General features: G+C 62.2%; 52 protein-coding genes, 2 tRNA genes and 1 pseudogene (1 of these 55 only partly in view). 26 read left to right on the plus strand and 29 right to left on the minus strand.

The features are described 5' to 3' along the window. A pseudogene (locus WC026_RS00890) lies at nucleotides 1–207 on the plus strand (FAD-dependent oxidoreductase); the annotation flags it as partial. Here WC026_RS00890 and mazG read toward each other — a convergent pair. Both mazG and WC026_RS00900 read right to left on the minus strand, forming a co-directional pair. Further along, nucleotides 204–1211, minus strand: a complete 1008-nt coding sequence (gene mazG / locus WC026_RS00895) for a nucleoside triphosphate pyrophosphohydrolase (protein WP_372708910.1) — start codon at nucleotides 1209–1211, stop codon at nucleotides 204–206. The pseudogene WC026_RS00890 and the gene mazG sit on opposite strands and share 4 nt — an antisense overlap. Nucleotides 1212–1280: 69 nt before the next feature. Further along, entirely contained in the window at nucleotides 1281–1943 is a 663-nt protein-coding gene (locus WC026_RS00900; RefSeq protein ID WP_372708911.1) for a DUF2306 domain-containing protein, read from the minus strand. On the opposite strand from WC026_RS00900, the gene WC026_RS00905 reads away from it, so the two are divergent. The 4 genes from WC026_RS00905 (at nucleotide 1927) to WC026_RS00920 (ending at nucleotide 4132) form a co-directional block, all read left to right on the plus strand. Next, nucleotides 1927–2451, plus strand: coding sequence for a hypothetical protein (locus tag WC026_RS00905; protein ID WP_372708912.1), 525 nt, complete (start codon nucleotides 1927–1929; stop codon nucleotides 2449–2451). The two genes, WC026_RS00900 and WC026_RS00905, sit on opposite strands and share 17 nt — an antisense overlap. A gap of 116 nt (nucleotides 2452–2567) precedes the next feature. Further along, a complete protein-coding gene (locus WC026_RS00910; RefSeq protein ID WP_372708913.1) occupies nucleotides 2568–2963 on the plus strand; it encodes a GNAT family N-acetyltransferase in 396 nt (131 codons plus the stop codon). A gap of 67 nt (nucleotides 2964–3030) precedes the next feature. Next, nucleotides 3031–3756: a hypothetical protein gene (locus WC026_RS00915; protein WP_372708914.1), complete on the plus strand. Its 726-nt coding sequence runs from the start codon at nucleotides 3031–3033 to the stop codon at nucleotides 3754–3756. Nucleotides 3757–3772: 16 nt separating this feature from the next. Continuing rightward, nucleotides 3773–4132 carry a hypothetical protein gene (locus WC026_RS00920; RefSeq protein WP_372708915.1) on the plus strand — a complete coding sequence of 120 codons (360 nt, stop codon included), beginning with the start codon at nucleotides 3773–3775 and terminating at the stop codon, nucleotides 4130–4132. Between the two features lie 141 nt (nucleotides 4133–4273). Here WC026_RS00920 and WC026_RS00925 read toward each other — a convergent pair whose 3' ends face one another. Beyond that, on the minus strand, nucleotides 4274–5803 hold the full coding sequence (locus WC026_RS00925) for a leucyl aminopeptidase (RefSeq protein ID WP_372708916.1): 1530 nt from the start codon (nucleotides 5801–5803) through the stop codon (nucleotides 4274–4276). Nucleotides 5804–6158: 355 nt separating this feature from the next. Between WC026_RS00925 and lptF the strand changes: the two genes are divergently transcribed. The 6 genes from lptF (at nucleotide 6159) to rsmA (ending at nucleotide 14316) form a co-directional block, all read left to right on the plus strand. Next, a complete protein-coding gene (gene lptF, locus WC026_RS00930; RefSeq protein WP_372708917.1) occupies nucleotides 6159–7355 on the plus strand; it encodes an LPS export ABC transporter permease LptF in 1197 nt (398 codons plus the stop codon). After that, the gene (lptG, locus tag WC026_RS00935) at nucleotides 7352–8446 is read left to right on the plus strand and encodes an LPS export ABC transporter permease LptG (protein WP_372708918.1); all 1095 of its coding nucleotides are present in this window, start codon (nucleotides 7352–7354) and stop codon (nucleotides 8444–8446) included. Before lptF ends, lptG begins: the two co-directional genes overlap by 4 nt. Nucleotides 8447–8449: 3 nt before the next feature. Next, nucleotides 8450–10918: an LPS-assembly protein LptD gene (locus WC026_RS00940; protein WP_372708919.1), complete on the plus strand. Its 2469-nt coding sequence runs from the start codon at nucleotides 8450–8452 to the stop codon at nucleotides 10916–10918. A gap of 172 nt (nucleotides 10919–11090) precedes the next feature. Then, on the plus strand, nucleotides 11091–12395 hold the full coding sequence (locus WC026_RS00945; protein ID WP_372708920.1) for a peptidylprolyl isomerase: 1305 nt from the start codon (nucleotides 11091–11093) through the stop codon (nucleotides 12393–12395). A gap of 2 nt (nucleotides 12396–12397) precedes the next feature. Continuing rightward, entirely contained in the window at nucleotides 12398–13444 is a 1047-nt protein-coding gene (gene pdxA / locus WC026_RS00950; protein WP_372708921.1) for a 4-hydroxythreonine-4-phosphate dehydrogenase PdxA, read from the plus strand. A gap of 5 nt (nucleotides 13445–13449) precedes the next feature. Continuing rightward, on the plus strand, nucleotides 13450–14316 hold the full coding sequence (rsmA, locus tag WC026_RS00955; RefSeq protein ID WP_372708922.1) for a 16S rRNA (adenine(1518)-N(6)/adenine(1519)-N(6))-dimethyltransferase RsmA: 867 nt from the start codon (nucleotides 13450–13452) through the stop codon (nucleotides 14314–14316). Here rsmA and gmk read toward each other — a convergent pair. The 8 genes from gmk to WC026_RS00995 all read right to left on the minus strand — a co-directional run bounded on the left by gmk (nucleotide 14313) and on the right by WC026_RS00995 (nucleotide 21962). Then, nucleotides 14313–14963 (minus strand): guanylate kinase, encoded by a 651-nt coding sequence (gene gmk, locus WC026_RS00960; RefSeq protein WP_372708923.1) that lies wholly within the window; start codon nucleotides 14961–14963, stop codon nucleotides 14313–14315. The two genes, rsmA and gmk, sit on opposite strands and share 4 nt — an antisense overlap. Nucleotides 14964–15006: 43 nt before the next feature. Then, nucleotides 15007–15897: a YicC/YloC family endoribonuclease gene (locus WC026_RS00965; RefSeq protein ID WP_372708925.1), complete on the minus strand. Its 891-nt coding sequence runs from the start codon at nucleotides 15895–15897 to the stop codon at nucleotides 15007–15009. Nucleotides 15898–15995: 98 nt separating this feature from the next. Beyond that, nucleotides 15996–17417 (minus strand): endolytic transglycosylase MltG, encoded by a 1422-nt coding sequence (gene mltG, locus WC026_RS00970; protein WP_372708926.1) that lies wholly within the window; start codon nucleotides 17415–17417, stop codon nucleotides 15996–15998. A 134-nt stretch (nucleotides 17418–17551) separates the two neighbouring features. Then, nucleotides 17552–18814, minus strand: coding sequence for a beta-ketoacyl-ACP synthase II (fabF, locus tag WC026_RS00975; protein ID WP_372708927.1), 1263 nt, complete (start codon nucleotides 18812–18814; stop codon nucleotides 17552–17554). A 140-nt stretch (nucleotides 18815–18954) separates the two neighbouring features. Further along, nucleotides 18955–19197: an acyl carrier protein gene (locus tag WC026_RS00980; protein WP_013215676.1), complete on the minus strand. Its 243-nt coding sequence runs from the start codon at nucleotides 19195–19197 to the stop codon at nucleotides 18955–18957. A gap of 399 nt (nucleotides 19198–19596) precedes the next feature. Next, nucleotides 19597–20343 (minus strand): 3-oxoacyl-[acyl-carrier-protein] reductase, encoded by a 747-nt coding sequence (gene fabG, locus WC026_RS00985; protein WP_372708929.1) that lies wholly within the window; start codon nucleotides 20341–20343, stop codon nucleotides 19597–19599. A gap of 10 nt (nucleotides 20344–20353) precedes the next feature. Further along, nucleotides 20354–21301 (minus strand): ACP S-malonyltransferase, encoded by a 948-nt coding sequence (gene fabD / locus WC026_RS00990; protein ID WP_372708930.1) that lies wholly within the window; start codon nucleotides 21299–21301, stop codon nucleotides 20354–20356. 136 nt (nucleotides 21302–21437) lie between these two features. Beyond that, nucleotides 21438–21962, minus strand: a complete 525-nt coding sequence (locus WC026_RS00995) for a VOC family protein (protein WP_372708931.1) — start codon at nucleotides 21960–21962, stop codon at nucleotides 21438–21440. Nucleotides 21963–22170: 208 nt separating this feature from the next. On the opposite strand from WC026_RS00995, the gene WC026_RS01000 reads away from it, so the two are divergent. Further along, nucleotides 22171–22353, plus strand: coding sequence for a hypothetical protein (locus WC026_RS01000; protein WP_372708932.1), 183 nt, complete (start codon nucleotides 22171–22173; stop codon nucleotides 22351–22353). A 164-nt stretch (nucleotides 22354–22517) separates the two neighbouring features. Here the strand turns inward: WC026_RS01000 and WC026_RS01005 are convergent, their stop codons facing one another. Continuing rightward, complete coding sequence (locus tag WC026_RS01005) at nucleotides 22518–22763, minus strand: hypothetical protein (protein WP_372708933.1); 246 nt, start codon at nucleotides 22761–22763, stop codon at nucleotides 22518–22520. 396 nt (nucleotides 22764–23159) lie between these two features. On the opposite strand from WC026_RS01005, the gene rpsF reads away from it, so the two are divergent. The 11 genes from rpsF to WC026_RS01060 all read left to right on the plus strand — a co-directional run bounded on the left by rpsF (nucleotide 23160) and on the right by WC026_RS01060 (nucleotide 33582). Next, nucleotides 23160–23699, plus strand: a complete 540-nt coding sequence (gene rpsF, locus WC026_RS01010; RefSeq protein ID WP_372708935.1) for a 30S ribosomal protein S6 — start codon at nucleotides 23160–23162, stop codon at nucleotides 23697–23699. Between the two features lie 3 nt (nucleotides 23700–23702). After that, entirely contained in the window at nucleotides 23703–23957 is a 255-nt protein-coding gene (rpsR, locus tag WC026_RS01015; RefSeq protein ID WP_372708936.1) for a 30S ribosomal protein S18, read from the plus strand. A 123-nt stretch (nucleotides 23958–24080) separates the two neighbouring features. Then, on the plus strand, nucleotides 24081–25031 hold the full coding sequence (locus tag WC026_RS01020; RefSeq protein ID WP_372708938.1) for a DUF2232 domain-containing protein: 951 nt from the start codon (nucleotides 24081–24083) through the stop codon (nucleotides 25029–25031). A 46-nt stretch (nucleotides 25032–25077) separates the two neighbouring features. Next, nucleotides 25078–25662, plus strand: coding sequence for a 50S ribosomal protein L9 (rplI, locus tag WC026_RS01025; protein ID WP_372708940.1), 585 nt, complete (start codon nucleotides 25078–25080; stop codon nucleotides 25660–25662). 170 nt (nucleotides 25663–25832) lie between these two features. After that, complete coding sequence (locus WC026_RS01030; protein WP_372708942.1) at nucleotides 25833–27341, plus strand: replicative DNA helicase; 1509 nt, start codon at nucleotides 25833–25835, stop codon at nucleotides 27339–27341. Nucleotides 27342–27363: 22 nt separating this feature from the next. Further along, entirely contained in the window at nucleotides 27364–28506 is a 1143-nt protein-coding gene (gene alr / locus WC026_RS01035; RefSeq protein ID WP_372708943.1) for an alanine racemase, read from the plus strand. Further along, nucleotides 28506–29882: a DNA repair protein RadA gene (gene radA / locus WC026_RS01040; RefSeq protein WP_372708944.1), complete on the plus strand. Its 1377-nt coding sequence runs from the start codon at nucleotides 28506–28508 to the stop codon at nucleotides 29880–29882. The genes alr and radA overlap by 1 nt, the downstream gene beginning before the upstream one ends. A 55-nt stretch (nucleotides 29883–29937) precedes the next feature. Next, the gene (locus WC026_RS01045; RefSeq protein WP_372708945.1) at nucleotides 29938–30570 is read left to right on the plus strand and encodes a CvpA family protein; all 633 of its coding nucleotides are present in this window, start codon (nucleotides 29938–29940) and stop codon (nucleotides 30568–30570) included. 89 nt (nucleotides 30571–30659) lie between these two features. Continuing rightward, nucleotides 30660–32141: an amidophosphoribosyltransferase gene (gene purF / locus WC026_RS01050; RefSeq protein ID WP_372708946.1), complete on the plus strand. Its 1482-nt coding sequence runs from the start codon at nucleotides 30660–30662 to the stop codon at nucleotides 32139–32141. Between the two features lie 52 nt (nucleotides 32142–32193). After that, on the plus strand, nucleotides 32194–32979 hold the full coding sequence (locus tag WC026_RS01055; protein WP_372708947.1) for an SDR family NAD(P)-dependent oxidoreductase: 786 nt from the start codon (nucleotides 32194–32196) through the stop codon (nucleotides 32977–32979). A gap of 198 nt (nucleotides 32980–33177) precedes the next feature. Next, nucleotides 33178–33582, plus strand: a complete 405-nt coding sequence (locus WC026_RS01060; RefSeq protein ID WP_372708948.1) for a DUF930 domain-containing protein — start codon at nucleotides 33178–33180, stop codon at nucleotides 33580–33582. A gap of 39 nt (nucleotides 33583–33621) precedes the next feature. Here WC026_RS01060 and WC026_RS01065 read toward each other — a convergent pair whose 3' ends face one another. The 7 genes from WC026_RS01065 to WC026_RS01095 all read right to left on the minus strand — a co-directional run bounded on the left by WC026_RS01065 (nucleotide 33622) and on the right by WC026_RS01095 (nucleotide 41148). Next, on the minus strand, nucleotides 33622–34419 hold the full coding sequence (locus WC026_RS01065) for an MBL fold metallo-hydrolase (protein WP_372708949.1): 798 nt from the start codon (nucleotides 34417–34419) through the stop codon (nucleotides 33622–33624). Further along, the gene (locus WC026_RS01070; RefSeq protein ID WP_372708950.1) at nucleotides 34416–35225 is read right to left on the minus strand and encodes a TatD family hydrolase; all 810 of its coding nucleotides are present in this window, start codon (nucleotides 35223–35225) and stop codon (nucleotides 34416–34418) included. Before WC026_RS01070 ends, WC026_RS01065 begins: the two co-directional genes overlap by 4 nt. Beyond that, nucleotides 35225–36784, minus strand: a complete 1560-nt coding sequence (gene metG, locus WC026_RS01075) for a methionine--tRNA ligase (protein WP_372708951.1) — start codon at nucleotides 36782–36784, stop codon at nucleotides 35225–35227. The genes WC026_RS01070 and metG overlap by 1 nt, the downstream gene beginning before the upstream one ends. A gap of 47 nt (nucleotides 36785–36831) precedes the next feature. Continuing rightward, nucleotides 36832–37953, minus strand: coding sequence for a DNA polymerase III subunit delta' (locus WC026_RS01080; RefSeq protein WP_372708952.1), 1122 nt, complete (start codon nucleotides 37951–37953; stop codon nucleotides 36832–36834). Continuing rightward, nucleotides 37953–38582, minus strand: coding sequence for a dTMP kinase (gene tmk, locus WC026_RS01085; protein ID WP_372708953.1), 630 nt, complete (start codon nucleotides 38580–38582; stop codon nucleotides 37953–37955). Before tmk ends, WC026_RS01080 begins: the two co-directional genes overlap by 1 nt. Before the next feature lie 129 nt (nucleotides 38583–38711). After that, entirely contained in the window at nucleotides 38712–39902 is a 1191-nt protein-coding gene (locus WC026_RS01090; protein ID WP_372708954.1) for a D-alanyl-D-alanine carboxypeptidase family protein, read from the minus strand. A gap of 106 nt (nucleotides 39903–40008) precedes the next feature. Next, nucleotides 40009–41148, minus strand: coding sequence for a septal ring lytic transglycosylase RlpA family protein (locus tag WC026_RS01095; RefSeq protein ID WP_372708955.1), 1140 nt, complete (start codon nucleotides 41146–41148; stop codon nucleotides 40009–40011). Between the two features lie 236 nt (nucleotides 41149–41384). Between WC026_RS01095 and WC026_RS01100 the strand changes: the two genes are divergently transcribed. After that, nucleotides 41385–41474 (plus strand) — tRNA-Ser (locus tag WC026_RS01100). A gap of 246 nt (nucleotides 41475–41720) precedes the next feature. Here the strand turns inward: WC026_RS01100 and WC026_RS01105 are convergent. The 5 genes from WC026_RS01105 to WC026_RS01125 form a co-directional block, all read right to left on the minus strand. Then, nucleotides 41721–41795, minus strand: a tRNA-Glu gene (locus WC026_RS01105). 122 nt (nucleotides 41796–41917) lie between these two features. Continuing rightward, complete coding sequence (gene recJ, locus WC026_RS01110; protein ID WP_372708956.1) at nucleotides 41918–43768, minus strand: single-stranded-DNA-specific exonuclease RecJ; 1851 nt, start codon at nucleotides 43766–43768, stop codon at nucleotides 41918–41920. A gap of 112 nt (nucleotides 43769–43880) precedes the next feature. Beyond that, the gene (gene glpX / locus WC026_RS01115; RefSeq protein ID WP_372708957.1) at nucleotides 43881–44882 is read right to left on the minus strand and encodes a class II fructose-bisphosphatase; all 1002 of its coding nucleotides are present in this window, start codon (nucleotides 44880–44882) and stop codon (nucleotides 43881–43883) included. Nucleotides 44883–44927: 45 nt separating this feature from the next. Beyond that, nucleotides 44928–46253, minus strand: a complete 1326-nt coding sequence (locus WC026_RS01120) for a homoserine dehydrogenase (RefSeq protein WP_372708958.1) — start codon at nucleotides 46251–46253, stop codon at nucleotides 44928–44930. Nucleotides 46254–46262: 9 nt separating this feature from the next. After that, nucleotides 46263–47489 carry an LL-diaminopimelate aminotransferase gene (locus WC026_RS01125; protein ID WP_372708959.1) on the minus strand — a complete coding sequence of 409 codons (1227 nt, stop codon included), beginning with the start codon at nucleotides 47487–47489 and terminating at the stop codon, nucleotides 46263–46265. Between the two features lie 382 nt (nucleotides 47490–47871). Between WC026_RS01125 and WC026_RS01130 the strand changes: the two genes are divergently transcribed. After that, a complete protein-coding gene (locus tag WC026_RS01130; RefSeq protein WP_372708960.1) occupies nucleotides 47872–49686 on the plus strand; it encodes a PHA/PHB synthase family protein in 1815 nt (604 codons plus the stop codon). Between the two features lie 70 nt (nucleotides 49687–49756). Here the strand turns inward: WC026_RS01130 and WC026_RS01135 are convergent, their stop codons facing one another. From WC026_RS01135 to WC026_RS01145, 3 genes are all read right to left on the minus strand, one after another. Then, nucleotides 49757–50080, minus strand: a complete 324-nt coding sequence (locus WC026_RS01135) for a hypothetical protein (RefSeq protein ID WP_372708961.1) — start codon at nucleotides 50078–50080, stop codon at nucleotides 49757–49759. Nucleotides 50081–50101: 21 nt separating this feature from the next. After that, nucleotides 50102–51391: an O-acetylhomoserine aminocarboxypropyltransferase gene (locus tag WC026_RS01140; protein WP_372708962.1), complete on the minus strand. Its 1290-nt coding sequence runs from the start codon at nucleotides 51389–51391 to the stop codon at nucleotides 50102–50104. An 83-nt stretch (nucleotides 51392–51474) separates the two neighbouring features. After that, nucleotides 51475–51681 carry a hypothetical protein gene (locus WC026_RS01145; protein ID WP_372708963.1) on the minus strand — a complete coding sequence of 69 codons (207 nt, stop codon included), beginning with the start codon at nucleotides 51679–51681 and terminating at the stop codon, nucleotides 51475–51477. An 869-nt stretch (nucleotides 51682–52550) separates the two neighbouring features. Between WC026_RS01145 and WC026_RS01150 the strand changes: the two genes are divergently transcribed. After that, nucleotides 52551–53315, plus strand: coding sequence for an arginyltransferase (locus tag WC026_RS01150; protein ID WP_372708964.1), 765 nt, complete (start codon nucleotides 52551–52553; stop codon nucleotides 53313–53315). 33 nt (nucleotides 53316–53348) lie between these two features. Here the strand turns inward: WC026_RS01150 and WC026_RS01155 are convergent, their stop codons facing one another. Beyond that, nucleotides 53349–53837 (minus strand): hypothetical protein, encoded by a 489-nt coding sequence (locus tag WC026_RS01155; protein ID WP_372708965.1) that lies wholly within the window; start codon nucleotides 53835–53837, stop codon nucleotides 53349–53351. A gap of 60 nt (nucleotides 53838–53897) precedes the next feature. After that, nucleotides 53898–56088: the 3' portion of a DNA topoisomerase IV subunit A gene (gene parC, locus WC026_RS01160; RefSeq protein ID WP_372708966.1), read on the minus strand. The gene runs 59 nt beyond the window's last position; the window shows 2191 of its 2250 coding nt (coding positions 60–2250); its start codon lies beyond the right edge, outside the window — the gene reads right to left on this strand; its stop codon occupies nucleotides 53898–53900.

Consider the following 56088-nt stretch of genomic DNA (forward strand, 5'->3'; position numbering starts at 1 on the left):
ACGCGCGCAACCCAGCGCCTGCAGTTGGGAATTCAGAACGTCGTCATCGCGAAGACGCTTGCGAAAACAAGCGCGCTGAAGCCGCCGCTGGCGTTGCGCTTGTTCAACACGCTGCCGTTTCTATCGCGCATTCCGGCGCGGCTGATCGGCTTGGGATTCCGGCCTGAGCATGTGTCGGACGCGATCCGGACGGGGAAGGGCGCTTAGACGTCCTTTCGCGCAGCGCTCTTTTCTTGCGCTTTCGCTTCGTCCCAGAGCGCGTCCATGTCTTCGAGCGTCGATTGCGATGGCGTTTTTCCATGCTTCGCCAAGCGCATTTCGATATGCGCGAAGCGGCGCACGAATTTCTGGTTCGCCGCGCGCAGCGCCGCTTCGGGATCGAGATGCAAGTGGCGCGCGATGTTCGCCATCACGAATAGCATGTCGCCGAATTCTTCTTTGATTGCCGCACTTTTGATCGCGCCTTCCGACTCGCGTTCCGCGAGCCGGCCGGAAGGCGCTGCGTCCGGCGGCCGGCTCCCCGGAGGGGCGTCGCCGGACGCCAATAAAGACTCTCTTCGTGGATCGGCGGGGAGGGCGACTTCCTCGAATTCGGCGATCTCTTCTTTCAGCTTGTCGAAGACCGGCGCGAGGTTCGGCCAATCGAACCCGACCTTCGCGGCTTTGTCCTGCAACTTGATGGCGCGCGTCAGAGCCGGGAGGCCGATGGGAATATCGGCAAGCGTCGACGGTTTCGGCTCATGATCATGCAATTCCCCTTCCCCTTGCGGGGAGGGGAGGGGTGACGTGGGGAGCCGCGCGTGCTCGGCGGCTTTCTCAGCGCGTTCCTCAGCCTTGATCCGATCCCACGCCGCTTTGACAGATTGCGGATCGCGCGCGGCGCCGTCAGCGAAGACGTGCGGATGCCTGCGGATCATCTTGCGCGTGATCGCTTCGACCACGTCGTCAAACGCGAACGCACTTTGCTCCTCGGCAAGCCGCGCGTGATAGACAACTTGGAGCAGCAGGTCGCCAAGCTCGTCTTTCAAATCCGGTAAGTCGCGGCGGGCGATGGCGTCGGCGACCTCGTAGGCTTCCTCGATGGTGTAGGGAGCGATCGTTTCGAAATTCTGCTCAAGGTCCCACGGGCACCCGGTCACGGGCGTTCTCAACGCAGCCATGATTTCGATGAGACGCGCGATGTCGCGCGAAGGCTTGATGGCGTCCGTCATGAGCGTCCTCTCGATTGCCCCGCCGAGACTAGTGGATGCCTGCGTTTGGAGCGAGAGCGACAGCTGCGGCTATCGCGACAACAGCCTGGCGAAGGCGCGCGGCTTCGCCAGTACAAGTGTCAGCGGCAGCATCCAGCCGATCCAGGCAGACGCGGCGTAGATCGGCTCGAACGGTAGTCTCAGCGCGATCGCCGTGCCGGTGATCACACGAAACCAGACGGCGCCGGTCGTCACCACCACCATCGCCATCATCAGGTGAGCGTGGCGGGAGATGTCGCGCGCCCGGATCGCAAGGCAAGCGGTGCCAAGCAGATAAAGCCAGACGAGACCCTGCGCGAAAAACCCGGCGCGCGCCCAGGGCGTCGAGTGGCTGATGACGGCGACGGGAAGAGCCGTCAGCCCACCAATCACCACAAAGAGGCCCAACAGCCGGCCAAGCGGTCTGTGAAACTCGGGACGGCGTCTCGACATAATGACGGCGGGCACCAGCAGAAGCGCAAGCGCCGAAGCGATCATGTGAGCCGGAAAGAGAAGGGGCGCACGGCGCGCCAGTTCGAACATCTCGTAGGGCAGAGCGATCCATCCGGCGCCGGAGCCGAGCGCGACGAGCCCGACAGGCAAAATAAGGACGATCGTGATGAAAAGAATTGCGATGCGCGTGATCAACCGGCCCGTCGTGCTGCGATCGTTTCGCAGACGCGCGGCCGGAACTGTCATGCTCGCGTCGGTCATGCTGGCATCCGTCATGGCTGCGGGCATCATCGCTTCGAGTTTTGGCGGCTCTGCGGCAGCCGAGACAAGCGACGAAGCGACGAGCGCTCCGGCCGAGGCAGTGTCGCTCGCTGGACGCTGGAGCGGCAAGCGTCATGGCTACGGCCGCAGCGAAGCCGATTGCAGCTGCGGATGCGCGCTGACCTATGATTTCGTCGCGTGCAAGGAGGGCTGGTGCGGGATCGCGGTGAAGAACGACAAGACGTGCGGCGCGATCGGTGTGCGGCTCGCAGCAAACAACGCGGTCACTAGCGGCGGCGGAACCTACAAGGGACAGCTCGTGCTCGCCAAGGACACGGCGCCGTATTCGGTCGAAGCCTGGTACGCAAGAGACGAGGGGACTGCGAAGCTGTATTTCCTCGGCGACACCGGGCCGGAGCTTCGCATCATGCGCCGCTCGTTTCCATTCGAAGCCGAGCTGGCGCGCACGGGCGATGCAACCTGTACCTTGGAGCAGGCGACGTCGTAACGGTTGCCTCACTTATCATTCGCGATGAGCTGCTTGCTGACATAGATGCGATTGAGAATGTTCTTCAAGAAGCCTTCGCCGATCATCCGCACAGCCAGCAAACGGAGCATCCGATCGTGCGCCGGTTGCGGGACGGCGGAGAGCTTGTCCTGCCGCAGGTTGCGGTGCTTGCCGGCGTGACCGTCGGCTACGCAACGTTCTCGGCTGTCCGGTTAAGCCCGGCGCATGATGGATGGTATGGGCTTGGGCCGGTCGCCGTCGCGCCCGATTTCCAAGGGCTCCGCATTGGCTCGGCGCTGATCGAAGGCGGCCTCAATGCTTTGAAGGCAATGGGCGCAGCGGGATGCGTCGTGCTAGGGGAGCCGCGCTTCTATCGCCGGTTCGGATTTGAGCAAAGCCTCGGTGTGACGTTCGACGGCGCACCGCTTGAGTATTTTCTGGTGCACGCCTTTCGCGGAGCGCTACCGTCTACCGCCGTTTCGTATCATCCGGCGTTCTCGGCCCCTGGCTGACAACACCAGTGTCCGAGCCCCACCAAGTAGTGTTACCCTTGGCGCGGGGTAAGCTCAGGGCGCGGCGATGTACATCCTCTTCAACGGCCTGATGATGGCGCTGGAGCTAGCGGCGATTTATGCCGTCGCATGGGTCGGATACACGGCACCACTTGTCTTCGCGGCCGGGACGGCGGCGCTGGCGCTGGTCGTCGGCGCGGCGCTCGAAATCGCGCGGCTCAAGTATGAGTTCCCATTCTATTTCGACCGGGCGCCGGGACGGTCGATCTATCTGATCGTCACCGTCGGCGCGCTGGAGTCGATCACGAAGGCGGTGCTCGCGGGTGTGGTCGCGCTGCTGACGTTCCTCGGCACCGATCAGGAGCGGCTGAAGATCGTCGCAATCGTTTTCGCCGCGTCGCTGTTTCTTGGCGTGCAGGTGGTGCGCTTCCTGATGGGACGCCTCAAGGCGCGGCCGCTGCGCTGGGGGTATTTCCGGCTCGCAGCCCCGCTCGGACTTTTGTTCTCGGCGGGCCTGACGTTTCTGCCTGCGCCGGGCATCACGGAACTCGCGAAGCGCGCAGCCTTCGATCTTCCGGCCAAGCCGTCGATGGAGCAGGCGAGCGAATTCCTGTTCCTCCTGAAACAGAGCTTCGACGAGATCGTGGTACGAATGCTGTCCTGGGTGTTCGATCCGTCCGTGGCTCAGGCGCTCGGCGCCATCGTCTCCGTCAACATGCTGTCGGGGTTCGTGCTGGCGCTTTATGCCGTCCTGATCGCGGAAGGGATAAGGACCCTGGAAAACCGGGTTTGATCTTGGAGCCGCCCGCATGCCACTTGTTTGCGCTCACACGACGCTGATGCTGCCGGAAGCGATCGTCATCGAGAGCCTGCTCGAAGCGCACGGCATTCGCTTTGCGCTGGCAGGCAAGGACATCATCTCGCAATGTCCGCAGTTCAACATCCTGTTCGGCGGCATCAGCTTCCTCGTCGACGAAGAGGATCTCGACACGGTGAGGGCGCTGATCGCCGATGCCGAGGACGTGCCGGGCTATCTGTCCATCGAGAGCAGCGGATTTGAGCGGCGGCCCATCCGCAACGCGATCCTGGCGTTCGCCATGCTGCTCATCGGCGCGCCGTTTCCGTTCTGGTACCGGGGCCGCGGAAATCAAAGCGGGTTTCGTGCCTAGTTCAGCGGTGTCCTAAATTCGCATAATATATATTATGGAAAATAAATATAGGAATATGCCTTGTATCAAATAGATACAACTTTGAAAAAATTGTTTAGCCGACCAAATTTGTGCCCGGCTAAACAAACCTGATCCAAGAAACTATTTCTCGCTCTTCTCATGATGGTCGGCGACGAACCTGTCGAGCAGCCGGACGCCCCAGCCGGCGCCCCAGCTCTGGTTGATGTCATTGCGGCTGCCATCCATCGCGGTGCCGGCGATGTCGAGATGGCACCAGGGCGTGTCCTTCTGGACGAAGCGTTGCAGGAACGCGGCGGCGGACGCTGAGCCGCCCCAGCGGCCGCCGGTGTTTTTCATGTCGGCGTTTTTCGAATCCATCATCTTGTCGAACGCCTTGTCGAGCGGCATCCGCCAGACCTTCTCTCCCGTCGTGCGCGACGCCGACTGAAGTTCGTCCGCCAGCTTGTCGTCGTTGACGAACATGCCCGCATACTCTTTGCCGAGCGCGATCATGATGGCGCCGGTCAGCGTCGCGAGATCGATGACGAGCTTCGGCTTGAACTTCTCCTGCGCGTACCAGAGCACGTCGGCGAGCACGAGACGGCCTTCGGCATCGGTGTTGATGACTTCGATCGTCTGGCCGGACATCGACGTCACGATATCGCCGGGACGCACGGCATTGCCCGAGGGCATGTTCTCGACGCAGCCGACAAGGCCGACCGCGTTGACGTTCGCCTTGCGCTCGGCAAGCGCGTACATCGTGCCGATGACGGCCGCCGCGCCTCCCATGTCGCCTTTCATGTCTTCCATGCCGGCGGCGGGCTTGATCGAGATGCCGCCCGTATCGAAGACGACGCCCTTGCCGACGAAGCAAATCGGCTTCTGTTTCTTCGAACCCTTGGCGCCGTTCCAGGTCATCACGGCGAGCCGCGAGGCGCGCGCGCTACCCTGCCCGACGCAGAGCAGCGAGCCCATGCCGAGCTTCTCCATGTCCTTGACTTCGAGGATATCGACGGAAACGCCGAACTTCTCGAGCGCCTTCGTCTTCTCCGCGAGTTCAACAGGACCAAGGATGTTGGCCGGTTCGTTGACGAGATCGCGCGCGAAGTTGACACCGTTGGCGACGGCCTTCAGCGGCTGGAACGCCGACTTCGCCTTGTCGGGATGGGCAACGTGAATGGTGAGTTTTTTCAGGCCGTCCTTGTCCGCGCCGTCGTCATTGGACTTTTTGGTCAGATACTTCTTGAAATTGTAGTTGCGCAGAAGCGCGCCCTGCGCGATCAGCGCCGCGACCTGTTCCGGTGACACGTCATCGCTGCCGTCGACGTCGACAATCACGCTGGCGGCCGAGGCCTTGCGCGCCTGGATGGCACCGAGAATGACGCCGCCGAGATCGACGTATTGCTGTGCGCTGAGCGATCCTTCCTTGCCAAGCCCGGCAATGATCAGGCGATCGATTCCGATCTTGGCCGGAGCGAGGATTTCGATCGTCGACTTGTATTTGCCTTTGTAGTCGGCGGCGGCGGATGCCTTGCTGATCGAGCTTGCCGACTTCGCTTCGAGTTCGCGCGCCTTGGAGCCGAGATCCAGACCTTCGCCGGCCAATATGACTGCCACCGCCTCGGGATCGGCGCCGAGGGATGCGAAGGTAATTTCAAATCGTTCGGGCATTTCTGAAGAACTCCATCGGGAAGGGATCGCGCGGGACTATTCGCTCGGGTGGACGCGGACGCCGATCCGCAGTCCTGACCCAGCGTCGCCGCGACGCGAGACTGCAGGGAGGGCGAAAACTCGTGGCTGAGTAATCCAACTTAGTCATTCACCGGGGCATGGCAAGCCAGCTTTTAAAAATGCAGCCGCTAAACCTCCAGTTTGTCCTAATGCGTTGTCTTGCATGCTCATTCCACGACCGCATAGCGAGCGCAGCCGAAATTCCGCCACTGTGCTATGGGAGCCGGACAAGGGTAGACGTGCGACTTGCGGCGGGGGCGCCGCGATCAGCGTGGCCGGAGGGGACCGGCGAAGCATGCGAATCTTCTCGAAGTACGTGTTTCGTCAGGCGGCCGGATCGTTCGCTCTAATCATGGTGTCGTTGACGGGCATCGTGTGGATCGCGCTGGCGTTGCGCCAGTTCAACGTCGTGACGAGCCAGGGCCAGGATACCTGGATGCTCATCAAGATGACGTCGCTCGCCGTCCCGAACCTGATGGCGGTCATCGCCCCCTTCTCTTACCTCATTGCAGCGCTTCACACGCTCAACCGGCTCAATACCGACAGCGAGCTCATCGTGATCTCGGCGTCCGGCGCGAAAGTGTGGACAGCCGCGCGTCCCCTATTGCTGCTGGCCTTTCTTGTCAGCATCTTCCTGGCCTTCGTCGGTCACTTTGCGCAGCCCTGGAGTATGCGTCAGTTGCGCGAGTACATGGTGCAGGTCCGAAGCGACCTTCTCACGCAAGTCATTCAGCCTGGCCGGTTCACGAGTCCGGAATCGGGCCTGATGTTTCACATCCGCGACCGTGATGCCGACGGCGAGCTTCTCGGCCTCGTCATGCACGACACGCGCGACAAGACGCAGTCGCAAAGCTATCTCGCAGAGCACGGCACGCTGGTGAAGCAGGACGGTACCGCCTACCTCGTCATGAGCAACGGCCACATCATCCGCCGGACGGACGCCAACGGCGCACCGCAGATCGTCGCCTTCGACAAATACGTCGTCGATCTCGATCGCTTCGAGCCGCAGGACGGCGGCGGGGGCGAGCTGAAGCCGCGCGAACGGTATTTCAGCGAACTCATCAATCCCGAGCCCGGCAGCAAGCTCTATCAGACGCAGCCGGGCCAGTTCCGCTCCGAGTTGCATGAGCGGTTCGTAACTCCGCTGTACCCCATTGCCTTCGCGTTCCTCATCATCGCCTTCGTCGGGCAGGCGCAATCGACGCGCACCAGCCGCATGCAAAGTCTGGTTCTGACGTTCGTCATCGCCGCAACGTGCCGTCTCGCGGGACTTGCGATCACCAATGCGATGGTTCGAAACCCCGGCATGGTGGCCGTGGCTTACAGCTTGCCGATCGGCATGATCCTCTATTCGCTCATCGTTCTCAAACGCGCGGAAAAACAGCGCACAGGCCGCAGCTTGGTGGCGAAACTCAGAGATGGCGGCGCCGCCATCTTTGAGGCGTTGCGGAGTTGGCTCGGTCCTGCGCGGCCGAAGGGAGCGGCGTCATGATCGGGGGGTTCACCCTGTCGCGCTACATCGCGCGGATGTTCATCGTCGCGATCGTGACGACGCTGACGGTCTGCGCGCTGCTGATCTTCATGATCGATTTCGTCGAACTCCTGCGCATGGCCGGAAAATACGGCTCGGTTCCGGGCACGACCCTGGTCCGGATCGCCCTCCTCCGCCTCCCCGCCTATATCGAATTCCTGATCGGCTTCGCCGTGCTCGTCGGCAGCATCAGTGCCCTTATCTATCTGAACCGAAAAAGCGAATTGGCCGTCATGCGGGCGGGCGGCATGTCGGTGTGGCAGTTCCTCGGACCTGGTCTTTTCGTCGGCTTGGCCGTCGGAATTTTTGCGATGGCGATCTTCAATCCGCTGGCGTCGCGAGGCCGCGCTACCGCGGAAAAGCTCTACGCCAAAGCTTTCGGCAACGAAGCCAACCTGTTACGCTCGCAAGGCGGCGGCTCATGGATTCGCCAGAACGGCGCGGACGGCGAGTCCGTTCTCGGAGCGGCGGCGGCCTCGAACCGGGGTCTGACGCTCACCGGTGTGCTCGTCTTCGCATATGATCGCGAGGGGCATTTCTCGGAACGCATCGATGCCGGTAGTGCCGAACTAAAAGACGGCTACTGGGAGTTGCAAGACGCGTGGGTGACGCGCCTGGGCCAGGAGCCGGAAAAATTCAGCTCGTATCTGCTCTCGACCTATCTAACTCCGGACCGTGTGCAGGAAGCTCTAGGGTCCGTCTTCTCGATCTCTTTCTGGGACCTTCCCGAACTCATTCAAGCAGCTGATAAGGCAAAACTTTCAACCGAAGGCCTGCGGGTTCAGTATCAGTCGCTTTTGGTGCGTCCGATGCTGTGCCTCGCAATGGTCCTTTTGGCGGCCACTGTGTCATTGCGGTCATTCCGGTCCGGCGGCATCCAGACTATGGTTGCGACAGGGATGATCGGCGGGGTTGGATTCTTTTTGTTCTCGGAAATTTCACGACAAATTGGCATCGCTGGACTTGCGCCCGCGTGGGTTGCGGCCTGGATGCCGGTTGTCTTGGTACTCGCTATCTCAACGACGGTGCTTTTGCACCAGGAGGACGGCTGAGTGATGCGTGAAGCGCGGACACCGCAAGAGGGTTGCGGAAGGTCACGCGGGGGATCCTGGCGCTTTTCGGCAGCCAGGTTCGCTCGTGCGCTTTCGTGCGTCCTCGTCGCGACGCTCTTCACGATCCATTTTTCCAATTCTGCCCAGGCCGCCGCCAAGCAACCTTCGACGTTCGGCAAGGAAAGCATCTTCGGTAAGGTCAACACTCAAGTTGACCGCACGCAGCCCATGCGCCTGCAGGGCGACCAGCTGATCTACGATAAGGCTGGCAATCGCGTCATCGCGCGCGGCAACGTCGAAATCTATTACAACGACAACATCCTGACGGCGGACGAAGTCGTCTACGATCAGGGCGGCGGAACGCTGACCGCCGTCGGTAACGTTACCCTCAAGGAGCCGCAAGGCAACGTCATCCGCGCCGACCGCTACACGCTGACGGATGATTTCCGCGACGGCTTCGTGCAGTCGCTTTCGGTCGTCTCGCAGGATCAGTCGACGATTACGGCCGATCGCGCCGTGCGCCGCGGCGGCAACGTCAACGAATTCGAGAACGGCCGGTTCACGCCTTGCAAAAGCGATGGCGGAACGCCGCCGCTCTGGTGCCTCAGCGCCGCGCGCATCATTCACGACGCCGACGCCGCGACCATCACGTATCAAGACGCCTACTTCGAGATTTACGGGCAACCGGTGTTTTATCTGCCTTACTTCCAGACGCCCGATCCGTCGGTCAAGCGTAAGTCTGGCTTCCTGACACCGCAGTACGGCAACTCGTCGACGCTCGGTTATATCACCGGTATTCCCTACTATTGGGCGATCGCTCCGAACTACGACCTGACCCTCACGCCGACCTATCTCAGCGACCAGGGGTTGCTGATGCAGGCGGAATGGCGGCACCGACTTGCGAACGGCCAGTACAATGTCAAACTCGCCGGCATTGATCAGAATTACCGCGATCTCCCGTCTGACGGGTCACCCGGCAACATCGACCTCAAGAGCTATGACGGCTTGCGCGGCAGCGTCGAGACGCACGGCGTCTTTTCGCTTTCGAGCTGGTGGAAGTTCGGTTGGGATGTCACGGCGGAAACGGACGACCAGTTCCGCCGCTTCTACAAGCTCGACAGCGCTCTGGTCACCGACCGCGTCAACCAGGTTTATTTGACGGGTCAGTCGGACCGGAACTACTTCAACGCCACGCTGTACCAGTTCCAGGGTTTGCTCAGCACCGACACGCCGCAGACCGAAGGCTACACGCACCCGATCATCAATTATAACTATGTCTTCAACGATCCAGTGCTCGGCGGCGAGCTCAAATGGAATACAAATGCCGTGAGTTTCACGCGCGAAGATGGTTCACCGATCAATCCGATCACCGGTAAGGTCGAAAACGAAAATATGAACCGCGTCATCACGGAGCTGAAGTGGCGCCGCCGCCTAACCGACGCGATCGGTATTAGTTACACGCCGTTCGCGGATGTACGCGGTGACGTTTACTCCTTTGACAATGCGGTTAACCCGACGACCATGCAGTTAAATTCGTCGGATGTGTGGGTCGGCGATTCCCGCAGTGACTCGGTTGCGCGCGGCATCGTCGATGGCGGTATGACAGTCTCATACCCGTGGGTCGCAAACACCGCGAGTGCCAGCCACGTCATCGAGCCGATTGGCCAGATCGTCGTCCACCAGGAAAGCATCCCGCAACGGCAACTGCCGAACGAGGATGCGCAGAGCCTTATCTTCGACGATACGAACTTGTTCGCGACGTCGAAATTCTCGGGCTACGACCGGATTGAAACCGGCACGCGCGCCAACGTCGGCCTGCAGTACACGTTCCAGTCGCACGACGGCGGCTATGCGCGCTTCCTTGCGGGCGAGAGCTATCAGCTCTCGGGCGATAATATCTATCTGAACCCGGGTCGCGATCCGGACGGCAACTACATCTACTCGCCGGTCAGCGGTCTGCAAACGGCACGTTCCGATTACGTACTCGGCGTGTATCTGGCTCCGATCGACGAATTCAGGATCATTTCGCAGAGCCGTTTCGACAAGGACACCATGGACCTCCGGCGCGAAGACGCGGCGATGGTCTTTAACTTCGGGCCTCTATCGACGCAGGTTGGATACAGCTATAACAGCGATGCGATCCTTCTCGATCCGACCGATGCCGATGCCGATCCGGTCCAGCAGGAGCTTCTCGCGTCCGCGACGCTCAGGCTTACCGATCGCTGGAGCGTCGGCGGTATGACGCGCTATGATATCGATAAGGGCGAGCTGCGCTACGACAGCGTTCAGATCAAGTATGCGGATGAATGCTTCGCGCTGACCGCGTCCTATATCGAGTCCAACTACAACGAGCAGACCATCGAGGCCGACCGCACCTTCATGCTGCGCTTCGAGTTGAAGCATCTCGGCGATTTCGCCGCCAAGACCGACGCCCTGGACTTCAACCTTGGCGGAGAAGAGCGGGTTAACTGACGCCCGGCGCTTCGCATAAGCGAAACGAGCCTCGCCTGACGCGAAACAGACCGGATTTTGGCCACTCTTGATGTGGATAAGCCCAAGAGCGCGGGCGCGCCTGCAGTATTCTGCTGGCTTGAGCGATTCGACAGTGGACCTCCTAAGGATGCCGTTTTCACAGCATAGCCGTTTGACTTCGGTTGTCCGTCCGGCTCGGATTGCGGTCGCGGCTGGACTTCTCGCGACGCTCGGCACATTCAGCGCTTTGGCCCAAGGCGGCACCGTCGCGGTCACCGGCGACGGCACCGGCGGGCTCCTCGGCGCACCCGCCGTCGGCAATCCCGACGGCGCCGCTGACAAGGCAACGGACAAGAAGGGCCGTAAGAAGTCGGCTCCCGCGGCGAAAGGCAAAGGCTCCGAGACGGCGAGCCGCGAGCCCGTATCGTCCGATCCGGTCGGCGGCGAGAACGTGATCGAGGTGCTCGTCAACGACGAGCCCGTCACGGGTTTTGAAGTCGACCGCCGCGCCATGCTGCTCAGCGGGACCGGCGTGCAGGCTCAAGCCAAAGCCAATTTCGAAGCCATCATCAAAAATCCGAAGACGACGGAACGCCTGAAGGCGCTGCTCAACCAGGTCGTGCAGGCCAACCAGGGCAAATCGCGCGATGAAATCATCGCCATCTTCGAGAAGAAGAAAAAAGACTTCGGCATGAACCTGCAGCGCGAGGCGTTCGAGAGCGCGCGCAAGGCATCGTTGCCGGCTGTCAAAAAACAGGCGGTCGAGGAATTGATCGACGAACGGTTGAAGCTGCAGGAAGCGAAAAAGCAGAGCGTCACGATCGAAGACTCCGAGGTCGACCGTGTCGTGGCCGGCATTGCCGAGCGCAACAAGATGACGCTCGATCAGTTCGCCAAACAGGTTGGCGGCAGCATCGATCCGATGAAGAGCCGCATCCGCGCCGCCCTTTCATGGAATGAAGTCGTGCGGCGACGCTTCGGGCCTCTGATCAACGTCAATACCAAGGACGTCGACAAGATGGTGGCGACGGCGGCCGGCACGGCACAAGAAGATGTTGAGTTGCAGATCCAGCGCGTGCAAATCATGCTTCCGAAAAAGATGGAAGAGCATGGCATCGCGCAGCGCATCGAGGAAGCCGAAAAAGTCCGGTCGCGATTTACCGATTGCAAGTCAACGGCGGCGGCTGCGACCGGCATTGCAGGCGCGAAATTCGAGAACATCGGCAAAAGGAAATCCTCGACGCTTCCTGAGCCGACCCGTACACTCCTGCTCAACGCAAGCGACGGAGAGATGTTGCCGCCAAGCGTCGGCGACGGCGCGGTCGAGCTTTACGTTGTCTGCGGGCGCGACTCCGTCAAAACCGACGCCGACAAGCGCACGCAGGCCGAGGGCGAGTTGAAGCAGAAAGAGTTCGAAGTCATGGCGCGGCGCTACCTCAAAGACCTTCGCGAAGACGCTCACATCGAGTACCGCTGACCATGGCCGCTCTCACGAGCGCGCGACTTCTGCCTCTCGCACTCACGATGGGGGACCCTGCGGGGATCGGACCGGAAATCGCAATTCGCGCCTGGCGCGACCGGGAGAAGAGCGCGCTTCCGCCGTTCGCCGTCTTCGCCGATCTCAACCTCATGCGCGCAACGTGCCGTTCGTTTGGCATCGATTGCGACATCGTCTCGATTGCCGATGCGGGCGCCGCGGCCGACGTGTTTCCCCGAGCTTTGCCGATCGTCGACGTGCCGCTGGTCCGAGCGGCGGAAGCCGGCAGTCCCGATTCCTGCAACGGCCCAGCGGTCATTCTCGCGATCCGGCGCGCCGTTGAAGCGGTTGCGGCGGGACAGGCGTCCGCCGTCGTCACGAACCCGATTGCAAAGTCGGTGCTCTACGACGCGGGCTTTCAGTATGCGGGGCACACGGAATATCTCGGCGCGCTCGCGAGCGAACTCTGGCCAGCAGAGCCCGCCGATCCGGTCATGATGCTGGCCTCCCCCGAACTCCGCGTCGTTCCCGTGACGATCCACGTGCCGCTTAAATCGGTGCCATTGCTGCTGACGTCAGAGAAAATCGTCAAGACCGCGCGCATCGTGGCGGCGTCACTGAAGCGCGATTTCGGAATTGCGGCTCCGCGTCTCGTCGTAACGGGTCTCAACCCGCACGCGGGCGAGGACGGTGCGCTTGGCAGCGAAGATCGCGATATCATCGCGCCCGCGATTGCGGCACTCCAATCAGAAGGCATCGACGCGACCGGCCCGCACTCCGCCGACACGCTGTTTCATGCGGCGGCGCGCGAAACGTATGATGCGGCGATTGCGATGTACCACGATCAGGCGCTGATCCCGATCAAGACGCTAGCGTTCGACTCCGGCGTCAACGCGACGCTCGGGCTGCCGTTTGTCAGAACGTCGCCGGATCATGGGACGGCGTTCGGCATCGCGGGCAAGGGCACCGCATCACCTGCCAGCCTGATCGCAGCGATGAAACTCGCTGCCGAAATGAGCACGCGGCGCGCGCGCCCCGTTGCTTCGTGACCCCCATGACGGCTCCCGACGGACTTCCGCCTCTTCGCGACGTGATCGAGCGCCATGGGCTCGCGGCGAAGAAATCGCTCGGGCAGAATTTTCTGCTCGACCTCAATCTCACCCGCAAGATCGCGCGCGCCGCGGGCGACATCAGCAACAGCACCGTCGTCGAAATCGGCCCTGGCCCCGGTGGCCTGACGCGCGCGCTGCTGATCGAGGGTGCCAAGAACGTCATTGCGGTCGAGCGCGACGAGCGATGCCTGTCGGCGCTCGACGAAATCGCGCTGCGATATCCTGGCCGGCTCAAAGTTCATTCCGGCGATGCGTTGAAAGTCGATTGGTCGGAGCTCATCGCGGGTGCGCATCCGGTCACGATCGCTGCGAACCTGCCCTACAACATCGCATCGCTGCTGCTCGTCGAATGGCTTGAGACGGAGCCTTGGCCACCGTGGTTTAATCGCATGGTGCTGATGTTCCAGCGCGAAGTCGCCGAGCGCATCATCGCCGCGCCACGCACGAAAGCTTACGGTCGGCTTTCCGTGCTCGCGCAGTACCGGACCGAGGCTCGGATCGTCATCAACCTGCCGCCCGAAGCCTTCACGCCGCCGCCGAAAGTTTCGTCCGCCGTGGTCGACTTTCGCCCGATCCCGGCGTCGGAGCCCCGATGCCGCGTTACGACGCTCGCGCGCGTCACGGCCGCTGCGTTCGGCCAGCGCCGGAAGATGTTGCGGTCAAGCCTGAAACAGCTGACGCCGATGGCCGAGCTTCTGCTGCGCGAAGGCGGGATCGCGCCCGAGCGTCGCGCGGAAGATCTATCGGTCGAGGAATTCGCGCGCCTCGCCGCGATCTTCGACCGTGGCGACTGGGAGCAGCAGACCTAGAGCACCGCCTGCATGTCGCGCACGAAGTCGGATAACCCAAGAAGCCGGTCGCGCTTCAACCGTTCGGCGATCAGGATGGCGTGCACGGCGGCGACGCTTTTTTCGATCTCGGTGTTGACGATCACATAATCGTACTCGGCCCAATGGCTGATTTCCGACGAAGCCGCGGACATGCGCCGGGCGACCGTTTCAGCGGAGTCCTGCGCGCGCGACTTCAACCGATCCTCGAGAACATGGCCCGACGGCGGCAGCACGAACACGAGCACGACGTCGCCCTTGAGCTTCTCCGAGAGTTGCTGCGCCCCCTGCCAATCGATGTCGAACAGCACGTCCTTTCCGGCATCGATCGCGGCTTCGACCGGCTGGCGCGGCGTGCCGTAGTGATTATCGAAGACGCGCGCCCATTCGAGAAGCTCGCCGCGCGACTTCATCTGTTCGAACGGATCGTGATCGACGAAGTGATAATCGACGCCGTCACGCTCGCCGGGACGCGGCGCGCGCGTCGTGACGGACACCGACATTTCGATATTGCTGTCGGCGGCCAGCAGGCGGCGGGCGAGCGTCGTCTTTCCGGCCCCCGAGGGCGACGAAATAATAAAGAGCAGGCCACGCCGTGCGATGTGGGGTTCGGTTGCCGCGACGCTCATCGGATGTTGTAATTCCCCGCTGACATTCTATTCGACATTCTGGCTATTCGACATTCTGGACCTGCTCGCGAAACTGGTCGATGACCGTCTTGAGTTGCAGACCGAGGCGCGTGATGTCGACGGCGTTCGCCTTCGAGCACAGCGTGTTGGCCTCGCGGTTGAATTCCTGCGCGAGGAAATCGAGCTTGCGGCCGACCGATCCGCGTTCGGCCAGAATATCGCGGGCAGCGGCGACGTGAGCCGCCAGACGCTGCAATTCCTCTTCGACGTCGGCGCGCGTTGCGATCAGCACAGCTTCCTGATGAAGACGCTGGTCATCGAGCGCCGCCGTCGCATCGACGAGACGGCCGATCGCGTCCCTCAAACGGGTCATGATCGCTTCCGGCGCCCGCGACGGGGACGCCCGCACCGCTGCCGCCAACTGATCGATCTGCGAGATCTGATCGTGAATGACGCCGCCTAAACGCGCGCCTTCCGCACGGCGGGCCTCGCCGAGCTTTTCAAGCGCGACGTCAAGGTTTTGCGTAATCGCTTTTTCGCGAACCGCGCGCGCCGCGACGTCTTCGATTGCCTGATCGGACATCTCAAGCACGCCCTTGATCATCAGAAGCTGCGCCGCGTCGGGCTTGGTCGCGCCGCTCAGCGTCGAGACGCGGTCCGCCGCCTTGATGACGTCGGCCAGCACCTGCTCGTTCAAGCGGATGGCGCCGTTCGTCTGCTGCTTCTCGATCGACAGCGACAGCGAGATGCTGCCGCGCGCGAAGCGTTTGGCGACGGCGTCTCGCGCTGGAATTTCAAGCGCCTCGTATCCTGGAGGAAGTCGCAGGCGGACGTCGAGCCCGCGGCCGTTGACGCTCCGCGCTTCCCAGATCCAGCTCAGGCCGTCGGTTGATCCGTCTGCACGTGCAAAGCCGGTCATGCTGGAAATTGTCATCGAGGGAGGTCTCGCCTGTATTTTTACGCGGCGCGCAACTTACCGGGTCGTGGCAGATACGCCAACCCGAACCGGCAGAGCCGTCTCTTGTTTCTTGGTTACTGCTTCTTCGGCTTGCGGACTGGGAGCGGAACGTCGGCCGTCTCCGTGGCTGCTCCCGGCGCCGCTCCTTGGGCCTGATCCGATGCCGCAGCAGCGCCATCACCGCCCGTTGCCGCGCCGGTGGTCGCCTGATTTTGCGCGGCCTTGGCGTTTTTTCGAGCCTGCTGGACAGCCTTGCCCTTACGCGCCTGCTCCTTGGCGGCGGCATCGGGCTTAGCTTGCGGGATCGGCGCGCTGTTGTCATCCGCCTTGCCGTCATCGGCGCCGTCCGCCTGCTTGGCACGTTGTTTCTCGACCTCGCGCCATTTCTGGACTGCCGAGTTGTGATCCTTCAGCGTCTCGGAGAATGCATGTCCTCCGGTGCCATCGGCGACAAAATAGAGATCGGACGACTGCGCGGGATGCAATGCGGCCTGCAGCGCGGACTTGCCGGGATTACAGATCGGCCCCGGCGGCAGACCGTTGACCTGATACGTGTTGTATGGCGACTTCGTTTCGATATCGAACTTCGTGATGCCACGTCCCAGCGCGCCTTGCCCGCCGACGATGCCGTAAACGATGGTCGGATCGGATTGCAGCCGCATGCCCTTCTTCAGGCGATTGTAGAAAACGGAGGCGACGCGATCGCGCTCATCGGCGCGGCCGGTTTCCTTTTCGACGATCGACGCGAACGTCACCAATTCATCGGCGGACTTGATCGGCAGGCTCGGATCGCGGCCCTCCCAGAGCGCGCCGAGCGCCTTTTCCATTTCGACCTGCATCCGTTCCAGGATCTCCTGTCGCGGCGTGCCCTTTGAGAAATAATAGGTATCCGGCAAGAGCGAGCCTTCCGGAGGCACCCTGGTAACCTCACCGCTGAGGCTCGGCTCGGCTTTCAGCCGTTCGACGATCTGTTCGCTCGTCAGACCTTCCGGCAGCGTCGCCTTGTAGAGGATCGATTTGCCGTCGGAGAGCGTATCGATCACGTCGCGGATCGACGCGTGCTCCCTGATTTCATATTCGCCGGCTTTCAGCTCGCCATTCTTTCGCTGGCCGAAAAAATTCTGCATCAGGTGGCCGCCGACGAACGTCCAGCGATTGGAAATGATGCCGTCTTTCTCGAGGCGTTCGGCAATGGCGATCCGCCCCTCGCCCTTCGGGATGATGACGACGCGCGGCGCGTCGAGGGGACCGGGGTTTTCGTATTGATTGTAGATCGTGAACGACATGCCGCCGACGAACAGCATGACAATCAGAGAGACCGTCAGCACACCGCTGATGACGCGAACGGTCGTCGACAGGACGCGCGACGGCTCGCGCGCGTCGAGGCCGCGCGGCCGTCGTGGCGCACGGCCGGGCTCAAGACGTTCGGCTGGGCTTCGTGCTCCGGCGGTGCGGGCGGTCTTGCTCCCGTCCGGGCGTCGTCTTTGCTGACTCATGGTACTCAGAGCGTTTCCCTTGAAGAAGCGGCAGCGAGCGATTGAGACTAGCTCAATCCCACACACTTCATCAGCCCCGCCCCCCGGCGGACGCTCAACGCAAAATGTGGCAAAACGGCGAAGTCCGGCGGTGTTTACGCCGCCCGTCGCAAAACTAAGCACGCATTGGTGCCGCCAAAGCCGAACGAGTTCGACAGCGCGATATTGATGTCACGCTTTTTGGGCGTATATGGCACGAGGTCGATCGCCGTCTCAACCGATGGCGTGTCGAGGTTGAGCGTCGGCGGTGCAATGTTATCGCGGATCGCGAGGGTCGAGAAAATCGCCTCGACCGCACCGGCGGCGCCAAGCAGATGGCCGATCGCGGATTTCGTCGACGACATCGCAAGCTTGCCGGCCGTGTTGCCGAACAGGCGTTCAACGGCCTTGAGCTCGATCTCGTCGCCCATAGGGGTCGACGTGCCGTGCGCGTTGACGTAGTCGATCTCGCTCGGCGCGACGGAAGCGCGGGCGAGCGCCATCTTCATGCACCGGTAGGCGCCGTCGCCGTCTTCGGCAGGCGCCGTGATGTGGAATGCGTCGGCCGACATGCCGTAGCCGATCACCTCGGCATAGATCGTGGCGCCGCGCGCCTTGGCGTGCTCGTAGCTTTCGAGAACGACGACACCCGCGCCCTCGCCCATTACGAACCCGTCGCGATCCTTGTCGTAGGGACGCGAGGCTTTCGTCGGCGTATCGTTGAAGCCCGTGGACAGCGCACGGCAGGCGGCAAAGCCCGCCATCGCGATCCTGCAGATCGGGCTTTCCGATCCGCCCGCCACCATCACGTCGGCGTCGTCGAGTGCGATGATGCGCGCCGCGTCGCCGATTGCGTGCGTGCCGGTGGCGCAGGCCGTCACAACCGCGTTGTTCGGTCCGCGCAGGTTATGCATGATCGAGACATAGCCGCCCGCGAGATTGATCAGCCGCCCCGGAATAAAGAACGGCGAGACTCGGCGCGGCCCCTTTTCCTTAAGCAGGATCGAGGTGTCGGCGATGCCCGACAGTCCGCCGATGCCGGAGCCGATCAGAACGCCGGCGCGCTCCTGGGCTTCGGCCGTCTCGAATTTCAGGCCGGAATCGCGAATGGCCTGAGAGGCAGCCGCGACGGCGTAGATGATGAAGTCGTCGACTTTGCGCTGCTCTTTCGGCTCCATCCAATCGTCGGCATTGAACTTGCCGTCCGCCGTCGCGCCGCGCGGGATGAAATTGGCGATCTGGCAGGTGATGTCGGAGACTTCGAACTCTTCGACGCGCCGCGCGCCGCTTTGCCCCGCGAGCAGATTTTTCCAGGCTGCCTCAACACCGCAGCCAACGGGGGACACAATACCCATTCCTGTGATGACAACTCGGCGCATGGCTTCTTCTTGCTTGGCTGTTGGAAACGAAGGTCGATCGCAATCAGCATATGAAGGGGGCCGGTTGTCCCAGCCCCCTTCAAATCCAATCCGATCGGCGCGATTGGCCGCGCCTCAAACCTGCGGATGAACGAGGGCCATCAGGCCGCGCTGGCGTTCTTCTCCAAAAACTTCACGGCGTCGCCGACGGTCAGGATGTGCTCAGCGGCATCATCGGGAATCTCGCATCCGAATTCTTCTTCGAACGCCATCACCAGCTCAACCGTATCTAAGCTATCCGCGCCAAGGTCGTCGATGAAGCTGGCGTTGTCCGTGACCTTATCGGCCTCGACGCCAAGATGCTCTACGACAATTTTCTTCACGCGCTCTGCAACATCGCTCATCGTCAATCCTCGTGTCTTTCTATTATTCGGCGTGCCTCAATGGCCCGCTCCGATCGCTCTGCAGAACCCGCTGGAAACCGCATGCCTGTTTTCAACTTTAAGGGAAATTTAGCCTGCTCGGATAGGGGCTCGCGTCCGTTTTCAGAAGTCTTTTCTTTGGTCCCCGTAGCGTGAGTCTTACCTCGGAGTACCGTATTCGCGTAACGCTATGCTGGTTTGTCCCCAGCTTCGCGCCGTCCCGAAGGCGCGCTTTCCTCGCCTCAAAACCGTGGTGTCGTTAACACGTTTACGTGGCCTTGCAAAGCATACGGTGACGCAGCTCCGCAAGCTCATGGAGGACGCGAGCAAAACCCAGGAAATTGAAGCTCTGCCGTCGTTTACCATCGTTTCCGATCGGGATCAGACCATGGCCATGCCGCCGTTGATGTGCAGCGTCTGGCCGGTCATGTAGCCGCCTTCGTTCGACGCGAGATAGAGGCAGCCGGCGGCGATATCCAGCGGTTCGCCGAAGCGCTGCGACGGGATGATCTGCGCGATGTCGCCCTTCTGCTTGTCGGTCAGGACGTCCGTCATCGCCGTCTTGATGAAGCCCGGCGCGACGCAGTTCGCGGTGATGCCGCGCGAGGCGACTTCGCGTGCGAGCGATTTGGTCATTCCGATCATACCGGCCTTGGAAGCGGCGTAGTTGCCCTGCCCCGGATTGCCGAAAACACCCGACACGGAGGCGATATTGATGATGCGGCCGTAACCTGTCTTGGACCGCATCATGTGACGGGATGCGGCACGGCACAGCATGAACGTCGACGTCAGGTTGACGGCGATGACGTCGTCCCACTGGTCGTCTTTCATCACCATAAACAGGTTGTCTTTCGTCAAGCCCGCGTTGTTGACGAGAATGTCGAGGCGGCCGCCGAGAACTTTCACGGCTTCGTCGATCAGCTTCGCGACGCTCGCGCGATCGGCAAGATCGCAGGGGAGAACATGCACGCGATCGCCGAGTTCCTTGGCGAGTTCCTCGAGCGCCGCGACTTTGCGGCCCGAGATGGCGACCGTCGCGCCCGCCTTGTGATAGACGCGCGCGATTTCGGCGCCGATGCCGCCGGTGGCCCCCGTCACGAGCGCCGTTTTACCAGTCAGATCGAACATGAATTCTCCTTCAAGCATTGAGTGCGGCGAGCGCCGCGTCGATGTCGGCGGGGGCGCCGAGGCTCACGGCGCTGGCCGAGGCCGCAGTTCGTTTCACGAGACCGGCAAGGACTTTGCCGGCACCGATTTCGTAGAATTCCGTCACGCCGTTTTCGGCCATCGCGGCGATGCATTCGCGCCAGCGCACGGTGCCCGTCACCTGCTCGACAAGGCACTTCCTGATTTCATCGGGATCGGAAATCGGCGCGGCCAGCACGTTGGCAATCACGGGAACAACGGGCGTGTTCACCGTCACCTTCGCGAGAGCTTCGGCCATCGCATCGGCGGCGGGTTGCATCAGCGCGCAGTGGAAGGGTGCGGAGACGGGGAGCGGCACGGCGCGGCGGACGCCGTATTTTTTTCCAATCTCGGCGACGCGATCGATCGCGGTCTTGTGTCCGGAGAGCACGATCTGCGTCGGATCGTTATCGTTGGCGACCTGGCAGACATCGCCTTGCGCGGCTTCGGCGGCAACCTTCTCGGCCGCTTCGGCTCCGACGCCAAGAAGCGCCGCCATCGCGCCGACGCCGACAGGCACCGCTTTCTGCATCGCCTGACCGCGAAGTTTCAAAAGGCGCGCGGCGTCGGCGAGTGAAAATGCTCCGGCGGCGGCGAGCGCGGAATATTCGCCGAGCGAATGTCCGGCGACAAACTTGACCCTGTCGGCGAGCGAAAAGCCCTTTTCCTTTTCGAGAACCCGCATGACGGCCATCGACACGGCCATCAGCGCCGGTTGGGCGTTCTCGGTCAGCGTCAGGGTTTCCTTGGGGCCTTCCCACATGATGGTCGAGAGTTTCTGGCCCAGCGCGTCATCGATCTCGTCGAATACGGCCTGTGCGGACGGAAAGGCTTCGGCAAGCGCCTTGCCCATTCCGACGTCCTGGCTACCCTGTCCGGGAAAGATGAATGCGCGTGCCATTGATCTTGCGACTTTCCGCTCGTTTCGCCGTTCGTCTGTTTTGCGACAGACGCGGCGGCCTTAGTCCACGCCGATCTGCCCGGTGTCAAGAGCGGCAGATAACAGCTGGCGAACGCAAGATGGCGAGAAAATGCCGTCACTCTGCAGGCTTGAGTTCGCTCAAAAGATCATTGAGATCCAACGTTTTGGTGAACATGGCGAGATCGCCTGCGGCGTCGCGTGGCCAGGCCGTCGCGGGCCTGTCCCAATAGAGTTCGACACCGTTGCCGTCGGGATCGTCGAGGTAAAGCGCTTCGCTGACGCCATGATCGCTAGCGCCAGTCAGTCTTATGCCCGCCTGCATCAGTCTGCGCAGCGCATCGGCTAGTGCCGCCCGCGTCGGATAGAGCACCGCAACGTGATAGAGGCCCGTCGTGCCCGGAGGCGGTGGCGTTCCTCCCCGGCTCTCCCAGGTGTTGAGACCGATGTGGTGATGATAGCCGCCCGCCGATATGAAGGCCGCCTGTGTGCCATAGCGCTGCGTCAGCTCAAACCCGAGCACGCCGCAATAGAAGCCGAGCGCGCGTTCGATATCGGCGACCTTCAGATGGACGTGCCCAATCCTGACACCGGGATCGATCGGCTTTGCATCGCCTGTTGTCTCCGCGCGCACCGCATTCATCGCTCTGCCTCGCATGCCTAGAGTGGACCAGCGATGAGATGGGCCGGCAATGTGGCTCGGGCAAGCTCTTTGGCGATCCGCCTTCGTTTTGACGAAGCACATATGCTAAATTCGAGCGCCGCTTGAGTAGGCTGCGGAGAGGCCGTAGGCTTCTTGTCAGCAGGATTTGCCCGGCGGTCTCGGGCGATGAACCTGATCCAAAGCAAACGTGCGCGATCTGATGATGCTCGCCGAAATCCGCCGCATCGCGACCGACGCCGCACGCGCGAAACTTGAAGCTGCGGCGAGTCTCGAGCGGGCTCGCGGCGAGCAGGCCGCACTGCGCGCCCTGAACAACGCGGCGCGGCTTCTCAAAGGCAATCCGGAGTTGATGAACCTGCGCCCGCTGTAGGCGCTGTCGGGCGCAAATGGCAAATCGGCGCCGACCCTGGTTCTATCGGGCGGCGCCGGTATTCTTCCGGTGCAAGCGACGCCAGCGGACGACGCCGCCGGCGACGAAACCTGAACCGGCTTCTTCTACGTGCGAACGGTCTGTGCACGTGAATCGAGAGACCATCAGGTCTCGACCGTCTCAACCTCGCAGAGTTCGCCGTCGATCAGATCGAAGAGGACATCTTCGCCCGAGGTCTCCGCCTGGGCGAGGGCTTCGACGAGATCGTCGTCGATCGGTGCGACCTTGAGCGTGGAGGCGTCCGTTGACGAACCCAGTTCCTGGATCGTGGCCTCGCCCTCCGACCGGGCAGCCTCTTCGGTCTCCTCGATCGCCCAGATGGTTTCCTCGGTATAAGCAGCGAACTTCATGGTCGGTTCTCCCTCGACGCGCCGGGTGAGGCGTTTTGAATTGCCCGTTAGGCCATGATTCCCCGGTACCCGCGACGACAGTCGAGCGTTTGTCGACGAAGAAATTACGCGGGTGCGGCAGCCAAGCCGCAAAGTCGCGCCCGGCTGGCGGCGGCAAGCCTTGCGGGTCAGGCCAAATCCTGTATAAGCGCGCTTTCCGCTCCGGTTGGAGGCTGATCGGGGGCTTGAGTTGCATTTCGAACGAAATGCAACTGAGAGGCGTTTTTCGACGTCGTCCCCCAGTGTCTTCTCCTGATGGGTACCAGATCGGCCTTTCTCGGGCCTGATTGGGGCTTTGCGCCGGAGGGAAACGACCCGCGTTGAAAAACGCGATAACTCGAACCGAAAGGCCATCGTATGCCGCTTTACGAGCATACGTTCCTGGCGCGCCAGGACGTGACCCAAGCTCAAGTCGAAGCCCTGATGAAGGAATTCCAGGGCGTCGTCGAAGAAGGCCAGGGCAAAGTCGCCAAGCAGGAATATTGGGGACTGAAGAACCTCGCTTTCAAGATCAAGAAAAACCGCAAGGCCCACTACGCCTTCTTCAATATCGAAGCGCCGCCCGCAGCGGTGACCGAGATGGAACGGCGCATGGGCATCAATGCCGACGTCATCCGCTTCCTGACCATTCGCGTCGACGAACTCGAGACCGAGCCGAGCATCCAGATGCGCAAGCAGGATCGCGACGAACGCGGTGATCGCGGCTTCGGCGGCGGTGGACGTGGCGGCCCGCCGCGCGGTGATCGCGGTGGTTTCGGCGGTGGCCGTGAAGGCGGCTCGACGTTCCGCTCGCGCCCACCCAGAGACGGCGACCGCGGTCCGCGTCCGCCTCGTGACGGAGAGGTGCCGCGCGCTCCTCGCCCGCCGCGTGATTCAAATCCTGGCTCGGAGGGCTGATCCATGGCTGAAATCGCTTCCAGTGGCGGCGGTGCCCGCCGTCCGTTCCAGCGCCGTCGCAAGACCTGCCCGTTCTCGGGTGATGGTGCTCCCAAAATTGACTACAAAGACGTGCGCACGCTCGGCCGCTACATTTCCGAGCGCGGCAAGATCGTGCCGAGCCGCATCACTGCCGTCTCGGCGAAGAAGCAGCGCGAACTGGCGCAGGCCATCAAGCGCGCCCGCTTCCTCGGATTGCTGCCTTACGTGATTAAGTAAAATCGTTCGCGCCTTGCGGCCAGCGCGCGGAACGCGTGTCGCAAGGCGCAAACGAAAACTCCGTTGGGTCGGAACGGGAAACCGGATCCGGCTCTAACCGCTCGACATGCGGGACAGCAGGCGATGCCGACGAACGTTTTTCTTCTTGCCATTGCGGCGGGTATTATTTCCGCGGTCGTCTTCACGTCGGCGACGACGGGAGCGGTGGTGCTCCGCGTCGTGCTTTTCCTGCTGACGCCGCTCTCCCTCTATCTCGCAGGTCTCGGGCTCGGGGTGATCGCGGGCGCGATCGCCGCCATCACGGCGACGACGGCGGTGATGCTGATCACCAATCCGCTGACAGCGGAAATCTATGCCATCAGCACGGCTATCCCGGCTTTCATCTGCACGCGCTTCACACTGATGAGCCGTGGACCAGAAGGCGAGCGCGAGTGGTATCCGATCGGACGTATCGTCGTCATCGCGGCGCTGTTCGCGGGTCTTTTCGCGATGCTGGCGCTGATCCTGATGGGCGGCGACATCGAAACGCTGACGAAGATGCTTCGCGGTGCCGTCCAGGCCTTCGTCAAGTCCGAGCTGTCGCAAATTCCGGGCGCTCCGGCGATCGGCGAAGCGGAAATCGATCAAATCACGGGTTCGACGCTCTCGACACTGCCGTGGGCGCTGGGGCTGCTGGCGATGGCGACGATCCTGCTCAACCTCTGGCTTGCCGGCCGGATTACGCTGGCGTCCGGACGGCTCGTCCGCCCATGGCCGGATCTCGCACAATTCAAGATGCCGGCCGGGGCAACGCTCGTTCTATTCGTTGCGATCGGCCTGACGTTCAGCGGCGGAATGACCGGACTGCTCGCAGCCGGCGTCGCGGCGCCGTTCACGCTCGCATTCGCGCTCGTCGGACTTGGCCTCGTGCATGTGCTGACTCGCGGCTCGCCGTGGCGAAGCTTCATTCTGAGTTCGCTCTATATCGGTGCAATCCTGATACCGCACATCGGATTGCTCCTGGCCCTCGTCGGGCTCGCGGAAACCGTCTTCGGCTACCGCACCGCCGGAAAGCCGCCCGTACCACCGACTTGAAATTTCATCCAATCAAACAAACCAAATCAAAAAAGGAGCCATAATCATGCAAGTCATCCTGCTTCAACGCATCGGCCGCCTCGGCCAGATGGGCGACGTCGTCAACGTCAAGGACGGTTACGCGCGCAACTTCCTGCTGCCGCAGAAAAAGGCGCTGCGCGCAACCGACGACAACAAGAAGGTGTTCGAAGGCCGCCGCGCGCAGCTCGAGGCCGAGAACCTCGCGCATAAGGCGGATGCCGAAGCGGTTTCGAAGAAGCTTGACCGGCAGACCTTCATCATCATTCGCGCCGCCGGCGACACGGGCCAGCTCTACGGGTCCGTATCCACGCGCGACATTGCCGAGACGATCAGCGCGGGCGGCTTCACCGTCAACCGCAACCAGATCATCCTCGACAAGCCGATCAAAGCGCTTGGTCTCAATCCGGCGAGGGTTCAGTTGCATCCGGAAGTCGTCAGCAGCGTTTCGCTCAACATCGCGCGCTCGCAGGACGAAGCCGACAAGCAGGCGCGCGGCGAAAACGTCGCGGTCGTCAAGGAGGAAGCGCTGGAACTCGAGACGTTCAATCCGGACGCCGTGTTCGAAGAAGGCCGCACGGCCGAAACCTCGGAAGACGCCGATAATTCCTGATCCGGCAACACCTGATCCACGTGCGGATCAGGTTGCACCAGCAGGCGTGGCTGTTGCTCGATTCGCAACGGCCAAGCCTTTCCGTCTCGTGGTGTTAATAACGGGGACGGAAGCGCGAAGCATCACTGCGGGTGAAGAGGCGGGAAGCGGAATCTGCTAGCGTCCCGCGCATGGCAGATCCCGCAGTCCTCGCAACCGAGAAGCTCAAGCAGGCTGGCTCGGCAAATGAACCGCTGACCTTCCGTCAGCCCCCGCATAACCTGGAAGCCGAGCAGGCGCTTTTGGGCGCGATCCTCGTCAACAACGAGGCGCTCGATCGCGTTTCCGGGTTTCTTTCTCCCGATCATTTCTTCGATCCGCTGCATGGGCGCATCTTCGAAACGCTCGCGGCGCTAATCCATGCCGGCAAGACGGCGACGCCTATCACGGTCAAGACGTTCTTCGAAAACGTCGAGCCGATCGATGCGACGATGACGGTGCCACAATATCTCGGCCGCCTCGCCGCCAACGCCACGACGATCATCAACGCCGCCGAGTACGGCCGCACCATCTATGATCTCGCGACGCGCCGCTCGCTGATTCTGATCGGCGAGGACATGGTCAACACGGCATACGAGAGCACCGTCGACAATGCGCCGCGCGCACAAATCGAAGATGCCGAGGGGCGTCTCTACTCGCTCGCCGAGCAGAACAAGTATGGCAAGGGCTTCGAGACCTTCAAGTCGGCGCTGACGACAGCGATCGAGATGGCGAACAGCGCGTTCCAGCGCTCCGGTCATCTTTCGGGTGCTTCGACGGGTCTTGCGGATTTGGACAACAAGCTCGGCGGCCTGCAGCGTTCCGACCTCATCATTCTCGCGGGCCGTCCTTCGATGGGCAAGACGGCGCTCGCAACGAACATCGCCTACAACGTCGCCAAGGCTTATCGCGCCGGACAGCGCCCCGATGGAACGGCGGAGACCACGGATGGCGGCATCGTCGGGTTCTTCTCCCTCGAAATGTCGTCGGAACAGCTCGCAACGCGTATTCTCGCCGAACAGGCCGAAATCAGCTCGGAGAAAATCCGGCGCGGCATGATCAACGAGGAGGAGTTCCGCAAGCTCGCCGGCGTCGCCAACGAGATGTCGCGCATTCCGCTCTACATCGACCAGACGGGCGGCATCACGATCGCGCAGCTTTCCGCTCGGGCGCGCAAGCTCAAACGGCAGCACGGCCTCGATCTGCTCGTCGTCGACTATTTGCAGTTGCTCGCAGGCTCGAAAGCGCGCAGCGACAACCGCGTGCAAGAAATCACCGAGATCACCACGGGCCTCAAGGCGCTCGCCAAGGAACTGGCTGTGCCGGTCATCGCGTTGTCGCAGCTCTCGCGTCAGGTCGAGCAGCGCGAAGACAAGCGCCCGCAGCTGTCCGACCTGCGTGAATCGGGCTCGATCGAGCAGGACGCCGACGTCGTGATGTTCGTCTTCCGCGAGGAATATTACATCGAACGCACGAAGCCTGCCGAAGGAACGCCCGAATTTGCCGATTGGATGACCAAGATGAGCGCGGCGTCAGGCAAGGCCGAGGTCATCATCGGCAAGCAGCGTCACGGCCCGGTGGGCACGGTCGAATTGTCGTTCGAAGGGCAGTTCACGCGCTTTGGCAATCTGGCGCGGGACTATATGTTGCCTTCGCATTAGGGTTTGGGCTGGGAAGGAACGGATGACGGTGAACGCACGCATGTCGGGCTCGCTGGCGGGCGCCACCGGCACGATCACCGTCGATCTCGCGCAGATCGCCACCAACTGGAAAGCTTTGGCGGCGAAAGTCGCGCCCGCTCGGTGCGCGGCCGTCGTCAAGGCCGATGCCTATAGCCTCGGCGCCGAGCGCGTCATCGCGGTGCTCAGGCAGGCCGGATGCACCACCTTCTTCATCGCTACTCCTGATGAAGCCGAGATTGCGAGAAAGCTCGCGCCGGATGCTCAAATCTTTGCGCTCGACGGATTGGTCGGCGACGCGGCGACTGCCTTTGCGAACCAAGGCGTGATGCCGGTTCTCTCGACGCTCGACGATATCGCGAGCTGGGCGGCTCTCTCCCGGATGCGCGGTGAAGCACTTCCTGCCGCCATTCACATCGACACGGGGCTGAACCGGCTCGGCCTGCCGGTGCGCGACGTCCGCCGCTTAGCCGCAGATACGAGCACATTGGCGAGCCTTCGGCTCGAACTCGTAGTGAGTCATCTCGCCTCGGCGGACAATCCGCGCGATCCGAAGAATCGCGATCAGCTCCTGGCGTTCGAAACGCTGACGGCGCTCTTTCCGGGCGTGCCCAGAAGTCTCGCGGCGTCCGACGGGTTGATGCTCGGTCCGGCTTATCATTTCGATCTCGTGCGCCCGGGATACGCGATTTATGGGGGACAGGCTTCGCAGCTTGCCCCGGCGCCGGTCAGGCCAGCCGTCCGGGTCGCCGCACGCATTCTCGCGGTCGCCGACGTCGCGCCCGGCGAGACCGTCGGCTATTCGGCGACGTGGCGCGCCAAGCGGCCGAGCCGCATCGCGACGATCGCAGCGGGCTACGCCGACGGCGTGCCGAGAAATTCCAGCGCGCCGGATGGGCGGCCGGGCGGGCACGTCATGATCGCCGGGCATTTGGCGCCCCTCGTCGGGCGCGTCTCGATGGATCTCATCACCGTCGACGTGACCGATCTCCCGGAGGGCGCGGCGAAGCCCCACGATTTCGCGACTCTCATTGGCGAAGGTTTGACAATCGAAGATGCGGGTCTTGCAGCGGCGACGATCGGCTATGAAATCCTGACGCGTCTCGGTCCACGCTTCACGCGGCTCTACGTCGAGGACGCCACCTGATGGCGAAGGCCGCGAAATCGCTTTACGTCTGCCAGGCGTGCGGCGCGACGGCGACGCGCTGGGCGGGCAAATGCGCCGCCTGCGGCGAGTGGAATACGCTCGTCGAAGAAACCAGCGCGGGTCCGCCGCCCGGCTCCGGCATTACGCGGCAGTCGAAGGGCCGTGTCATCAAGCTCGAGACGCTCATCGGATCGGCCGAGGAAGCGCCGCGCTTTTCGACCGGCATCATGGAACTCGACCGAGTGACCGGCGGCGGAGTCGTGCCCGGGTCCGCGATTCTAATCGGCGGTGAGCCGGGCATCGGGAAATCAACGCTGCTGCTGCAGGTGGCGGCCAATCTCGCGCGGCGCGGCGGGCGTTCGATTTATTTTTCGGGCGAAGAGGCGATCGCGCAGGTGCGGCTGCGCGCCGGGCGGCTCGGACTCGCGGACGCAAAAGTCGGGCTCGCGTCGGAAACAAATCTCTCGAACATCCTGGCGACGCTTAGCGACGATCGCCCGCCGGACCTCGTCATCATCGATTCCATCCAGACGCTCTGGGCCGACACGCTCGACGCGGCGCCCGGCACCGTCAGCCAGGTGCGCGCAGCGGCGCTGGCTCTGATCCGCTATGCCAAGATGGCGGGCGCGGCGCTTCTCCTCGTCGGACACGTCACCAAGGACGGCCAGATCGCCGGCCCCAAGGTGATCGAGCACATGGTCGATACCGTGTTGTACTTCGAAGGCGATCGCGGCCTGCCCTATCGTATCCTGCGGGCCGTCAAGAACCGGTTCGGGCCGAGCGATGAAATCGGCGTCTTCGAAATGGTGACGGGCGGCCTGAAGGAAGTCGCCAACCCGTCCGAGCTGTTTCTCGGCGACCGCGACAGCCAAAGTCCCGGAGCCGCCGTCTTCGCCGGGATCGAGGGCACCCGGCCCCTACTCGTCGAAATCCAGGCGCTGGTGGCGCCCTCTGGCCTCGGAACACCCCGCAGGGCCGTCGTCGGCTGGGACAACAACAGGCTGGCGATGCTGCTCGCGGTGCTCGACGCCCGCTGCAGCGTCTCCTTCACCGGTCACGATGTTTATCTTAATGTTGCAGGTGGTCTCAAAATCACGGAACCCGCAGCTGATCTCGCGGCGGCGGCGGCGCTGCTCTCGGCGATGACCGGCGTGCCGCTGCCTCATAACGCCGTATTTTTCGGGGAAGTTTCCCTTTCCGGAGCCGTCCGGGCAGCAGCCATGATGACGTCGCGCCTCAAGGAGGCGTCCAAGCTCGGGTTTTCCCAAGCCTTTCTGCCTGAAAGCGGCGAGGTGGATGCTGCGGGCCTGAAAGTCTCACTGTCCCGCGTGGCGCATCTCAAGTCACTTGCAGCGACGGCAACGCCATGCAACTGAACGTGCGGGCGAATCTCGGCCCCGGGGGGAGCTGGATCATAGAGGGATTTCGGCCATGATTGGTCCGTTGACATACCTGGACCTCGCATTGATCGCGGTCGCGTTCATTTCAGGGCTTCTGGCCATGTATCGCGGCTTCGCGCGCGAGTTGCTCTCGATCCTCTCATGGATCGCGGCGGCCGGCGTCGGCTATTGGATTTTCGCGACCAAAAAGGACATGACGGCGGAAATCGCCGCACAAACAAGCCTGCCGCCGCAGATCGCGACCGTCGCGGTGGCGCTGGTCGTGGCGCTGATCGTCCTCATCATCGTTCACCTTATTACGGCGCGCATTTCGGATGCCATTCTCGACAGCCAGGTCGGGATGATCGACCGCATCCTGGGATTCATCTTCGGCGTGCTGCGCGGGTTTCTGCTGTTCGTCATTCCTTACATGGCCTACGAGGCGTTCATCTCGCCCGACAAGGACAAGCAGCATCCTCTCGTCCGCGACGCCTACTTCCGCGATTACGTGAAGTCGACGGGCGAAGCGATCCGCACCGTGCTTCTGCAGGTCATTCCGCAGCCATCGGCCAATCCCCCGCCCAGCACCGAGCAGCCCGGCGGGCCACAAGGCTTTCTTGACCAAAAAGGGCGTTCCGTCGCGCTGGTCATCGGCGATAAGCGGTACTATATGACGGTCGCGTGACGCGGCGGGCGTCAAGCCGGCACGGCGCGCTCGTTTGGAACGACCCGGCGTAATCGGCATTGCGGCGGTTCAAACGCGGGAGGTGCTCCATGGCACAGCAGGGCGGCGTAACTGTCGACGGTTTGACGATCACGCGATACGACGACGACCGGCTGCGCGAGGAGTGCGGCGTCTTCGGTATCTTCGATCACCCCGACGCTGCGGCGATGACCGCGCTGGGGCTGCACGCACTCCAGCACCGCGGCCAGGAAGCATCTGGAATATGCTCCTACGACGGCCGCAACTTCCATTCCGAACGCCGCATGGGACTCGTCGGCGATAACTTCTCGAAACCCGATGTCCTCGCTCGTCTCAAAGGCCGCATGGCCATCGGTCATGATCGCTACTCGACGACGGGCGATCCCCTCATCCGCAACGTCCAACCTCTTTTCTGCGATATCGATACCGGCGGCTTCGCCGTCGCGCACAACGGCAACCTGACGAATGCCCTGACGCTGCGCCGCGAACTCATTTCATCCGGCGCCATCTGCCAGTCCACCTCCGACACCGAAGTCATCCTGCACCTGCTGTCACGCTCCAAGAAGCGCCGCATCGTCGAGCGCTTCATCGACGCGATCCGGCAGATCGAAGGCTCTTACGCCCTCGTCGCCCTGACCAACGACATGATGATCGGCGCGCGCGATCCGATCGGCATACGCCCGCTCGTCATCGGCCGGCTCGGCACGTCCTATGTTCTCGCATCCGAAACCTGCGCGCTCGATATGGTCGGCGCCGAGTTCGTGCGCGAAGTCGAGAACGGCGAGGTCGTCGTCATCACGGATGAAGGCCTCGAAAGCCATCGCCCCTTCCCGATGCGCCCAGCACGCCCGTGCATCTTCGAGTTCATCTATTTCGCCCGCCCGGATTCGATCGTCGGCGGACAGACCGTCTACGATATCCGCAAGCGCATGGGCATCGAGCTGGCGCGCGAAGCGCCGGTCAATGCCGACGTCGTCGTGCCGATTCCGGACTCTGGTGTCCCTGCGGCGATCGGATTCAGCCAGCAGAGCAACATTCCTTTCGAGCTCGGCATCATCCGCAACCACTACGTCGGCCGCACCTTCATCGAGCCGGAGCAACGCATCCGCCAGCTCGGCGTCAAGCTCAAGCATTCCGCCAATTCCGGCGTTATTCGCGGCAACAGCGTCGTTCTGATCGACGACAGCGTGGTGCGCGGAACAACATCGAAGAAAATCGTCAAGCTCATTCGCGACGCCGGCGCGCGCGAAGTCCATATGCGGATCTCCTCACCGCCGATTACGCATCCCGATTATTACGGCATCGACACGCCGAGCAAAAAAGACCTGCTCGCCGCGAACATGTCGCTTGAGGAAATGCGCGCCTTCATGGGCGCCGACAGTTTGTCCTTCCTGTCGGTCAACGGCATCTATCGCGCCATCGGGCTCGATCAACGCGACGACCGTGCGCCGCAGTTCACCGATCATTGCTTCACCGGCGATTATCCGACAAACCTTACCGACCACGATGGCGCCATTCCGCGCCAGCTTTCGCTTCTTGCCGAGGTCGGCTGACACCGCATCGTCATCACATTGCTGCCAGCAAACCGCAGCCTGAGTATTCTTCATGACGCAAAGCTTCGATGATGCGCCGCTCAAGGGACGCATCGCACTTGTCACAGGCGCATCGCGCGGCATTGGGCGAGCAGTCGCTCTCGGCCTCGCGAAAGCCGGCGCTCACGTCGTCATCACGGCGCGGTCGCTCGGCGCGCTCGAATCCCTCGACGATGACATACGTGCAGCGGGTGGAGCGGCGACGCTTTTGCAGCTCGATCTCAGCAAGGGCGATCGCGTCGATCAGCTCGGGCCGACGCTCTATCAGCGCTGGCAGCATCTCGACATTCTCGTCGCCAATGCTGGAATTCTAGGGCCGCTGTCTCCGCTCGGGCATACGACGGAAGAAGGCTTTCTCGCCACGATCGATATCAACCTCAACGCCAACTGGCGTCTGATCCGCACGCTCGATCCGCTGATGAAGCGCTCGGATGCGGGACGCGCGATTTTCGTGACGTCGGGCGCGGCGAGCGGCAAATATGCGTACTGGGGTCCCTATGCCGCGTCCAAGGCGGGATTGGAGGCGCTTGCCAAATCGTGGGCGGCGGAGCTGGTGAACACGCCGGTGCGCGTGAATTTGATCAATCCGGGTGCGACGCGGACCAACATGCGCGCGAAGGCTTTCCCCGGCGAAGATGCGGCGAGCCTGCCGGCGCCTGAAGACATCGTTCCGCTGTTTCTCGAGCTTGCGTCGCCGCACTGCACGCTCAATGGCGATGTCATCAATTTTCGCGAGTGGCGCAATTCCGCGCGCCCCGGCATCCGCTTGGACGGCAACGTCATCGACGCCGGCGTGTAGGTTGCGCGACGCATAGCGGACGATTGCACGCGAGCGAAGTTCGGATAACGACCCACGTTTTATCTGCCATGCAGCATCGGCAGGGTAGCAGCATTCCGCCTCATTCCCGACACAACTTCGCGCGCTTTGGGGCCGTCGTCGGGGGACGGCACGCAGGACATCTCTGCGATTGCATGGGACGTGGGGACTACGCTTGAAATGCGAAAAATCAGCATTTTTTTTGTGACGCTGTTCGCCGTCGGCGCAGCGATAAGTGGATCGGGCGCGGCGTTGGCCGACGCTTCGATGGATCGCGTGTTGCAAAAGCTCGACCCTGAAGAACGCGCGCATCAAGCCTGCAGTTTGCGCGGTCTCGACGCGATCCGAAAAGCGACGCGTCTCAAGGCTATCGATCGGCTTAAAAGCAGCAGCAGGAGCTTAGCGACGTTCAAAGATAACGTGGTGACTGCTAACGGCGCGGCATTGCGCGCACAGCATCGATGGTACGCGCTGAAGTACACGTGCGCCGTGTCCGACGACCAGATGAAAGCGAAGACTTTCGATTTCCAGCTCGGCGCGGAAATTCCAGAAGACAAGTGGGAAGACTTCGGTCTGTGGAAGTAGCGTCGGCGTCCGAGCGGCGACAGTCTTCGCGAGCCCGGCTCAGGTAAACGTCACGACCATGCCGTCGTAGGCGGGCTCGACGCCGCTCGGCAGCTCGTTCGCCAGCCGCTGATAGTCGAGTTCGCTGGTCATATGCGTCAGGATCGTGCGCTTCGGCTTCAGACGTTCAGCCCAGGCGAGCGCCTGTTTGACGCTGAAATGACTTTCATGCGGCGTGTAGCGCAACGCATCGACGACCCAGACGTCGAGACCCTGAAGCAGCGGGATCGATGCATCCGGCAAATCGCTGATATCGGGTGAATAGGCAAGATTTCCGATCCGGTAGCCGAGCGACGGCATGGACCCGTGCCACTGCTGGATCGGCTGTGCCGAGATCGTGCCGCCGCCGCCTTGAACCGCGATCGGCGACACGCCGTCGATCTCGTGGCCGTTGAGAATGGGCATATAGGGCGAGCCGGCCGGAGTTTCGAAGCAATAGCCAAATCGCGATTTGAGGCTCGCGGCGGTCGCGGCATCGAAATAGACGTCGATGCGCCGCTTTATCGAGAAGGCGATCATCCGGAGGTCGTCGATGCCGTGCGTATGATCGGCGTGATCGTGCGTATAAAGCACGGCGTCGAGCCCGGTCAGCCGCGTCGCCAGAATTTGTGCGCGGAAGTCTGGCGACGTGTCGATCAGCACCGCTGTCTGTCCGCCCGAGCCTTTGCGCTCGACGAGCGCGGAGCAACGCAGCCTGGTGTTCTTCGGATTTCCCGGATCGCACGCACCCCAGTTCATGCCGATGCGAGGGACACCGCCGGAAGAGCCACATCCGAGAATCGTGAACCTGTAGCTCATGCGGCGGCCGTTCCCCGCGACGTGGCCGAGGGGCGTTTGGCTTTATTATAAAGGCGGAAGAAGTTGTCCGTCGTTGCCCGCGCCAGATCCTCGTTCGAGATTCCTTTGATGGATGCGAGCGTTGCGGCGGTGCGCACAACGTAAGACGGTTCGTTGCGCTTGCCGCGAAAAGGATCGGGCGCGAGGAACGGCGCATCCGTCTCGACAAGCAGACGGTCGAGTGGCACTTCGCGGGCGATGTCGCGCAGCGCGTCGTTTTTCTTGAACGTGATGACGCCGCTGAACGAAACATAGAGTCCAAGCTCGAGCGCGCGCATCGCAAGCTCACGGCCGCCGGTGAAGCAATGCAGCACGGCCGGAAACGCGCCGTTGCGATGCTCGTCCTCAAGAATGGCGATCGTGTCGGCGTCGGCGTCGCGCGTATGAATTTCGAGCGGCAAGCCGGTTTCGCGCGCGGCCGCAATGTGGCGGCGAAATCCTTCGGCCTGCGCTTCCGGCGTCGAGTGCTTGTAATAATAATCGAGCCCGGCTTCGCCGACCGCGACGACCTTCGGATGCACGGTCAGTTCCACGAGCATCTTGAGCGGAATGTCGAGTTCCTCATGTGCGTTATGCGGATGCGTTCCGACGGAGCAATAGACATCATCGAAGCGCTCGGCGACGGCGCGCACTTTGTCGAACTGGCGGATACGGGTGGAGATCGTCACCATCGCCCCTACGCCCGCCTCGCGCGCGCGTGCCACGACCTGGTCGAGTTCAGGCGCGAACTCGGGAAAGTCGAGGTGGCAATGATGGTCGACCAGCATCACGATGCTTTGCCCTTGGGCTCTTCCGGATCGACGTAACGCGGGAACACGCCTTGCGGCTCCGGGATCGCGGTGCCTGCCTTCAGACGTCCCGCTGCTCCCAGACTTGCAAATGTGCGCGCTTCCACTGGGACCGCAAGGAGGTCGAGCAGCTTTGCCGCGCTTTCCGGCATCACCGGCTGCGCGAGGATCGCGAACTGGCGCACGCACTCGGCCGTGAGGAACAGGATCGTCGCCATGCGCGCCGGGTCGGTCTTCTTTTTCGCCCACGGTTCTTCGGCCGCGAAATAGCGGTTCACGTCGGCGACGACATTCCAGACGGCATCGAGATATTTCGTGATCGCCTGACGATCCATCTCACGCCGCGCGATGTCATAGAGCGCATCGGTCGCCTCCAGGATCGCGGCATCTTCCGCGCTGAATGCGCCGGGAGCCGGAATGGCGCCGTCGCAGTTCTTGAAAATCATCGACAGCGAACGCTGCGCGAGGTTGCCGAGATTGTTCGCGAGGTCGGCGTTGATGCGGTTCGCGATGGCGTCCGGCGACCAGTTGCCGTCCTGGCCGAACATGACTTCGCGCAGGAAGAAATAGCGGATCGCATCACGCCCATAGATTTGGACAAGCTCGAACGGATCGACGACGTTGCCGACCGACTTCGACATCTTCTCTCCGCGATTGAACAGAAACCCGTGCGCGAAAACGCGCTTCGGCAGCTCAATGCCTGCCGACATCAGGAACGCCGGCCAATAGACGGCATGAAAGCGGACGATGTCCTTGCCGACCATGTGAACGTCAGCCGGCCAGTAGCGCCATTTCTCAGCTGCCGTGTCGGGATAACCCGCGGCGGTGATGTAGTTCGTCAACGCATCGACCCAGACGTACATGACGTGGCGGTCGTCGCCCGGCACCGGCACGCCCCAGTCGAATGTCGAACGCGAGATCGAAAGATCCTTGAGCCCCGATTTGACGAAGCTCACGACTTCGTTGCGCCGCTCGACGGGCGCGATGAAATCAGGGTGATCCTCGTAGTAGGCGAGCAGCTTGTCCTGGTAAGCCGACAGGCGGAAGAAATAGCTTTCTTCCTCCGTCCATTCGACGGGCGAGCCGAGCGGCTCGCGCCGCACGCCATCCTCGCCGAGCGTCGTTTCCTTCTCGTCGAAATAGGCTTCCTGGCGGACGGAGTACCAGCCGCCGTAACTGCCGAGATAGATATCTCCGTTGGCGGTCATGCGCTCCCAAATGGCGCGGCTCGCCTGATAGTGGCGCGGCTCGGTCGTGCGGATGAATTCATCGTTGGAGCCGCCGAGCGTCTCGATCATCGAACGGAAGATCGCCGAATTCCGGTCGGCCAATTCGATCGGCGGGATGCCTTCCTTGTCGGCGGTCTGCTTCATCTTCAGGCCGTGTTCGTCGGTGCCCGAAAGGAAGAACACGTCCTTGCCATCGAGACGAGCGAACCGCGCCAGCGCGTCGCTCGCGATCACGGTATAGGCGTGCCCGATGTGGGGCTTGCCGTTCGGATAGAAGATCGGCGTCGTGATGTAATATTTTTCGGCCACGCTGGGTAACTTTCTGATGCGCCCGGACCTGGACGCGCGTCGACTGCTCAGCCGCGGCTCGCCGCCTCCAGACGCGCGAAACTTCCGAGAATGAGCGATTTACGGTCAAGGTTCAGGGCAGACGTATCCGCCTTGTCGCGGGCCGTTGTTTCCCATAGCTCGGCGAATGTGGCAAGGCGGGCGGGCCCGATCAGCCGGCCTGCGAGGGCTATGTCGCGCTCCGGCCCCCTACCCGTCGCCTGAGTTGCGATGAGACGCGCGATGGTCGCCTGATAAAGCTCGAAGAAAAGCTCGAATTTGCGCTCTTGTGCCACTGCCTGGAGATCATCGCCGAGGGCGTGCACGGCCTTGGCGTCGAGTTTCGGCAGGCCATTCAGAATGGCGTCGATCCGGGCCTGCAGCGCCAATCCGCCGCCGCCGAGCAGGGTCAGAATGCGACCGACGCTCCCCTGGGCCAGCGGCAGCAGCGGTTCCCATTCGTGGGCTTCGGGAACGGGCTTGCCGGCGTTCGTCAGGGCCTGCGCCGCGGCGCGCTTTAGGTCAGTTTCCGACAACGGCGACAGCGCCGCGATCCGGCATCGCGAACGTATCGTCGCGAGCAGCCTGCCCGGCGCCGATGTAACGACCAGAAAGATCGTGCGCGGCGGCGGCTCCTCGAGCGACTTCAGGAGCGCGTTGGCGGCGTTTGCATTCATGTCGTCGGCACTGTCGACGATCACGACGCGCCAGCCTTGCGATTCCGCGCTCAAGGCGAGAAACATTTTGAGGCGGCGCACCTCGTCGACGGGGATCGTCTGCGAGAAGCGCTTCGTCTTCGGATCGTATGTGCGGCGGATGACAAGCAAGCCCGGATGCGACATCGCGCGGATCTGCCGGTCGGTCGGAGAATTCGGCTCGATGCTCATGCCCTGCCCGAAAAGATCGCGCTCCTCGGGGCGCGCCAACGCGATCTTTGCGAATTGATAGGCGAGCGTCGCCTTGCCGATGCCTTTCGGTCCGGCGAGCAGCCAGGCGTGATGCATGCGGCCGCCCGCGAGTGCGTCAGTCAGCGTCGCCAGAGCCGCGTCATGTCCGATCAGCGAGCGCGTTTCGCGAGGATGCGGGAAATCGTCGAGACGGTCGGCCTCTGGTAGCGGTTCGGTGTCGGCGATCAATGGCGCGCGCGCCATCAGCGCGCCTCGGCAAGCAGATGCGCCGAAACGGCTTGCCACACCGCCGTCTCGACGCTCGATACGGGCAGGCTCGCGTCGATCAGCACGCAACGCTTCGGCTCACTGGTCGCAATTTCGAGGAAGCCTTTGCGCAAGACTTCGTGCGTTTCGATGCGCTCGGCATCGTAGCGCGAGAGGGTGCCGCGGTTCTGCGCGCGCTCGACGCCTTCGTTCGCAGGGAGATCGAGGATCAGCGTCAGATCGGGGAAATCCGGCGAGACGGTGTAGCGCTCGAGAAGGGAAATCAGCTCGGGCTCGAGACCGTAGCGCTTGCCTTGATAAACGCGTGTCGAATCGATGAAACGGTCGGAAATGACCCATGTCCCGTCATCGAGCGCGGGCCGGATCACGGACGTGACATGCTCGGCGCGCGCCGCGGCGAACAGCAGGACCTCGGTCACCGGATCGGTAGGGCGATCTTTCATGATGAGGTCGCGGACATCCTCGCCGACCGGCGTGCCGCCCGGCTCGCGCGTCACGACGACGGGCACGCCTGAGCGCTCCAGACGTTCGGCCAGACGCTTGGCCTGGGTGGATTTTCCGACCCCCTCGCCGCCTTCGAATGTAATGAATTTTCCGCGCTTCATGGGCCTCGCCTCAATGTCTCGCGCGTACTCTAGAGCCTTTCCGATTTTTGTGAAATCGCGGAAAGACTCCAGCACTTTGTTTTGCCGTGCTTTTACCGGAAAACCAATTCCCACTTTTCCGCAAGCACTCTAGAACGCCAACCGGCGCAACGCCATCAGAACGAGGGAATCGAGACCCTCGCGGACGATACCGCCTTTTTGCACGTCCTCCGTGGCATAGAGCGGCAGCTCGGTGGATGCGCTCGTCGAACTCGACAGTTTGAGCATCGCGACCTGATCGCCCTTTTTCACCGGCGGCTTCAGCGGCGCCTTATAGACGATCTCGGCGGAGATCTTTTGATTGGCCGGGAATTTCGGCACCGTGAACGTGACGTCGGCATTGGCGGCGAGCGGCACGTACCAGACCTTGCCGCCCCAGACGCGCGCCTGACCAATCACCTCACCGGCATCGTAGAGGCGCACGGAGTTGAACGAATTGAAACCCCAGTTCAGAAGCTTGACGGCTTCGTCCTTGCGCTGGTCCGCCTTCTCCAATCCGCTGACGACGACGATCAGGCGCTTTCCGTCCTGCACCGCCGATCCGACGAGACCGAAGCCAGCGGCCGCCGTATGTCCGGTTTTCAATCCGTCGGCTCCGACGTTCTGAAACAGCAGCGGATTGCGATTGATGAAGCGGTGCTTGCGATAGAGAAATTCTTTCTGCCCAAACACCGGATAATACTCCGGATACTCATCGATGATGTAGCGCGCCAGGATCGCGAGATCGCGCGCGCTCATCAATTGCTGCGGATCGGGCAATCCGCTGGCGTTGGTGAATGTCGATTTCGTCAGACCGATGCGCTTCGCTTCCTCATTCATCATGCGGGCGAACGCGGGTATCGAGCCCGCCATGCCTTCGGCGACGCACATGGCGGCATCGTTGCCCGACTGGATGGCGATACCCTGAATGAGTTCGTCGACCGTAACCTTCGTATTGACCGGCACCATCATGGCCGAGGTGCCGGACGGCGCGCCGCCGTTACGCCAGGCATTGACGCTCATCGTGAATTCGTCGGTCTTCTGAATGCGCCCTTCCTTCATCGCGCGGAACAGCACGGCAAGCGTCATCAGCTTGCTCATGCTGGCAGGCGGCGCCGGTTCGTCGGCGCGCTGCTGAAACAGCGTGGAGCCGGTTGCTGCGTCAATGAGAATGGCGCGCGGGGCTTTCGACGCGAAAGCAGCTTCGGCGGCGAACGCCGGGCTTGCAGCGAGACCCGCTGTCATGAAAGAGAGCGCGATGAGCGCCGAAGCAACAAGCCGGGCGCAGCCTTGGGTCAACATGGGTCTGTCAACTCGCTTGGGGCTGCTTCTCGAAGCAGCATTTTGCGACAGGCATCAGTATCCAATCCGATGCCGTCCGGGTCAACGCCAGCGGCACCAACTCACATCAATCCGTGACGATTGCGCTACCAGCAACACCATAGGACGCAATCTGATTCTGTGTCCGGCTCGCGGCATCCGGAGAGAATGGCCCCATACGCACACGATAGACTTGCATTCCATCGGCGGCTTGCACGGGCGCGACTTCAATCGGACCCAACGAACCGAGCTCGCGGCGCAGACGTTCGGCATTCGAACGATCGCGGAACAATCCGACTTGCACGTACGTCCGTGCGGGGGCGAACGGCCGGATCGCGGCGGGCGGCGCGGTCAGCGACATGCGCTGCTGGTCGAAACTCGCCGTTTCAATCGGCTTCTCCGCGTACCGGCGCGGCGCCGGCTGCGAGGCCTTGCTCGTCAGCGATGTCCTGTAGCCCATCGGCGACCATTGCTGGGGCTCGGCGGACAACATCGGCGCATCTCCGTAGGCCGGAGCTGCGTCTCGATAAGCCTGACGCCCGTCCCGATACGCCGAAGGAGACTCGTCACGGTTCGATGCGAGCGCACCCGGCGGGAAAGCGTTTCCGCGCCGCGATTGCTGATCGGCGAGATACTGACGTTCCCGGCTATCATTGCCGTTCAGCGGCGCGCGTCCGGCATACTGCACTCTGACGCGGGCGCGGCCGTGGTTCAGATAGCCAAGCTCCTTCGCCGAGGCCTGGGACAAATCGATGATACGGTCATTCACGTATGGCCCGCGATCGTTGACGCGGACGAGAACGCTTTTGCCATTGTCGAGGTTGGTCACGAGCGCGTAGCTCGGCAGCGGCAGCGTCGGATGCGCCGCCGTCAAGGAGGTGGCGTCAAAGACTTCGCCGTTGGCTGTCTTGCGGCCGTGAAAATCGTCGCCGTACCAGGATGCGACGCCGTTCTCGACGTAATTCGGATTTTCGTGCGGCACGTACCAGCGGCCGGCGACCTTATAGGGCGCGCCAAGCTTGTATGTCCCGCCGCCTTTCGGGACGTAGCGGCTCGCGGTTACGCGCGGGCTCGAGCTGACGCCGTAGTCGTCTTCGGAAAACACCGAGCGCGAAACCCCGCCGACGGTGCGGGCGGGTGGATTGCTCGAACAGGCGGATGCGAGCGCCGCCGCAGTCGTCACCAGCATGGCGCGCGCGGCCAGCCGGCCTGAGAGGCCCCTGCTCATGTACGCATACTCAACTCGAAACGCTACGCCCGCCCAGCGCACCCTCGGCGCCGATGAAAGCACGCGAGGTTGGCCGAAGCTTGCCGGAATGATGACAAATACGGCTTAGGATCAGGTTAAGCCCGCTTGGGACGTCACGGCGCTTGAGGCGGGAAACCGAACCGGCTAGGAGGGACGCTCCGATAACCCGGTACGCGGTGGACCGCGTGCCTGCTACGGCGTTGTATTAGCGCTTTGGAAGGGTGGCCGAGTGGTTTAAGGCACCGGTCTTGAAAACCGGCGTGGGCGCAAGTCCACCGTGGGTTCGAATCCCACCCCTTCCGCCATGGAATCGGTATGACCGAGCTTGGCGACGCTGAACTGACCGAGCAGGGTGTGGTGACTTTATCGGGTCACAAGACACCGCAAGCGTGCCGCCTCTATGCAAACGTACCGAGAAACAGCACATCACCGCCGGAAGGAAGCGCCGTGGGTGGGTCGATGCAAACGAAGCGGGAGCAGATGTCAGAATAAAGCGCCAAACGCACCGTCGGAATGGGCGGAAGCGTTAGCGCCAAGTAATTGAAAAGACTTGGCGCTCCCTACGGGAGTCGAACCCGTCTTTTCAGATTGAAAATCTGACGTCCTAACCGATAGACGAAGGGAGCGTGGCCACCGCCTGGAAAGGCAACCCTATAATCGGCTTCGGGCGTCCTTGGCAAGCGTGGCCCATCGGCACGCTGCTGCGACAGGATGGCGTTCGGCCGGCCTCAAAAATCAGGCCTCAAAATTACGATTGGCGCCGCGGGTCGGCCGCATCTTCGATCTGGAGCTCAACCCGGTCACGCCCGCCCCAAGTATCGCGCCTGAGATGCCCCGCAACGTGCAGCGGCATGCCCCCGGTGGACATTAACAAGTCGCCCAGCGGCTGCCCAGCGGCACGGAACGCGATGGCGTCGAGACGCGCCCCGTCGCCGCCCTCGATCAGCACCCGCGCATGCGCATCCCCGACGACCTTCGCGAATTTCACCCGATGCGCCGGCAGCACGAAACGCGCCTCAGGATTTCCCTGCCCGAATGGGCTGACACGCTCCATGAGGTCCATCAGCTCGACGGTTGCGCCCGACGCAACGAGCGCCGCATCGATATCGAGACCGGCTGCCTCGTTCGCCGTCACCGTTGCGGCTTTGATCTGCGTCTGAAAATGCGCTTCAAGCGCCGCAAGATTGTGCCGCCCGACGGTCAACCCAGCGGCCATCGCGTGACCGCCACCCTTGACGAGCAGACCGGCCGCCACAGCCGCGCGCACGGCTGCGCCGAGGTCGACACCCGGTATCGAACGGAGCGAACCCGTTCCCTCGTTCGGCCGCGAGGCTTCGGCTTCCCAGGCGATGACGCACGCCGGCCTGCGGAAGCGTTCCACCAGCCGGCTCGCGACCAGTCCGACGATGCCCTTATGCCAAGTCTCCGACGCGACGATGATCATTGAGCGTGACGGATCGTCGGCCATCTGCTGGTCGGCGATGGCGAGCGCTTCCTCGAGCATGATCGCCTCGACGTCCCTGCGCTCCTTGTTGAGACGATTGAGAAGCTCGGCGATCTTCTGCGCCTCGATCGCGTCGCCCGTCGAAAGCAACGTCGCGCCGAGCGCCGCATTGCCGATGCGCCCGCCGGCATTGATGCGCGGCCCGAGAATGAATCCGAGATGATAGGGCGTCGGCGGCGCCGTCAGCCCCGCGACATCGGCCAGCGCCGTCAGCCCGACGTTCTCGCGGGCGCGCATCACGGTGAGACCTTTTTTGACATAGGCGCGGTTGAGGCCGATCAGCGGAACGACGTCGGCGACGGTCGCGAGCGCCACGAGGTCGAGCAGCGACAGCAGGTCGGGTTCACGCGTGCCTGCGTAGAAACCGCGCCGCCGAAGTTCGCGTGTCACGGCGACGAGAACGAGAAATACGACGCCGGCAGCGCACAGCATCCCCTGCCCCGAAATGTCGTCCTGCCGGTTCGGATTGACGACCGCTTCGACGTCGGGAAGCCGCTCATCGGCCTGATGGTGATCGACGACAAGAACGTCCGCGCCAAGCTTACGCGCCGCCGCCAACGGCTCGAAGCTCGTCGTGCCGCAGTCGACCGTGACGATCAGTTTCGCGCCTTCGTTGACGAGCGTCTCGATGGCGCCGACGTTCGGCCCATAGCCTTCAAACAGGCGATCCGGAATGTAGATGCGCGACGGCACGTCGTGGTGAGAAAGAAAGCGATGCAGAAGCGCCGACGAACACGCGCCGTCGACGTCATAATCGCCGAAGATCGCAACGCGCTGCTTCGCTTCAATCGCATCGGCGAGGCGGGACGCGGCTTTGTCCATGTCGCGCAGCACGCTCGGATCGGGCATCAGCGATTTCAGCGTCGGATCGAGGAAGCCGGGCACCGCGTCCAATCCGATGCCACGCGCCGCGAGGATGCGCCCCATCATCTCGGGCAAGCCGTGATGCTGCCCGATCGCCGTCGCCAGCGACTTCAACTCGGGCCGCAGCCGTTCACGCCAATGGAAGCCGCGCGCGCTCGAACGAACGCCGAGAAATACGCCGCCATCGCCCTGGCTCTCGAATGCCGCCTTCGCCAAACCTGTTGAGCGCACCGGAAGCCCCCTCTGCGTCGTGCGGCCAAGTTGTATGTCGATTCGCGCGCGCACGCTGCCGTGAGCGACGATCGCCCACAGCACAAACGCGACGGAAACGGCCTGTTACAGACTAAATGAAGCGGGCCCCGACGTTGCGCAGCGTCGACCTGATCCGCCGGACCGTTCCGGTCTTGGAGCGCATGACGACGGTCTCCGTTTCGGCGAAATCGCCACGGATGCGCACGCCCTTGAGCAGCGAGCCATCGGTGACGCCGGTCGCCGAGAACACGACGTCGGCCGACGCCATGTCCTGCAGCCGAAACACACGGTTGATGTCGCTGATGCCCATCTTCTCGGCGCGAATGCGCTCTTCGTCCTTCATCGGCATCAGGCGGCCTTGGATCTGTCCGCCGATGCAGCGCAGCGCCGCCGCCGCGAGCACGCCCTCAGGCGCGCCGCCCGAACCCATGTAGATATCGATGCCGGTTTCCTTGGGGTCCGTCGTCCAGATGACGCCCGCGATATCGCCGTCGGGAATGAGCTGCACGCCGGCGCCCACCTCACGCACAGCCCGGATCAGCTCCGCATGGCGGGGGCGATCGAGAATGCAGGCCATGATCTCATTGATCGGCACGCCTTTCGCCTTGGCGAGAGCGCGAAGATTGTCAGCAGGCGTCGCATCGAGATCGACGACGTCGTCGGGATACCCCGGTCCGACGGCGATCTTGTTCATGTACATATCCGGCGCATGCAGCAAGCCGCCGCGCTCGGCGATGGCGAGCACCGCTAGCGCGTTGGGCATCGCCTTGGCGCAGATCGTGGTGCCTTCGAGAGGATCGACGGCGATATCGACTTCCGGCCCTTCGCCCGTGCCAACCTTCTCGCCGATGTAGAGCATCGGCGCTTCGTCCATCTCGCCTTCGCCGATGACGACGGTGCCCTGGATTTCGACGCGGCCCAGCTCCCGGCGCATCGCGTCGACAGCCGCCTTGTCGGCGGCCTTTTCGTTGCCGCGTCCGCGAAGCTGCGCCGCGGCGATCGCCGCCGCTTCCGTCACGCGCGCGAGTTCCAGAACGAGAATGCGCTCCAATCCCGGACCGTGCACTCCGTTCGATTGCTCCGTCTTGCTCATGTCTTCATCCTTCCGGACCATTGCGTTGGCCAAATGCTTCGAATTCTACAGCTCTTCAATGCGGATCATCTGCGGGGGCTCGGTGACGTTGCCATCCTTCTCGATCGCCGCCAGAGCCTTGCGCATCGCTTCCTCGGTCGTCTCGTGCGTGATGATGATGACCGGTTGCGCCTTGTCCTTCGTTCGCTGCGGAGCCGTGCGCGGCGCATGAAGCGTCTGCGGCCGATGCTGCACGATGCTTTCGAGCGAGATCGCCTGGTCGCTCATGCTTTTGGCGACCGCGGCCATGGCGCCCGGCTTATCGTAGAGCGCCAGGCGGACATAATAGGAGCCGTAATGCTGGTCGAGCTTGGCGCGCTTGTGCGGCTTGAGCTTTGCGACCGGCGTAACGAACGGCGGCACGATCAGACCGCGCGCAATGTCGAGAATATCGCCCGCAACGGCGGACGCCGTCGGCTTGGCTCCAGCGCCCGCGCCGACCAGCAGGATGCTGCCTGAGAAATCGCCCTCGATGGCAATGGCGTTGGTGACGCCGGAAACCTCCGCGATCGCCGAATCCTTGAGAACGAGAGCTGGTGACACCCGTGCCTCGATGCCCGTCTCCGCTTCAGTTGCAACGCCGAGCAGCTTGATGCGATAGCCCAGGCTGTCGGCCGCTTCGATGTCGGCTTCCGTGATCGTCTGAATGCCCTCGACGTGGATCTGATCGAAGGCGACCTTCGTACCGAATGCGAGGCTCGTCAGCAGCGCGAGCTTGTGCGCGGTATCGAAGCCGCCGATATCGAACGTCGGATCGGCCTCGGCATATCCGAGCGCCTGCGCTTCCTTCAGAACGTCGGCGAATGGCCGCTTGTCGTTCTGCATCTGCGTCAGGATGTAGTTACACGTTCCGTTCAGGATGCCGTAGACGCGGCGCACGCGGTTCGCGCCCAGCGCTTCGCGCAGCGTCTTGATGATCGGAATACCGCCCGCGACCGCTGCTTCGAAATTCAAGGCAACGCCGTTTTTCTCAGCCAGCTTGGCGAGTGCAATACCGTGCTTGGCCAAGAGCGCCTTGTTGGCCGTCACGACATGCTTCTTGGCCTGCAGCGCCGCTTCGACAGCCGCCTTCGCGACGCCATCCTCGCCACCGATCAATTCGATGAACACGTCGTTCGACGGATCCTTGGCAAGCGCCACCGGATCGTCGAACCACTGGAAGCCGTCGATCGCGATGTTCCGAACCTTGTCGCGGCTGCGCGCCGAGATGCCGGTGACGCGGATTTCGCGCCCGACGATGTTCGCGAAATGCGCACCGTTCGCCGTCAGAAGCTCCAGAAGGCCGCCACCGACCGTGCCAACACCGGCTATACCGAGTTTAAGGGTTTCCATTTTCGCTGACTATCGTGATGCGGATTTCTGGGAAGGAGCGGAACGCTGGTCGCTGTGGGCCGTATCGGAGAAAAGCTTCTTGATCGATCGCGCGGCTTGTCGAATGCGTTGTTCATTTTCGACGAGCGCGATGCGGATGAAGCCTTCGCCATATTCGCCGAAACCGACGCCCGGCGAAACCGCGACATCGGCCTCCTCAATCAGCAGCTTCGAGAATTCGACCGAGCCCAGATGCCGGTATTTCTCCGGAACCGGAGCCCACGCGAACATCGTCGCCGGAGGGGCGGGAACATGAAACCCGGCGCGATCGAAGCTTTCGACCAGCGCGTCGCGCCTGCTCTTATACAGGGCGCGGATTTCGTCGACGCAATCCTGCGGACCGTTTAGCGCCGCCGTCGCCGCCACCTGGATCGGCGTGAACGCGCCGTAATCGAGATAGGATTTAACGCGCGCCAACGCGCCGATCAGCCGCTCGTTGCCGACGGCGAAGCCCATGCGCCAGCCCGGCATGTTGTAGGTCTTCGAGAGCGACGTGAACTCGACCGACACGTCCTTGGCGCCCGGAACCTGCAGGATCGAAGGCGGCGGCACGCCGTCATAATAGAGTTCGGCATAGGCGATGTCGGACAGAATGATGATGTCGTGCTTCTTCGCCAGCGCCACCGCATCCTTGTAGAATTCGAGATCGGCGACCATTGCCGTCGGATTGGACGGAAATGAAATGACGACCGCCAGCGGCTTCGGGATCGAATGCTTCACCGCGTGGTCGATGGCGCGCAGGAAATCCTCGCCGTTGTTCGCCGGAAGATGACGGATCGAGGCGCCGGCGATGATGAAGCCGAACGCGTGGATTGGATAGGTGGGGTTCGGGACGAGCACGACGTCGCCAGGCGCTGCGATCGCCTGCGCGATATTCGCGAATCCCTCTTTCGAGCCGAGCGTCGCCACGATCTCGGTTTCCGGATCGAGCTTCACGCCGAAGCGGCGCTCGTAATAGGCGGCCTGAGCCTTGCGCAAGCCGGGGATGCCCTTCGACGCCGAGTACCGGTGCGTGCGCGGCTTGTTGATCGTCTCGATCAGCTTGTCGACGATGTGCTGCGGCGTCGGCATGTCGGGATTGCCCATGCCGAGATCGACGATGTCGGCCCCGCGCGCACGCGCAGCGGCTTTCAAGCGGTTCACTTCCGCGAAAACGTATGGCGGCAGGCGCTTGATGCGGTGAAAATCTTCGCTCAACAGTCTTTGTCCTCGGCGCGCCGCACGTCATCGGCGTCACTTATTTCACGTTGCACTGGGGATGAAACCCGGATCGGTTAACGATGGCTGTGAACCGACCGACGCCCTGTTTACGCTCGCGCGCCATGCTCCGTCCAGTGCTGCGGCGCGATGGACAGGGAAACGGCGCGGAAGTCATGAGATCAGCACCTTTGCAATGCACAAACGGCGTGACCGTGTTTGCTTTTTGGCGGTCGCCACCTACTTAGAGGCAATGCTGGGTATCCGTGATTCGACTTGATCGGTCTCCATCCGAGGGGCACTCTGCCAAAGGTAAAATGGCTGCGGCCGACGGCCGGTTAGACTGTCGGCGCCCCATATTGGAAAGTTTTTAAACGCCGCCATGCCCCAAGACAGCTTCAAGCCCGAAATCCCTTCGTTCCTGTCGCGTTACCTCATCGCTAACCCCGAAGAGTTCGCGACGAACCTTCTTCGCGCTTACGAGCGAGGCAGCGTTGCGCTGGCGCAATTCGCCGAACGCCCCGACGCCAAGGCTGGCCCCTATACGCCTGCGAGCGAGTTCTCCGCCGCAACCGAGACGCTGACGTCGCTTGTGCGGACCTGGTTTTCCGATCCGGTCAAGTTGTCCGAAGCGCAAGCGCTGTTCTTCGGCCAGTTCGCCAATCTCTGGAATAACGTCCTGGCGCGCACCATGGGCATGCCGATCCCTCCGCTGATCGAGCCGGCGCCGGGCGACAATCGTTTCAAGGATGCCGAGTGGAGCGAGAACCCGTTCTTCGATTTTTGCAAACAGGCGTATCTCCTGGCGTGCAAATGGGCGGAGGATCAGTTGGCGTCGACGCCGGGCCTCGATGAACGGGCTCGCCACCGCGCCGAATTCTACCTGCGTCAATTGACGAGCGCCTATTCGCCGACGAACTTTCTCGCGACCAACCCGGAAGTTCTGCGCGAGACCATCCAGAGCAACGGTCGCAATCTCCTCGAAGGCGCCACTCTGCTCGCCAAGGACTTGGGATCGTCCGGCGACCTGATGAAAATCAGCCAGACGGATGCCAACGCTTTCGAACTCGGCCGTAACCTCGCGACGACGCCCGGCAAAGTCGTCTTCCAGAATGAGTTGCTGCAGCTCATCCAATATGTGCCCGCAACGGATAAGGTGCGTGAGCGTCCGGTTTTGATGATCCCACCGTGGATCAACAAATATTATATTCTCGATCTCACGAGCCAGAAAAGCTTCGTCAAATACGTCGTCGATCAGGGCTTCACCGTTTTCGTCGTGTCGTGGGTCAATCCTGACGAAAAGCTCGCCGACAAGACGTTCGAGGACTACATTCTCGAAGGCATCCTGGAAGCCGTGCGCGCCGTCCGCAAGGAATCCGGGATCGAGAAAATCAACGTCCTCGGCTATTGCGTCGGGGGCACCGCGCTCGCGACCGGGCTTGCCTATCTCGCACAGCGCGGCGAAGAGCCGTTCAAATGCTGCACGCTGCTGACGACCCAGGTCGATTTCACGCTCGCCGGCGATCTCCTGCTCTTCACCGACGACAATCAGCTCGACAGCCTCGACGCCCTGATGACCGAAAAGGGTTTTCTCGACGGCTCGCGCATGGCCAACGTCTTCAACATGATGCGGCCGCGCGACCTCATCTGGCCCTACGTGATCAACAATTACATGCTGGGCAAAAAGCCGTTCCCGTTCGATCTCCTGTTCTGGAACCAGGATTCGACGCGCATGGCGGCCGCCAATCACAAGTTCTACCTGCGCGAGTTCTATAACGAAAACCGTCTTGCCAAAGGCGAGATGGACGTCGGCGGCATCAAGCTCGACCTCGGCAAGATCAAGCTTCCGATCTTCTCCGTCGCGACGCGTGAGGATCACATCGCTCCCGCCGCATCGGTCTTTCGCGGCATGCAGATGCTTGGCGGACCGGTCGAGTTCGTGCTCGCTGGATCGGGCCACATCGCGGGCGTCATCAATCCCCCGGGCAAGGCGAAATACCAGTATTGGACGAAGGGCACGAAGATGACGAACCTCGCCGACTGGCAGGCATCGGCATCGACGACGCCAGGCTCCTGGTGGCCGTACTGGATCGAATGGCTTTCGCAGCAGTCTGGAGGCTGGATCGAGGCGCGAACACCCGGCGCCAAGCTCGGCGTCATTGAGGATGCGCCGGGCTCCTACGTCAAGGCGAGCTGAGAGAAAGCATGCTCATCGAACTGCGCGCGCTTTGCGGCCGCCTCCCCGTGGGGGAGCCGCAAAGCGCATTTTATGAAGCCAGCTCGAATTCGCCCTCGTAATCGACAGGCCAGAGAACCGTGAAGTCCTCGCCGTCGAGCGCGCGGAATGCGACGGCATTGATGTCGAGTTCGTCGGACGCACCCTCGACGATCGGCTCGATCTTTTCCCAAACCTTCGTCGCGTTCTTTGCGAGCAGAATGAGATTGATCACGCCGTCGCCCGGCTCATGTCCGTCGACCTCGGCCGTCGTTGAACCGTCGAGAGCGTCGATCAGGCGATCCTCGAGGTCAATCACCTTGTCGAGGGTGTCCTCGTCGTCGCCCTGGAATTGCAAAACAAGCTGGTAGTTCATGGCCCCTTCCTGGCGGTGTTTCTAAATCGCGGCAAGCGCCTGGTCGAGATCGGCGATGATATCGTCGACATCTTCAATCCCGAGTGACAGGCGGACAACATCCGGGCCGGCGCCCGCGGCCTCGCGCTGATCGTCGCGAAGCTGCCGGTGCGTGGTCGACGCGGGATGAATGACGAGACTGCGGGTATCCCCGATGTTGGCAAGGAAACTGAAAAGCTTCAAGGCCGATACCAGCCTCACACCCGCTTCATAACCACCCTTGAGGCCAAACGTGAAGACGGAACCGGCGCCTTTTGGACAAATCTTTTGGTGGCGAGCGAAGCTGGAATTATTGCGCAGCCCGGCATAGTTCACCCAACCGACCGCCGGATGCTTTTCCAGCCACTCGGCGACGAGGAGCGCGTTGTCGACTTGACGTTGAATCCTGAGCGGCAGCGTCTCGACGCCGGTCAAAATGAGAAACGCGTTGAAGGGCGAGATCGCGGGGCCGAGGTCACGCAGGCCGAGCACGCGCGCCGCGATCGCAAACGCCATCGGGCCAAACGCCTCCGCCAGCTTCATGCCGTTGTAGGACGGATTGGGATCGACCAGCGATTTGTACCTGTGCGGGCTTTTAAGCCAGTCGAACGTGCCGCAATCGACGATCACGCCGCCAACCGAGTTGCCGTGGCCGCCGATAAACTTCGTCAGGCTGTGCACGACGATGTCGGCGCCAAACTCTTTCGGCCGGCAGAGATAGGGTGTCGCCAGCGTATTATCGACGATGAAAGGAATGCCCGCGCGCTTGGCGACGGCGGCGATGCCCGGCAGATCGCTGATGATGCCGCCTGGATTGGCGATGCTTTCGCAGAAAATGGCGCGCGTCTTCGGAGTGATCGCGCGCTCGAAGCTCGATGCGTCCGTGGCGTCCGCCCAGACGACATTCCAATCGAATTTCTTATACGAATGGTTGAACTGATTGATCGAGCCGCCATAGAGCTGGCGCGCGGCGATGAATTCATCTCCCGGTTCAAGCAGCGTGTGAAGCGCAAGGAACTGCGCCGCATGCCCTGACGCGACAGCCAGCGCCGCTGTTCCACCTTCGAGAGCCGCGATCCGCGCTTCAAGAACCGCCTGCGTCGGATTGTTGATGCGGGTGTAGATATTTCCGAACGCTTCGAGATTGAACAGCGCCGCCGCATGATCCGGATCCTTGAAAACGAAGGACGTCGTTTGATAGATCGGCGTCACACGCGCCCCGGTTACGGGATCTGGGCTCGCGCCCGCGTGCACGGCTTGGGTCGCGAACTTGGGCGTGGGCGACTGGGTCATGAGTATCTCCTGAACGGCGATTTCGCGCCGCCAGGGAGCGCAGGGTTGGCCGGCCTGTCAACCAGCCAAACTGCAAAAGCTTGTCAAAGCTTGGCGAACTGCCCCGCGATGCCGCAGCGCCATTTCTGGATGACCCAGTTCGGATGCTCGCCAATCCATTTCGCTATTTCGATTTGGCCGTTCATGGCGCACTGTTGCGCCGTGACCCTTTCGCCCTCGAAATTGAGCGTAACGTCCCTGCAGCGGGACGGCTGGTCGATCATGCAGACAGCGACGACGAGTTCGATCATGAAACCTCCAGGTCTAGTCTGACGATCACTCGTGGGAGTGATCCGGCTTGCCTTGAGCGGTTCCTCGATGCCTGTTTGTTATCGTCGAGATTATTTCCCGAGTATGTGAGATATTTTGCTCTGCACAAGAACGCCCCTGTCGCAGCCGAACACTAAATGACGTTCATATCTTTTTGCGAACACGAGTGTGGCCCATTAGGCCCGAAAAATCGCCGTAAAAGTATCCCATTGGGCACAGTACAGCCTCGCGCAATGTGCGTTCGCGCAAAATCAGTCGTCGAAATACAACAAACGATTCGGTTTTGTTCGCGTTCGAGCGAGAGCCTGCTTGTGCAGGGGTAGGGTTAAGAGCGAGAAGTGGGCGCGAGTCCCGAGACAGACATAAGGGCGGCAGATGACGACTTACGGAGCCTCTTCGGCTCAAAGTGCGGCGTGGGACAGTAAAACGAAGTCCGGGGCTCCAACGGTCGGATGGTTTTTACGAAGATCGGCTCTTTGGGCCGCGATCGTCGTTGCCGGCATCATCTCGGCGTGCGCCCTCTACGCGATCGTAGCCAACGCCGAGTCGACCAGCTCCAAGCCGCCCGCGAATGCAACGCAGGCCTCCCCGCTCGGGGTTTGAGGCAAGCTCGCCTGTATGCACGATATCTGACAGGCACGCGCTGGCCTGCAAAGACCTTCCTGTTGTAGTAGAAATATTTGGCGTCCACTTGTTTGCATCGCATTTTGCACCGCAATGCGCTTGCGCGGCAGTGTTATTTTGCCTCCTATTCACTGATCGTATCGGCTGATCACGGCCGGTGCCTTGATCCTGACCAGGGCCTCCCTTTATCATCGGGGAAGGATTGTGCCCCGAGGGACGCGTCGGAATGACGGAGCAGCAAAAGAAATTTCCAGAGTTCTACGTCACCGCTCCGCAGCCCTGTCCGTATTTACCCGGCCGGCTTGAACGCAAGCTGTTCACCCATCTGACGCACGACAAGCCGCCCGAGCTCATCGACCGTCTGCTGACCACCGGATTTCGCCGCAGCCAGAACATTGCCTACGTTCCCTACTGCGAGGGCTGCCAAGCCTGCGTATCGGTGCGTGTCGTGGTCGATGATTTCAAGACCGATCGATCGATGCGCCGGAGCTGGTCGCGAAATTCCCGGCTTGCGGCGCGCCGGACGGCGTCGATCCCGACGCAGGAGCAGTTCAAGCTCTTCCGTGCCTACATCGATGCGCGCCATAGCGACGGCGGCATGGCCGACATGACCATGCTCGACTATCGCATGATGGTCGAGGACACGGTCATCGATACCTTCCTGACCGAATATCGCCAGAGGCCCGAGGGCGCACCCGACGCCGAGTTCGACGCCTGGCCGCTCAAGGCCGTGGCGCTCTGTGACCGGCTGAGCGACGGCATCTCGATGGTCTACAGCTTTTATGATCCCGATGCCGTTGGCTCCGGTCTCGGCACCTACATGATCCTCGAGCACATCGCCTTCGCGCGGCGCATCGGCTTGCCGCACGTCTATCTCGGATATTGGATTGAGGGCTCGAAGAAGATGGCGTATAAGACGCGCTTCCAGCCCCAGGAGCGCCTCGGACCCGACCGCTGGGAGCGTGTCGCCGACGATAGCTCGGATTTCTAAGCCGACGCGCGCCGCTGATGATCTCGCACAAGTCTACTTCGCCAGCTCCGTATTCAGCTTGTCGAACATGTACTCCCACTTCGCCGTCTGCGTATCGACGAGCATTTTCATCCGGGCTCTGAGTTCGAGCAACATCGCGCAATCGGGTGTTTCCGCGTTCGCGCCCTCACGCCCCATCGACGAGATCGCCGACAGCAGCTCATCCGTCGATTTGTCGTAGACCGCCGTCTTGTCGTCGCGCACGAACGGCGCAGCTTTTTCCATGAACTCGTTCTGGGTCCAGCTGCGCTTCAACTTCAGCTCGCGCAGCTTTTCCTGGAACTCGGGCCGGTTATTGCTGTTGAGATCGCGCAGGCTCGACGCCGTCGCCTCGACAACCGCTTCAAAATCTTCTTTCTGGCATGTTGCCTCGGTCTGGCCTGTTGGCGAGGCGCCTTCAGCCCGGAGACCGGCACCACCGATGCCGATCACAATCAGCGCCGCCGCCACGACCCAAGCCGTTTTTTGAAGCGTCCCACCCATGGGAGAAGGTCGTAGCCGTGGCAGGCGGCCGCGACAAGCGCGGCCGGTCAATATCTTCAATCAAAATCGCGGCCCGAAGGAATTCGAGCGGGGGAAGCCGCGTGGAACGACCCGGCCGGCTTGCGCCCGCTCTCCGACCCATTCGCGCATTTCACCCCACGCGAGAGTGAATTCGCGGGCCGCGCTGTCGACCCACGTCAGGCCATTCGACTTCTTGAAGACGCGAACGTCGGAGAGGCTGCCGTCCTTGAAGCGTTGCAGGATCACGCCCTTGCCGCGCGTCATCTCGTTAACCTCATCGATCTTGAAGACAAGGAGCTTGCGGTTGTCGCCGAGCGTCGCAACGTAGTCGCCTTCCGCCGGGACGCAGACGCGCGCCTCGTCCGGCTCCGACACATTCAGTATCTGCTTGCCTTTGCGCGTCGATGCGATGACTTCCTCTTCCGGCACGATGAAGCCATAGCCGGCCGTCGAAGCGACAAGCAGCTTGCGCGACGGATCGTGCACGAACACCTCGACGATGTCATGGTTCTCTTCGAGATCGATCATCAGGCGTACGGGCTCGCCGTGGCCTCGGCCGCCCGGCAGGGCGTTCGTTTCCAACGTGAAGAATTTACCGTTGGTCGCCAGCAGCACGAGCTTATCGGTCGTTGACGCCTTGATGGCGCGCTTCAAGCCGTCGCCCTGCTTGAAGTCGATCTTCGACAGATCGTCCTGATGCCCCTTGAGGGTCCGGACCCATCCCTTTTCCGAGACAATGACCGTGACCGGCTCTTTCTCGACCAAGGCCGTCGCAAGATCGACCTCGACCTCTGGCGCATCGGCAAACGTCGAGCGGCGACGGCCAAGTGCTGTCTTCTTCGAGTACGTCTCGCGCGTCGTCTTGACCTCGTTCGAGACGTGCTCCCACTGCAGCTCTTCAGATTTCAGGAGCTGCTTCAGCTCGCGGCGCTCTTTCGAAAGTTTATCGTGCTCGGCACGGATCTCGACCTCTTCCAGCCGCGACAGCGATCGCAGCCGCAGATTGAGGATCGCTTCGGCCTGCACATCGCTGAGATTGAACTTCGCGATCAGCTTCGCCTTCGGATCGTCCTCGCGGCGGACGATCCGGATCACCTCATCGATATTGAGGTAAGCGATCAGATATCCGTCGAGAACCTCGAGACGATGCTCGATCTTCTTCAGGCGATGCGTCGAACGGCGAACGAGAACGTCGATCCGGTGCTCGAGCCATTGCCAGAGCACGTCCCGGAGATCGAGCACGTTCGGCACCTGCCCCGCCGAGAGCACGTTCATATTGAGACTGACACGAACTTCGAGTTCCGACGCGCGGAACATGCTTTCCATCAGAAGCACGGGATCGACGGTGCGGGTTTTCGGCTCCAGCACGAGACGGATTTCTTCCGCGCTCTCGTCGCGAACATCGCCCAGGAACGGCAGCTTCTTGTCGCTCATCAACTCGGCGATTTTTTCGACGAGCTTGGCTTTCTGCACGCCGTAAGGAATTTCGGTCACGACGATCTGGTAGCCGCCACGCCCGGTCTCTTCCTTGCTCCAGCGTGCTCTGACGCGAAATCCGCCGCGCCCCGTCTTATAGGCTTCGAGCATGGAATCGCGCGGCTCGACGATCACGCCGCCCGTCGGAAAGTCCGGCCCCGGCACCATTTCGACGAGCTTTTCGATCGTCGCGTTGGGATGCTTGATCAGATGCAGAAGCGCGGCGCACAGCTCATCGACGTTGTGCGGCGGAATGTTCGTCGCCATGCCGACCGCGATGCCCGAGGCGCCGTTCGCCAGCAGGTTCGGAAACGCCGATGGCAGAACCACCGGCTCTTCGACGCGGCCGTCGTAGTTCGGACGGAACTCGACCGTATCCTCGTCGATGCCTTCAAGGATCAGCGCCGCCGTTTCCGTCATGCGCGCTTCGGTGTAGCGTTCTGCGGCCGGATTATCGCCGTCGATGTTGCCGAAGTTGCCCTGGCCGTCGACCAGCGGATAACGGACGGCGAAATCCTGCGCCAGACGCGCCAGCGCATCGTAGATCGCCTGGTTGCCGTGCGGGTGATAATCGCCCATCACCTCGCCGACGATCTTCGCGCACTTGATGAACCCGCCTTCCGGATTGAGCCTCAGCTCACGCATCGCGTAGAGAATGCGCCTATGCACCGGCTTCAGGCCGTCGCGCACGTCGGGCAGCGCCCGGTTCATGATGGTCGACAGCGCATACGCCAGATACCGCTCCTCGAGAGCG

Source organism: Hyphomicrobium sp. (genome assembly GCF_041674905.1).
Classification (GTDB): Bacteria; Pseudomonadota; Alphaproteobacteria; order Rhizobiales; family Hyphomicrobiaceae; genus Hyphomicrobium_B.

What these genes read in the sequence shown, in the direction of transcription:
- radA (WP_372708944.1), top strand. Translation starts at nt 28,506, where the DNA reads ATGGCGAAGGCCGCGAAATCGCTTTACGTCTGCCAGGCGTGCGGCGCG.
- lptF (WP_372708917.1), top strand. Translation starts at nt 6,159, where the DNA reads ATGCGAATCTTCTCGAAGTACGTGTTTCGTCAGGCGGCCGGATCGTTC.
- lptG (WP_372708918.1), top strand. Translation starts at nt 7,352, where the DNA reads ATGATCGGGGGGTTCACCCTGTCGCGCTACATCGCGCGGATGTTCATC.
- WC026_RS01130 (WP_372708960.1), top strand. Translation starts at nt 47,872, where the DNA reads ATGCCCCAAGACAGCTTCAAGCCCGAAATCCCTTCGTTCCTGTCGCGT.
- purF (WP_372708946.1), top strand. Translation starts at nt 30,660, where the DNA reads ATGGCACAGCAGGGCGGCGTAACTGTCGACGGTTTGACGATCACGCGA.
- WC026_RS00900 (WP_372708911.1), bottom strand. Translation starts at nt 1,943, where the DNA reads ATGACCGACGCGAGCATGACAGTTCCGGCCGCGCGTCTGCGAAACGAT.
- WC026_RS00925 (WP_372708916.1), bottom strand. Translation starts at nt 5,803, where the DNA reads ATGCCCGAACGATTTGAAATTACCTTCGCATCCCTCGGCGCCGATCCC.
- WC026_RS01065 (WP_372708949.1), bottom strand. Translation starts at nt 34,419, where the DNA reads ATGAGCTACAGGTTCACGATTCTCGGATGTGGCTCTTCCGGCGGTGTC.
- WC026_RS01120 (WP_372708958.1), bottom strand. Translation starts at nt 46,253, where the DNA reads ATGGAAACCCTTAAACTCGGTATAGCCGGTGTTGGCACGGTCGGTGGC.
- fabF (WP_372708927.1), bottom strand. Translation starts at nt 18,814, where the DNA reads ATGCGCCGAGTTGTCATCACAGGAATGGGTATTGTGTCCCCCGTTGGC.
- tmk (WP_372708953.1), bottom strand. Translation starts at nt 38,582, where the DNA reads ATGAAGCGCGGAAAATTCATTACATTCGAAGGCGGCGAGGGGGTCGGA.
- WC026_RS01155 (WP_372708965.1), bottom strand. Translation starts at nt 53,837, where the DNA reads ATGGGTGGGACGCTTCAAAAAACGGCTTGGGTCGTGGCGGCGGCGCTG.
- WC026_RS01070 (WP_372708950.1), bottom strand. Translation starts at nt 35,225, where the DNA reads ATGCTGGTCGACCATCATTGCCACCTCGACTTTCCCGAGTTCGCGCCT.
- WC026_RS01145 (WP_372708963.1), bottom strand. Translation starts at nt 51,681, where the DNA reads ATGATCGAACTCGTCGTCGCTGTCTGCATGATCGACCAGCCGTCCCGC.
- gmk (WP_372708923.1), bottom strand. Translation starts at nt 14,963, where the DNA reads ATGAGCGTCGCGGCAACCGAACCCCACATCGCACGGCGTGGCCTGCTC.
- pdxA (WP_372708921.1), top strand. Translation starts at nt 12,398, where the DNA reads ATGGCCGCTCTCACGAGCGCGCGACTTCTGCCTCTCGCACTCACGATG.
- mazG (WP_372708910.1), bottom strand. Translation starts at nt 1,211, where the DNA reads ATGACGGACGCCATCAAGCCTTCGCGCGACATCGCGCGTCTCATCGAA.
- rsmA (WP_372708922.1), top strand. Translation starts at nt 13,450, where the DNA reads ATGACGGCTCCCGACGGACTTCCGCCTCTTCGCGACGTGATCGAGCGC.
- WC026_RS01020 (WP_372708938.1), top strand. Translation starts at nt 24,081, where the DNA reads ATGCCGACGAACGTTTTTCTTCTTGCCATTGCGGCGGGTATTATTTCC.
- WC026_RS01090 (WP_372708954.1), bottom strand. Translation starts at nt 39,902, where the DNA reads ATGTTGACCCAAGGCTGCGCCCGGCTTGTTGCTTCGGCGCTCATCGCG.
- alr (WP_372708943.1), top strand. Translation starts at nt 27,364, where the DNA reads ATGACGGTGAACGCACGCATGTCGGGCTCGCTGGCGGGCGCCACCGGC.
- WC026_RS01135 (WP_372708961.1), bottom strand. Translation starts at nt 50,080, where the DNA reads ATGAACTACCAGCTTGTTTTGCAATTCCAGGGCGACGACGAGGACACC.
- WC026_RS00915 (WP_372708914.1), top strand. Translation starts at nt 3,031, where the DNA reads ATGTACATCCTCTTCAACGGCCTGATGATGGCGCTGGAGCTAGCGGCG.
- WC026_RS01095 (WP_372708955.1), bottom strand. Translation starts at nt 41,148, where the DNA reads ATGAGCAGGGGCCTCTCAGGCCGGCTGGCCGCGCGCGCCATGCTGGTG.
- WC026_RS01060 (WP_372708948.1), top strand. Translation starts at nt 33,178, where the DNA reads ATGCGAAAAATCAGCATTTTTTTTGTGACGCTGTTCGCCGTCGGCGCA.
- WC026_RS01055 (WP_372708947.1), top strand. Translation starts at nt 32,194, where the DNA reads ATGACGCAAAGCTTCGATGATGCGCCGCTCAAGGGACGCATCGCACTT.
- WC026_RS00940 (WP_372708919.1), top strand. Translation starts at nt 8,450, where the DNA reads ATGCGTGAAGCGCGGACACCGCAAGAGGGTTGCGGAAGGTCACGCGGG.
- rpsR (WP_372708936.1), top strand. Translation starts at nt 23,703, where the DNA reads ATGGCTGAAATCGCTTCCAGTGGCGGCGGTGCCCGCCGTCCGTTCCAG.
- WC026_RS00965 (WP_372708925.1), bottom strand. Translation starts at nt 15,897, where the DNA reads ATGACAATTTCCAGCATGACCGGCTTTGCACGTGCAGACGGATCAACC.
- WC026_RS00905 (WP_372708912.1), top strand. Translation starts at nt 1,927, where the DNA reads ATGCTCGCGTCGGTCATGCTGGCATCCGTCATGGCTGCGGGCATCATC.
- rpsF (WP_372708935.1), top strand. Translation starts at nt 23,160, where the DNA reads ATGCCGCTTTACGAGCATACGTTCCTGGCGCGCCAGGACGTGACCCAA.
- WC026_RS01150 (WP_372708964.1), top strand. Translation starts at nt 52,551, where the DNA reads ATGACGGAGCAGCAAAAGAAATTTCCAGAGTTCTACGTCACCGCTCCG.
- WC026_RS00920 (WP_372708915.1), top strand. Translation starts at nt 3,773, where the DNA reads ATGCCACTTGTTTGCGCTCACACGACGCTGATGCTGCCGGAAGCGATC.
- glpX (WP_372708957.1), bottom strand. Translation starts at nt 44,882, where the DNA reads ATGAGCAAGACGGAGCAATCGAACGGAGTGCACGGTCCGGGATTGGAG.
- WC026_RS01080 (WP_372708952.1), bottom strand. Translation starts at nt 37,953, where the DNA reads ATGGCGCGCGCGCCATTGATCGCCGACACCGAACCGCTACCAGAGGCC.
- fabG (WP_372708929.1), bottom strand. Translation starts at nt 20,343, where the DNA reads ATGTTCGATCTGACTGGTAAAACGGCGCTCGTGACGGGGGCCACCGGC.
- fabD (WP_372708930.1), bottom strand. Translation starts at nt 21,301, where the DNA reads ATGGCACGCGCATTCATCTTTCCCGGACAGGGTAGCCAGGACGTCGGA.
- WC026_RS01030 (WP_372708942.1), top strand. Translation starts at nt 25,833, where the DNA reads ATGGCAGATCCCGCAGTCCTCGCAACCGAGAAGCTCAAGCAGGCTGGC.
- WC026_RS01045 (WP_372708945.1), top strand. Translation starts at nt 29,938, where the DNA reads ATGATTGGTCCGTTGACATACCTGGACCTCGCATTGATCGCGGTCGCG.
- WC026_RS00995 (WP_372708931.1), bottom strand. Translation starts at nt 21,962, where the DNA reads ATGAATGCGGTGCGCGCGGAGACAACAGGCGATGCAAAGCCGATCGAT.
- rplI (WP_372708940.1), top strand. Translation starts at nt 25,078, where the DNA reads ATGCAAGTCATCCTGCTTCAACGCATCGGCCGCCTCGGCCAGATGGGC.
- WC026_RS01140 (WP_372708962.1), bottom strand. Translation starts at nt 51,391, where the DNA reads ATGACCCAGTCGCCCACGCCCAAGTTCGCGACCCAAGCCGTGCACGCG.
- WC026_RS01005 (WP_372708933.1), bottom strand. Translation starts at nt 22,763, where the DNA reads ATGAAGTTCGCTGCTTATACCGAGGAAACCATCTGGGCGATCGAGGAG.
- WC026_RS00980 (WP_013215676.1), bottom strand. Translation starts at nt 19,197, where the DNA reads ATGAGCGATGTTGCAGAGCGCGTGAAGAAAATTGTCGTAGAGCATCTT.
- mltG (WP_372708926.1), bottom strand. Translation starts at nt 17,417, where the DNA reads ATGAGTCAGCAAAGACGACGCCCGGACGGGAGCAAGACCGCCCGCACC.